The 55335-nt window shown below is 70.9% G+C and carries 55 protein-coding genes (2 of these 55 cut by a window edge); 18 read left to right on the top strand and 37 right to left on the bottom strand.

The genetic code is table 11. The features are described 5' to 3' along the window. The 8 genes from cobT to ACZ5CR_RS09100 form a co-directional block, all read right to left on the bottom strand. A protein-coding gene (gene cobT, locus ACZ5CR_RS09135; RefSeq protein ID WP_468855216.1) for a nicotinate-nucleotide--dimethylbenzimidazole phosphoribosyltransferase crosses the window boundary here: on the bottom strand, positions 1 to 3758 show its 5' portion. The gene continues 157 nt to the left of window position 1, outside the view; 3758 of the gene's 3915 nt are visible here — the first part of the coding sequence; it begins with the start codon at positions 3756 to 3758; its stop codon lies beyond the left edge, outside the window. Positions 3759 to 4159: 401 nt separating this feature from the next. Beyond that, a complete protein-coding gene (gene cbiE / locus ACZ5CR_RS09130) occupies positions 4160 to 5377 on the bottom strand; it encodes a precorrin-6y C5,15-methyltransferase (decarboxylating) subunit CbiE (RefSeq protein ID WP_468855214.1) in 1218 nt (405 codons plus the stop codon). Between the two features lie 123 nt (positions 5378 to 5500). Then, on the bottom strand, positions 5501 to 6142 hold the full coding sequence (locus ACZ5CR_RS09125; RefSeq protein ID WP_468855211.1) for a GNAT family N-acetyltransferase: 642 nt from the start codon (positions 6140 to 6142) through the stop codon (positions 5501 to 5503). Between the two features lie 135 nt (positions 6143 to 6277). Then, positions 6278 to 7111 (bottom strand): MetQ/NlpA family ABC transporter substrate-binding protein, encoded by an 834-nt coding sequence (locus ACZ5CR_RS09120; protein ID WP_468855209.1) that lies wholly within the window; start codon positions 7109 to 7111, stop codon positions 6278 to 6280. A gap of 2 nt (positions 7112 to 7113) precedes the next feature. Further along, the gene (locus tag ACZ5CR_RS09115; protein WP_468855206.1) at positions 7114 to 7947 is read right to left on the bottom strand and encodes a MetQ/NlpA family ABC transporter substrate-binding protein; all 834 of its coding nucleotides are present in this window, start codon (positions 7945 to 7947) and stop codon (positions 7114 to 7116) included. A gap of 56 nt (positions 7948 to 8003) precedes the next feature. After that, complete coding sequence (locus tag ACZ5CR_RS09110) at positions 8004 to 8741, bottom strand: methionine ABC transporter permease (protein WP_468855204.1); 738 nt, start codon at positions 8739 to 8741, stop codon at positions 8004 to 8006. Continuing rightward, the gene (locus tag ACZ5CR_RS09105; protein WP_468855201.1) at positions 8738 to 9796 is read right to left on the bottom strand and encodes a methionine ABC transporter ATP-binding protein; all 1059 of its coding nucleotides are present in this window, start codon (positions 9794 to 9796) and stop codon (positions 8738 to 8740) included. The genes ACZ5CR_RS09110 and ACZ5CR_RS09105 overlap by 4 nt, the downstream gene beginning before the upstream one ends. Before the next feature lie 406 nt (positions 9797 to 10202). Beyond that, the gene (locus tag ACZ5CR_RS09100; RefSeq protein WP_468855198.1) at positions 10203 to 10850 is read right to left on the bottom strand and encodes an HAD family hydrolase; all 648 of its coding nucleotides are present in this window, start codon (positions 10848 to 10850) and stop codon (positions 10203 to 10205) included. A 70-nt stretch (positions 10851 to 10920) separates the two neighbouring features. On the opposite strand from ACZ5CR_RS09100, the gene ACZ5CR_RS09095 reads away from it, so the two are divergent. Next, on the top strand, positions 10921 to 11280 hold the full coding sequence (locus tag ACZ5CR_RS09095) for a hypothetical protein (RefSeq protein WP_468855196.1): 360 nt from the start codon (positions 10921 to 10923) through the stop codon (positions 11278 to 11280). A gap of 1 nt (position 11281) precedes the next feature. Continuing rightward, complete coding sequence (locus tag ACZ5CR_RS09090) at positions 11282 to 11719, top strand: hypothetical protein (protein ID WP_468855194.1); 438 nt, start codon at positions 11282 to 11284, stop codon at positions 11717 to 11719. A 77-nt stretch (positions 11720 to 11796) separates the two neighbouring features. Here ACZ5CR_RS09090 and ACZ5CR_RS09085 read toward each other — a convergent pair whose 3' ends face one another. From ACZ5CR_RS09085 to ACZ5CR_RS09075, 3 genes are all read right to left on the bottom strand, one after another. After that, positions 11797 to 12300, bottom strand: a complete 504-nt coding sequence (locus ACZ5CR_RS09085; RefSeq protein WP_468855192.1) for a GNAT family N-acetyltransferase — start codon at positions 12298 to 12300, stop codon at positions 11797 to 11799. 37 nt (positions 12301 to 12337) lie between these two features. Further along, positions 12338 to 12853 carry an RNA polymerase sigma factor gene (locus ACZ5CR_RS09080; protein ID WP_468855189.1) on the bottom strand — a complete coding sequence of 172 codons (516 nt, stop codon included), beginning with the start codon at positions 12851 to 12853 and terminating at the stop codon, positions 12338 to 12340. Positions 12854 to 12973: 120 nt separating this feature from the next. Further along, the gene (locus tag ACZ5CR_RS09075; protein WP_468855187.1) at positions 12974 to 14149 is read right to left on the bottom strand and encodes a glycerophosphodiester phosphodiesterase; all 1176 of its coding nucleotides are present in this window, start codon (positions 14147 to 14149) and stop codon (positions 12974 to 12976) included. 477 nt (positions 14150 to 14626) lie between these two features. Here ACZ5CR_RS09075 and ACZ5CR_RS09070 point away from each other — a divergent pair, with 477 nt between their 5' ends. Continuing rightward, positions 14627 to 15247, top strand: coding sequence for a lysophospholipid acyltransferase family protein (locus ACZ5CR_RS09070; protein ID WP_237330157.1), 621 nt, complete (start codon positions 14627 to 14629; stop codon positions 15245 to 15247). Positions 15248 to 15389: 142 nt separating this feature from the next. On the opposite strand, the gene ACZ5CR_RS09065 is transcribed toward ACZ5CR_RS09070, so the two are convergent. The 4 genes from ACZ5CR_RS09065 to argH form a co-directional block, all read right to left on the bottom strand. Next, positions 15390 to 16931: an MFS transporter gene (locus ACZ5CR_RS09065; RefSeq protein WP_468855184.1), complete on the bottom strand. Its 1542-nt coding sequence runs from the start codon at positions 16929 to 16931 to the stop codon at positions 15390 to 15392. Then, positions 16928 to 17479, bottom strand: coding sequence for a TetR/AcrR family transcriptional regulator (locus ACZ5CR_RS09060; protein WP_468855182.1), 552 nt, complete (start codon positions 17477 to 17479; stop codon positions 16928 to 16930). The genes ACZ5CR_RS09065 and ACZ5CR_RS09060 overlap by 4 nt, the downstream gene beginning before the upstream one ends. A gap of 81 nt (positions 17480 to 17560) precedes the next feature. After that, positions 17561 to 18535, bottom strand: coding sequence for an aldo/keto reductase (locus ACZ5CR_RS09055; protein ID WP_468855179.1), 975 nt, complete (start codon positions 18533 to 18535; stop codon positions 17561 to 17563). A 97-nt stretch (positions 18536 to 18632) separates the two neighbouring features. Further along, positions 18633 to 20063 (bottom strand): argininosuccinate lyase, encoded by a 1431-nt coding sequence (argH, locus tag ACZ5CR_RS09050; RefSeq protein WP_468855178.1) that lies wholly within the window; start codon positions 20061 to 20063, stop codon positions 18633 to 18635. A gap of 191 nt (positions 20064 to 20254) precedes the next feature. On the opposite strand from argH, the gene ACZ5CR_RS09045 reads away from it, so the two are divergent. The 7 genes from ACZ5CR_RS09045 (at position 20255) to ACZ5CR_RS09015 (ending at position 27076) form a co-directional block, all read left to right on the top strand. After that, a complete protein-coding gene (locus tag ACZ5CR_RS09045) occupies positions 20255 to 20842 on the top strand; it encodes a pyridoxamine 5'-phosphate oxidase family protein (RefSeq protein ID WP_468855176.1) in 588 nt (195 codons plus the stop codon). A 3-nt stretch (positions 20843 to 20845) separates the two neighbouring features. Continuing rightward, positions 20846 to 21559, top strand: coding sequence for a L,D-transpeptidase family protein (locus ACZ5CR_RS09040; protein WP_468855173.1), 714 nt, complete (start codon positions 20846 to 20848; stop codon positions 21557 to 21559). Between the two features lie 99 nt (positions 21560 to 21658). Then, the gene (locus ACZ5CR_RS09035) at positions 21659 to 22642 is read left to right on the top strand and encodes a bile acid:sodium symporter family protein (RefSeq protein WP_468855171.1); all 984 of its coding nucleotides are present in this window, start codon (positions 21659 to 21661) and stop codon (positions 22640 to 22642) included. Between the two features lie 209 nt (positions 22643 to 22851). After that, positions 22852 to 23568 carry a GntR family transcriptional regulator gene (locus tag ACZ5CR_RS09030; protein ID WP_468855169.1) on the top strand — a complete coding sequence of 239 codons (717 nt, stop codon included), beginning with the start codon at positions 22852 to 22854 and terminating at the stop codon, positions 23566 to 23568. Then, the gene (locus ACZ5CR_RS09025) at positions 23568 to 24572 is read left to right on the top strand and encodes an ADP-ribosylglycohydrolase family protein (protein WP_468855167.1); all 1005 of its coding nucleotides are present in this window, start codon (positions 23568 to 23570) and stop codon (positions 24570 to 24572) included. Before ACZ5CR_RS09030 ends, ACZ5CR_RS09025 begins: the two co-directional genes overlap by 1 nt. 60 nt (positions 24573 to 24632) lie before the next feature. Next, the gene (locus ACZ5CR_RS09020; RefSeq protein ID WP_468855166.1) at positions 24633 to 26099 is read left to right on the top strand and encodes a purine-cytosine permease family protein; all 1467 of its coding nucleotides are present in this window, start codon (positions 24633 to 24635) and stop codon (positions 26097 to 26099) included. Beyond that, a complete protein-coding gene (locus tag ACZ5CR_RS09015; RefSeq protein ID WP_468855164.1) occupies positions 26096 to 27076 on the top strand; it encodes a PfkB family carbohydrate kinase in 981 nt (326 codons plus the stop codon). Before ACZ5CR_RS09020 ends, ACZ5CR_RS09015 begins: the two co-directional genes overlap by 4 nt. A gap of 152 nt (positions 27077 to 27228) precedes the next feature. Here ACZ5CR_RS09015 and ACZ5CR_RS09010 read toward each other — a convergent pair whose 3' ends face one another. The 7 genes from ACZ5CR_RS09010 to ACZ5CR_RS08980 form a co-directional block, all read right to left on the bottom strand. Continuing rightward, a complete protein-coding gene (locus tag ACZ5CR_RS09010; RefSeq protein ID WP_389911987.1) occupies positions 27229 to 27783 on the bottom strand; it encodes an arginine repressor in 555 nt (184 codons plus the stop codon). A 7-nt stretch (positions 27784 to 27790) separates the two neighbouring features. After that, positions 27791 to 28999: an acetylornithine transaminase gene (locus tag ACZ5CR_RS09005; protein ID WP_468855161.1), complete on the bottom strand. Its 1209-nt coding sequence runs from the start codon at positions 28997 to 28999 to the stop codon at positions 27791 to 27793. Further along, complete coding sequence (gene argB / locus ACZ5CR_RS09000) at positions 28996 to 29961, bottom strand: acetylglutamate kinase (protein ID WP_468855159.1); 966 nt, start codon at positions 29959 to 29961, stop codon at positions 28996 to 28998. Before argB ends, ACZ5CR_RS09005 begins: the two co-directional genes overlap by 4 nt. After that, positions 29958 to 31112 (bottom strand): bifunctional glutamate N-acetyltransferase/amino-acid acetyltransferase ArgJ, encoded by a 1155-nt coding sequence (argJ, locus tag ACZ5CR_RS08995; RefSeq protein WP_468855156.1) that lies wholly within the window; start codon positions 31110 to 31112, stop codon positions 29958 to 29960. The genes argB and argJ overlap by 4 nt, the downstream gene beginning before the upstream one ends. Next, positions 31109 to 32137 (bottom strand): N-acetyl-gamma-glutamyl-phosphate reductase, encoded by a 1029-nt coding sequence (gene argC / locus ACZ5CR_RS08990; RefSeq protein ID WP_468855153.1) that lies wholly within the window; start codon positions 32135 to 32137, stop codon positions 31109 to 31111. The genes argJ and argC overlap by 4 nt, the downstream gene beginning before the upstream one ends. Positions 32138 to 32206: 69 nt before the next feature. Further along, a complete protein-coding gene (locus ACZ5CR_RS08985; protein WP_468855151.1) occupies positions 32207 to 33289 on the bottom strand; it encodes a MerR family transcriptional regulator in 1083 nt (360 codons plus the stop codon). 23 nt (positions 33290 to 33312) lie between these two features. Then, positions 33313 to 33984: a HEAT repeat domain-containing protein gene (locus tag ACZ5CR_RS08980; RefSeq protein ID WP_468855148.1), complete on the bottom strand. Its 672-nt coding sequence runs from the start codon at positions 33982 to 33984 to the stop codon at positions 33313 to 33315. 201 nt (positions 33985 to 34185) lie between these two features. Between ACZ5CR_RS08980 and ACZ5CR_RS08975 the strand changes: the two genes are divergently transcribed. From ACZ5CR_RS08975 to ACZ5CR_RS08965, 3 genes are all read left to right on the top strand, one after another. Next, positions 34186 to 34659 (top strand): VOC family protein, encoded by a 474-nt coding sequence (locus ACZ5CR_RS08975; RefSeq protein WP_468855145.1) that lies wholly within the window; start codon positions 34186 to 34188, stop codon positions 34657 to 34659. 107 nt (positions 34660 to 34766) lie between these two features. Beyond that, positions 34767 to 35753 (top strand): aldo/keto reductase, encoded by a 987-nt coding sequence (locus tag ACZ5CR_RS08970; RefSeq protein ID WP_468855142.1) that lies wholly within the window; start codon positions 34767 to 34769, stop codon positions 35751 to 35753. A gap of 88 nt (positions 35754 to 35841) precedes the next feature. Further along, positions 35842 to 36291 (top strand): DUF6314 family protein, encoded by a 450-nt coding sequence (locus ACZ5CR_RS08965; protein ID WP_468855139.1) that lies wholly within the window; start codon positions 35842 to 35844, stop codon positions 36289 to 36291. Positions 36292 to 36390: 99 nt separating this feature from the next. Here the strand turns inward: ACZ5CR_RS08965 and ACZ5CR_RS08960 are convergent, their stop codons facing one another. Next, positions 36391 to 36840 carry a GNAT family N-acetyltransferase gene (locus tag ACZ5CR_RS08960; RefSeq protein WP_468855137.1) on the bottom strand — a complete coding sequence of 150 codons (450 nt, stop codon included), beginning with the start codon at positions 36838 to 36840 and terminating at the stop codon, positions 36391 to 36393. Positions 36841 to 36904: 64 nt separating this feature from the next. Then, positions 36905 to 38350 carry an aminotransferase-like domain-containing protein gene (locus tag ACZ5CR_RS08955; RefSeq protein ID WP_468855135.1) on the bottom strand — a complete coding sequence of 482 codons (1446 nt, stop codon included), beginning with the start codon at positions 38348 to 38350 and terminating at the stop codon, positions 36905 to 36907. Between ACZ5CR_RS08955 and ACZ5CR_RS08950 the strand changes: the two genes are divergently transcribed. Both ACZ5CR_RS08950 and ACZ5CR_RS08945 read left to right on the top strand, forming a co-directional pair. Then, positions 38349 to 39320, top strand: a complete 972-nt coding sequence (locus tag ACZ5CR_RS08950; protein WP_468855133.1) for a DMT family transporter — start codon at positions 38349 to 38351, stop codon at positions 39318 to 39320. The two genes, ACZ5CR_RS08955 and ACZ5CR_RS08950, sit on opposite strands and share 2 nt — an antisense overlap. A gap of 106 nt (positions 39321 to 39426) precedes the next feature. Then, on the top strand, positions 39427 to 39621 hold the full coding sequence (locus ACZ5CR_RS08945) for a DUF1918 domain-containing protein (protein ID WP_383271618.1): 195 nt from the start codon (positions 39427 to 39429) through the stop codon (positions 39619 to 39621). Between the two features lie 19 nt (positions 39622 to 39640). Here ACZ5CR_RS08945 and ACZ5CR_RS08940 read toward each other — a convergent pair whose 3' ends face one another. Further along, positions 39641 to 40873 (bottom strand): glycoside hydrolase family 10-like protein, encoded by a 1233-nt coding sequence (locus tag ACZ5CR_RS08940; protein ID WP_468855130.1) that lies wholly within the window; start codon positions 40871 to 40873, stop codon positions 39641 to 39643. Positions 40874 to 41053: 180 nt separating this feature from the next. Here ACZ5CR_RS08940 and ACZ5CR_RS08935 point away from each other — a divergent pair, with 180 nt between their 5' ends. Continuing rightward, complete coding sequence (locus tag ACZ5CR_RS08935) at positions 41054 to 41914, top strand: 3-hydroxybutyryl-CoA dehydrogenase (protein WP_383271622.1); 861 nt, start codon at positions 41054 to 41056, stop codon at positions 41912 to 41914. A 250-nt stretch (positions 41915 to 42164) separates the two neighbouring features. Continuing rightward, positions 42165 to 42422 carry a hypothetical protein gene (locus ACZ5CR_RS08930; protein ID WP_468855129.1) on the top strand — a complete coding sequence of 86 codons (258 nt, stop codon included), beginning with the start codon at positions 42165 to 42167 and terminating at the stop codon, positions 42420 to 42422. On the opposite strand, the gene ACZ5CR_RS08925 is transcribed toward ACZ5CR_RS08930, so the two are convergent. The 10 genes from ACZ5CR_RS08925 to infC form a co-directional block, all read right to left on the bottom strand. Continuing rightward, positions 42419 to 42961, bottom strand: coding sequence for an NUDIX hydrolase (locus ACZ5CR_RS08925; protein ID WP_389911945.1), 543 nt, complete (start codon positions 42959 to 42961; stop codon positions 42419 to 42421). The genes ACZ5CR_RS08930 and ACZ5CR_RS08925 overlap by 4 nt on opposite strands. Positions 42962 to 43085: 124 nt before the next feature. Then, positions 43086 to 44435, bottom strand: coding sequence for a transcriptional regulator (locus tag ACZ5CR_RS08920; RefSeq protein ID WP_468855127.1), 1350 nt, complete (start codon positions 44433 to 44435; stop codon positions 43086 to 43088). Between the two features lie 268 nt (positions 44436 to 44703). Then, positions 44704 to 45693 carry a PP2C family protein-serine/threonine phosphatase gene (locus tag ACZ5CR_RS08915; RefSeq protein ID WP_468855519.1) on the bottom strand — a complete coding sequence of 330 codons (990 nt, stop codon included), beginning with the start codon at positions 45691 to 45693 and terminating at the stop codon, positions 44704 to 44706. Positions 45694 to 46058: 365 nt separating this feature from the next. Beyond that, positions 46059 to 48569, bottom strand: coding sequence for a phenylalanine--tRNA ligase subunit beta (gene pheT, locus ACZ5CR_RS08910; RefSeq protein WP_468855125.1), 2511 nt, complete (start codon positions 48567 to 48569; stop codon positions 46059 to 46061). Beyond that, complete coding sequence (gene pheS, locus ACZ5CR_RS08905) at positions 48569 to 49705, bottom strand: phenylalanine--tRNA ligase subunit alpha (RefSeq protein ID WP_468855123.1); 1137 nt, start codon at positions 49703 to 49705, stop codon at positions 48569 to 48571. Before pheS ends, pheT begins: the two co-directional genes overlap by 1 nt. A 187-nt stretch (positions 49706 to 49892) precedes the next feature. After that, a complete protein-coding gene (locus ACZ5CR_RS08900) occupies positions 49893 to 51035 on the bottom strand; it encodes a sensor histidine kinase (RefSeq protein ID WP_468855121.1) in 1143 nt (380 codons plus the stop codon). Between the two features lie 55 nt (positions 51036 to 51090). Next, complete coding sequence (locus ACZ5CR_RS08895; protein ID WP_468855120.1) at positions 51091 to 51936, bottom strand: TrmH family RNA methyltransferase; 846 nt, start codon at positions 51934 to 51936, stop codon at positions 51091 to 51093. Between the two features lie 193 nt (positions 51937 to 52129). Beyond that, on the bottom strand, positions 52130 to 52513 hold the full coding sequence (rplT, locus tag ACZ5CR_RS08890; protein WP_030356289.1) for a 50S ribosomal protein L20: 384 nt from the start codon (positions 52511 to 52513) through the stop codon (positions 52130 to 52132). Between the two features lie 94 nt (positions 52514 to 52607). Next, positions 52608 to 52802: a 50S ribosomal protein L35 gene (gene rpmI, locus ACZ5CR_RS08885; protein ID WP_135330421.1), complete on the bottom strand. Its 195-nt coding sequence runs from the start codon at positions 52800 to 52802 to the stop codon at positions 52608 to 52610. A 105-nt stretch (positions 52803 to 52907) separates the two neighbouring features. Next, the gene (gene infC / locus ACZ5CR_RS08880) at positions 52908 to 53591 is read right to left on the bottom strand and encodes a translation initiation factor IF-3 (protein WP_468855517.1); all 684 of its coding nucleotides are present in this window, start codon (positions 53589 to 53591) and stop codon (positions 52908 to 52910) included. Positions 53592 to 53981: 390 nt separating this feature from the next. On the opposite strand from infC, the gene ACZ5CR_RS08875 reads away from it, so the two are divergent. Continuing rightward, the gene (locus tag ACZ5CR_RS08875; RefSeq protein ID WP_468855117.1) at positions 53982 to 54359 is read left to right on the top strand and encodes a DUF1844 domain-containing protein; all 378 of its coding nucleotides are present in this window, start codon (positions 53982 to 53984) and stop codon (positions 54357 to 54359) included. Positions 54360 to 54411: 52 nt separating this feature from the next. On the opposite strand, the gene ACZ5CR_RS08870 is transcribed toward ACZ5CR_RS08875, so the two are convergent. Continuing rightward, a complete protein-coding gene (locus ACZ5CR_RS08870) occupies positions 54412 to 55146 on the bottom strand; it encodes an SseB family protein (protein ID WP_468855114.1) in 735 nt (244 codons plus the stop codon). Between the two features lie 31 nt (positions 55147 to 55177). Further along, positions 55178 to 55335 carry the final stretch of a type VII secretion-associated serine protease mycosin gene (gene mycP / locus ACZ5CR_RS08865; protein WP_468855111.1) on the bottom strand. Its footprint extends 1012 nt past the window's final position, so only the last 158 of its 1170 coding nucleotides appear in the window; the start codon falls outside the window, past its right edge; it ends in the stop codon at positions 55178 to 55180.

The raw sequence follows: 55335 nt of genomic DNA, 5'->3' as shown, positions 1-55335 counted from the left end.
GCCACGTGGCCCGGCTCCGCGCTGCGGTGGCCCGCGATGCAGGCCGCGAGGACCTCGGGGGCGATGGCCCGGGCGACCAGGGCCGCCGCGCCGGCGCTCACGCCGTCCAGGATGACGGCGGTACGCAGGGAAGCGCCGCCGAGCAGCAGGCCCACCATCGCCGCGTGCTCCAGGCCGCCGATCGCCGCGAGGACGCCGATCGGGTCGGCCGGGTCGGGCTGGTGCAGTTCGAGGGCGCGGCGCACGACGTCGACCTTGCGGCTGTGCATCTCGTCGTTGATGCCGGTGCCGCGGCCGGTCACCTCGCCCGGGTCGGTGTCCGTGTAGACGGAGATGAGGGCCGCGGACGCCGTGGTGTTCGCGATGCCCATCTCGCCGGTGAGCAGGGCCTTGTTGCCCGCGGCCACCAGGTCGCGGGCGGTCTCGATGCCGACCTCGATGGCCGCCTTGACCTCCTCGCGGCTCAGCGCGGGCCCTGTCGTCATGTCAGCAGTGCCCGCGCGGATCTTGCGGGGCAACAGGCCCGGGGTGGCAGGGAGCTCACTCGCCACGCCCACGTCGATGACGCAGACCTCGGCGCCGACCTGGTTGGCGAAGGCGTTGCAGACCGCGCCGCCGCCGAGGAAGTTGGCGACCATCTGCGCGGTCACCTCCTGGGGCCAGGCGGTGACGCCCTGGGCGTGCACGCCGTGGTCGCCCGCGAAGATCGCGACGGCCGCGGGCTCCGGGATCGGCGGCGGGCACTGCCGCGAGAGGCCGGACAGCTGGGCGGAGATGATCTCCAGCATGCCGAGCGCGCCCGGCGGCTTCGTCATGCGCTTCTGCCGCTCCCACGCCTCACCGAGCGCCTTGGCGTCCAGCGGGCGGATGTTGGACACGGTCTCGGCGAGCAGATCGTGCGGGTCCTCGCCGGGCAGGGCACGACGGCCGTACGTCTCCTCGTGGACCACCCAGGAGAGCGGGCGGCGCTTGGACCAGCCCGCCTGCATCAGCTCGGGCTCCTCGGGGAACTCGTCGACGTATCCGACACAGAGGTAGGCCACCACTTCGAGGTGCTCGGGCAGGCCGAGGGTCCTGACCATCTCGCGTTCGTCGAAGAAACTGACCCAGCCGACACCGAGGCCCTCGGCGCGCGCCGCCAGCCAGAGGTTCTCGACGGCGAGGGCCGAGGAGTACGGAGCCATCTGCGGCTGCGTGTGGCGGCCCAGGGTGTGGCGGCCGCCACGGGTCGGGTCGGCGGTGACGACGATGTTCACCGGGGTGTCGAGGATCGCCTCGATCTTCAGTTCCTTGAACTGCTTCGCGCGGCCCTTCGGGAGCGACTTCGCGTACGCGTCCTTCTGGCGCATGGCCAGCTCGTGCATCGTGCGCCGGGTGTCGGCCGAGCGGATGACGACGAAGTCCCAGGGCTGGGAGTGGCCCACGGAGGGCGCGGTGTGGGCCGCCTCCAGGACGCGGAGCAGGACCTCGTGCGGGATGGCGTCGCTGCGGAAGCCGTTGCGGATGTCGCGGCGTTCGCGCATGACGCGCAGGACGGCTTCGCGCTCGGCGTCGTCGTAGGCGGGGGCGGCGGGCGTCTCCGGCTGCTGAACCGCTTCCGGCAGCGGCTCCTGGATCGGCTCCTGAACGGGCTCAGGGGCGGGCTCCGGGGCGGCAGCCGCCTCGTCCGTGGCTTCCGGCGCCTCGACGGGCGGCGCGGCTTCGGCGACGGCCGCGGGCTCGGGGGCCTCGGCCACTGCTTCTGTCGCTGCCTCCGCTTCGGCGGGTGCTTCAGCGGGTGCTTCAGCGGGGAGTTCGCTCACTTCGAGGGGCAGGGCTTCGGCGGCTGCCGTGTCCGTCGGTTCGGGCGCGTGCGCCACGGGCTCTTCCACCGCTTCGGGTACGGGGGTCTCCGCCGCGGGCTCTCCCCCGTCGCGCGGCGCGGGCACGGTGGCCACGGGCTGCGGTGACGCGGGCTCGGGTGCCTCTGCGACTTCGACGGCCTCAGTGACTTCGGCGATCTCAGGTGCCTCAGGGGCCGCAGGGACCTCAGTGGCCTCTGCGGCCTCTGCGGCTTCGGCGACGGCCGCGGGCTCGGGGGCCTCCGGGGTGCCCGGCGTCTGAGGGACGTCGGCTGTCGGTACGGCGACGGGCTCCGGCTGCGCCTCGGGGGCTTCGGGCTGCGGGGCCTCGAAGTGCTCCGGGGGCACGGACAGGGCGTGCGGCGGCGTCGGGGCCAGGTGGGGCGTGGTCGGCACCGAGCCCTCGACGGGCACGAACTGGCCGAGGGGCATGGGCGCCTGGGCCACGACGGCCTCCGGCTGCTGGGGGGCCTGCGGGATGTGCGGGCCCTGCGGGATGTGCGGGCCCTGCGCCGTGTGCCCGGCGGCCGCGAGCGGCGCGTCCGACCAGGGCTGCGCTCCGGCCACGGCGAACTGCGGCTGGCCGGAGCCGGACGCGTGCGCGGTCCGGCCGACGGCGGCCATCTGCTCGGCGTCGGCGGTGGGCGGGAGCTCCTGGCTCGCCTCCGGGGCGGGCACCGACGGGTCCACGGCCGATACGGCCGACGGCTGCTCGGCGGCCACGGCGAACGCGGGCTGCCCGGCCTCGGCGACGGCGTGCGCGAACTGGTCGTCGGCCTCGGCGCCTTGCGCGATCACGGGGTCGGCGGCGTCCGCGGCCTGCGGGAAGGCCGCGGCGGGCGTCTCTGCGGCAGGGGCGGCAGGCGTGCCGGGTGCGGCGGAGGGCGTCGCCTCGGGCTGCGGGGCCTCGGTGGCGAGTGAGTCCGGCGTGCCCTGTGCGTCCTGAGCACTCTGCGCGTCCTGAGGGTCCTGCGCGTCCTCTGTGACGGGCGTGGCGTCCGGGACGACCGTTTCTGCTGGTGCGACGGCCTGCGAGGGCTGGGGGGACTGCGCAGGCTGCGGCTGAGGCGTCCACGGCGGGGCACCCTGCGGCGCGATCTCGCCGAGCTGCGGTCCCGGCATCCCTTCGTCGTCACGCGGGATGTCGAGGTACTCGGGCCCCACGGTCGGCGGACCCGCGTGCCGCACGGGCACGGCGTGCTGCGGGGCGCCGGCCGGGCCGCGGTCGGCGAGCGAACGTACGGGACTCCCCGTGCCGTCGGGCACGACGGGACCCGAAGGACCCCGGTGCAGCGGACGGCGCGAGGGACCGGGGTGCGAGGCGGGCGCCGGCGTGGGCGCGCCGGGCAGCTGGACGCCGTTCAGGTCGACCGAGCCGCTGTCGCGTCCTGCCGTCTCGTGCGGGCCCGGCTGGTGCACGGCCTGCGGCTGCCCGAGCGACTGCTGCCCGCCCAGCGAATGACCGGCCGAGTGCCGGCCACCGACGGACTGGCCGTTGAGGGACTGGTCCCCCACGGACGGCTCGGCCACGGGCTGACCGGCCGCGTACTGGTCCGCCGGAGACGGGTCACCCGCGTACTGCCCCGTGCCCTGCTGCTGGACACCCGCGGGAGCACCCACAGCAGCGCCCACCGGAGCACCCACGGGCTGCGCACCCACCGGCTGAGCGACGCCGTGCTGCGCGGTCCCGCTCTGGGCGACCCCGTACTGGTCGGCAGCCGACTGCGGCTCGCTCCAGGCGCCCTGGGCACCCGGCATCAGCAGAAGGTCGTCATCGTCGGCGGGGGCGACGCTCTCGGCGGGATTCTCGGAGGGGTCCAGGTAGGTGTACGCACCCGGGGCGGGGACGCCCGGCTGCTCCACCATGCCTGCGTTCTCCGGCAGTCCCTCGCCCGGGACCTGGCCGGTGTCGGTCATGCGTAACCCCTCGCCCATCGGTTAGTGCTTCTTCGACCGCCCCTCAGCCTTTGGCCGGGGAAGCCCCATTGCCCGGAGCGGCGCACCAACCGCCCGTCATCCTCAACGAGCGTGCACGCCGCGCGGCACGAACCGCGTACGGACAACAGGCATTGTCCCGGTCGGCCTGCCACCGCGGCGGCTTGATCCGCAACGGCCCGCTGTGGGCTGCGCCACGTTGCGCGCCCTCCGGTCCTGCCGTACCACACACCCCCCAAAACGGGCGAGCTTTCCGGACATTGGACAACTATTTGCCGGGCACTCGGTGCGGTACAACAATCGGCCAGCCTACCCCGCACCGTGCGGCAGCAGGGTCACGGGGCGCGATCGGGCAAGCCCGCCCGTCGCCGGGCCACCACCCCTCAACGAGGCTCTTCGAGCCGCCCCAAAGTTCCCGAGAGCAGGAAGACCACGGTCCGCTCACGCTCTGTCCACGCGCGCGTGTCCAGCTCGACGGACTGGAGCAGCGCGCACTCCACCGCGTATCCGTGCTCCGTCAGGCCCCTGCCGATGAGTTCGGCGGCGTCCCGGGTCGACGCGTGCGTCACGATGCGCTCCGGGCGGCGGTCGGCGACGGCCGAGACGACCTCGGCTCCCCCGCCCCCGACCCGTACGACGTCGGGCTCGGGCAGGTCTTCGAGGATGTGCGGCGCCGTGCCGTGGACGATCTGCGGCTGGACGCCGAAGTGACGGGCGACCGACATGGTGCGTGCGCAGGCGTCGGGGTCGGCGTCGACGGCGATGACGGCGGCGCCGAAGCGGGCGGCCTCCGCGGAGAACGCGCCGCTGCCGCAGCCGATGTCCCAGACCAGGTCGCCCACGCGCGGGCCGGTGCGGGCGAGTTGGGCGGCCCGCAGACGGTCGCTCTCGCCCTCGCCGAGCTGGGCCTCGCCCCCGTAGGCGGGGGCGGGCAGCGCCCAGCCGCGCGGGGTGCCCGGGTCGCGCCCGGCGATCCAGCCGGTGTCGGACGCGGCGGCCGGACCGCCGATGACGATGACGACGTTCGGGTCGCGCCAGGTGTGGTCGGCGGCCTTGTCCGAGGTGAGGACGGTGACCTGTTCGCGCTCGGTGCCGAGCTCCTCGCAGATCACGAAGGTGCGGTGCACGCCCTGGAGGAGCAGACCGAGCTCGGCCGGGCCCGCCCCCGGCGAGGTGAGGACGGCGACCTTGGTGTGCGCGCGGCAGACGTTCACCGCGCGGCGCAGGGTGCGCGGGTGGGCGACCACGACCTCGGCGTCGTCCCAGGGCATGCCGGCGCGGGCGAAGGCCTGGGCGACGGAGGAGACGGCGGGCACCACTTCGACCTCAAGGCCGAATTCGGGGGCGCGCAGGGTACGTACGACGCCGAAGAAGCCGGGGTCGCCGTCGGCGAGGACCACGGCGGTGCCGCGGTGGGCGGCGATGCGGCGGGCGGCCAGGCTCACGCTGCCCAGGCGGATCCGTTCGGCGGCCGGTGGCACTTCGGTGAGCGCCAGGTGGTGGGCGGCGCCCGCGACGAGAGTGGCGGCGCCGAGCGCCGAGCGAGCGGCGGCGGTCAGCGGCGAACCGTCCCAGCCGATCACCGTGACGCGGTCGGCCATCTTCGTCTGTCTCCTGGGTCGGTTCTCGCGTGGTGTCTGGGGCGGCCGGGCTTCGCGTGTAGGGGGCAACCGCGTACGACCAGGGGCGAGCGTACCTGGTGGGGGCCTCAGGTGCTCAAGGGGTCAGTTCCACTCGGAGAACGCGCTGAACCCGCTGTCCGCGAGCTGCTCGCCGACCCCTTCGAGATCCTCGGGGAGCAGGCTCCACACGATGAGGTCGGTGCGGACCTCGATCCAGCCGCCGAACGGGTCCCCGCCGTTCCTCGTACGCGCTATCCAGGCGCCCCGCAGGACTCCCTCGCTGATGCAGCCGATCTTCTGCGCGACCTGCTGGGCCGCCGTGTTGTCGGCGGCGGTGCGCAGCTCGATGCGCTCGAAGCGCTGGTCGTTGAAGAGCCACTGGGCGATGGCGAGCGCCGCCTCCGATGCGTAGCCCTCGCCGCGGGCCCAGGGTGCGACGACGTAGTTGAGTTCGCAGGAGCGCACGCGCCAGCTGGTGTCGCGCAGTTGCACCGTGCCGACCAGGCGCTGGGTGAGGAACTCGGTGACGGCGAGGGCGATTCCGTGGCCCTCGGTGCGCTCGGCGGGCGCGAGCCGGGTGATCCAGTCGCGGGCGTCGTCCTCGGTGTAGGGCTGGGGTGCGGAGGTCCAGGCGGTGACCATCTCGTCGTTCATCATCTCCGCGTACGCGGAGACGTCGGCGTCTTCGAACGGGCGCAGCACCAACCGCTCCGTGCTGATGGAGATGTCGGGGAAGGTAGTCATGCGCTGCTCCGTAACCTGGAACCCTCGGGCCTGCTGAAGAGCCCAGCATGCAGCATGTCGGCGCGCAAACCCACCACGGGGTCCGCTCCCGTATCAGGAGTGGACCCCGTGGTGAGGGCGGAAACGGACTGTGCGTCAGCTCGTTTCGACGGGCAGGACGGAGCCCTTGTACTTGTCCTCGATGAACTGCTTCACCTGGGGTGAAGTGAGCAGCTTGGCCAGCTTCCTCACCCGGGGATCGTCCTGGTCGCCCTTCTTGACGGCGAGGACGTTGTTGTACGGATTGTCCTTGGGCGACTCGAGAAGGATGGCTTCCTTCTTGGGGTCGAGCCCGGCGTCGAGGGCGTAGTTGTTGTTGATCGCCGCCGCCTCGACGTCCTCCAGGGCACGCGGCAGCTGGGCGGGTTCCAGCGGCTTGATGGTGAGCTTCTTCGGGTTGGACGTGATGTCCTCGGGGGTCGCGGTCGAACCGGCCCCCTTCTTGAGCCCGATGAGCCCCTTGGAGGCGAGGAGTTGGAGCGCCCTGCCCTCGTTGGTGGTGTCGTTCGGAACGGCGACGGTGGCACCGGCGGGCAGCTCGGCGACGTCCTTCGTCTTCTTCGCGTACACGCCAAGGGCGGGCAGGTAGACCTCGGTCACCGGCACGAGACTCGTCCCCTTGGACTTGTTGAAGTCCTCGAGGTACGGGGTGTGCTGGTAGAGGTTGGCGTCGAGGGAGCCTTCCTGGAGCGCGGTGTTCGGCGTGACGTAGTCCGTGAACTCCGTGATCCTGAGGTCGAGTCCCTCCTTCTTCGCGAGGTTCTCCTTGATGTACGTGAGGACTTCGCCGGCCGGGGTCGGGGTGGCGCCGACGGTGAGCGTGTCACCGTCGCCGCTTCCCGAGCCGGAGGCCGATTCGCTGCCGCAGGCGGTCAGGCCCAGCGTGAGGGCGAGTGCTCCGGCGGCGGCCGCCATGACGTGCGTACGCATGATCAGAACGCCGCGACGACGGCGCCGTCGTACTTGTCGTCGATGAACTTCTTGACCTCGGGCGAGGTGAGGAGCTTGGCGAGCTTCTTCACGCGCGGGTCGTTCTCGTCGCCCTTCTTCACGGCGAGGAAGTTGCCGTAGGGGTTGCCCTTGGCGGGCTCGGCGACGATGGCGTCCTTGGCCGGGCTGAGCTTGGCCTCAAGAGCGTAGTTGCCGTTGATCACCGCGGCGTCGACGTCACCGAGGGAGCGGGGCACCTGAGCCGCCTCGAGCTCCTTGAACTTGATGTTCTTCGGGTTCTTCGAGACGTCCTTGGGCGTCGCGTCGTAGCCGACGCCCTTCTTGAGCTCGATCAGGCCGTTGTCGGCCAGGAGCTTGAGCGCGCGGGCCTCGTTGGTGGTGTCGTTCGGCAGAGCGACCGTGGCGCCGCTCTTGAGGTCGTCGAGCTTCTTGACGCTCTTGGAGTAGACGCCGAGCGGCTCCAGGTGCACCGTCGCGTTCGGGACGGGCACGATGTCCGTCCCGTTCTTCTTGTTGAAGTCGTCGAGGTACGGCTTGTGCTGGAAGTAGTTCGCGAAGACCTCGCCCTGCTGGACGGCGGTGTTCGGGGTGACGTAGTCGGTGAACTCCTTGACCTCGAGGTCGAGGCCGGCCTTCTTGGCGAGGTTCTGCTTGACGTAGTCGAGGATCTCGCCCTGCGGCGTCGGGGTCGCGGCGACAATGAGCTTGCCGTCCTTGTCGCCCGCGGAGTCCTTGTCGGAGCCGCACGCGGAGAGCCCGAGGGTGAGGGCTCCGGCAGCGAGGACAGCGGTGGTGATCTTGGCGGTGTTACGCACGAAAAGTGCCTTTCTCCATGGGTGGTACGCCCCGCGGTGGGGTGTGCGGGGTGGGTTCAGACCGAGGGGGTCGGGGGCGGCGGGGTCGACGCCTTGAGCTTGAGCAGGCGCAGCTTGGGAGCGGCGCCCGAGTGGCCGCCGCGCCGGTGCAGCCTGCGGGCCGCGTAGTCCCCCGCGAACTGGATGATCGAGATGACGACGGCGAGGACGCCGACGGTGATCCACATCAGTTCGGTCTCGAAGCGCTGGTATCCGTAGCGGATCGCGATGTCACCGAGGCCGCCCGCGCCGACGGCGCCGGTGATGGCCGAGTAGCCGATGATCGTGACGATCGTCGTGGTGGTGCTGGAGATCAGCGAGGGCAGCGACTCCGGTACGAGGACCTTGCGCACGATGGTCCAAGTGTTGCCGCCCATCGACTGCACGGCCTCGACGAGGCCGCCGTCGACCTCGCGCACGGCGGTCTCCACGAGACGCGCGAAGAACGGCGTCGCACCGATCGCGAGCGGCACGATGGCGGCCTCGCGGCCGATCGTCGTCCCCGTGATCCAGCGTGTGAAGCCCATCAGGGCGACCATGAGGATGATGAAGGGCATCGAGCGCGCGATGTTCACGATCTGCCCGATGAGCTTGTTCAGGACCGTGTTCTGCAGCAGCCCGCCCCGGTCGGTGAGGACCAGCAGGATGCCGAGCGGCAGTCCGGCGACGACGGCTATCAGTGTCGACCAGCCGACCATGTAGAGGGTGTCCCAACAGGCCTGCTCCAGCAGGGGCTGCATCTCCGACCAGGTCACTTGGCACCTTCCTTGACCAGCAGCGTGCTGTCCTTCGGGGTGGTCGCGGGGTCCTCGCCCGCGATGTCCACCTGCAGTCCCTGCTCGCGCAGGAAGCCGATCGGCACGACGTTCTCCTCGAAGCGGCCCGGCAGCTCGATGCGCATGCGGCCGACCTGCTTGCCCGCGACGGTGTCCATCGCGGCGCCGAGGATCGAGATGTCGATGTTGTACGTGCGCGACAGCTGGGAGATGACCGGCTGGGTCGCGGCCTCGCCGTGGAAGGTCACGTCGACGACGGTGCGGTCCTCGCCCGTCGGCTCGCCGCTGACCGGGAAGAGCGCGGCGGCCAGCTCGGATCCGGGCGTCGCGAGCAGCTCGGTGACGGTGCCGGACTCGACGATCTGCCCGTTCTCCATGAGGGCGGCGGAGTCGCAGACGCTCTTGACGACGTCCATCTCGTGCGTGATCAGCAGGACGGTCAGGCCGAGCTGCCGGTTGAGGTCGCGCAGAAGCTGGAGGATGGAGCGGGTGGTCTCCGGGTCCAGGGCACTGGTGGCCTCGTCGGAGAGCAGCACCTTCGGGTCGCCCGCGAGCGCGCGGGCGATGCCGACGCGCTGCTTCTGGCCGCCGGAGAGCTGCGCCGGGTAGGACTTCGCCTTGTCGGCGAGGCCGACGAGGTCGAGCAGTTCGAGCGCCTTGCGGGAGCGCTCGGCGCCGCTGAGTCCGAGGATCTCCAGGGGCAGCTCGACGTTGTCCTTGACGGTGCGCGAGGACAGCAGGTTGAAGTGCTGGAAGACCATGCCGATGCGGCTGCGCGCACGGCGCAGGTCCTTGCTCGCGCGGCTGCCGCGCCCCGCGAGGGCGGTGAGGTCCTGGCCGGCGACGGTCACGGTGCCGGCGGTGGGACGCTCCAGGAGGTTCACGCAGCGGATCAGGGAGGATTTACCGGCGCCGGACTGGCCGATGACGCCGTACACCTCGCCTTCGCGGACATGCAGATCGACGCCGTCGAGGGCAGTTACTTCACGACCGCGTGAGCGGTAGACCTTGGTGAGGCCGGAAGTGGTGATCACAGGGGTTTCCGTCACTGTCGAGTGCGCGGCGCGGTTCTCGCCGGGCACGGGGCATTCGTGGGGAACGCGGCACGGTTTCTCGCGGTGGCGAAAAGAACCGGAGGACGTGTGCGCGGGGCAGGCTCGCTTCCTACGTCATGTCGCCGGTAAGGCGTACGTCGCATAGGGGCGTGGCACAGCGGCTTCGCTTCGGGGCGCGATGCTCAGGGGTGGTGCGGGGGCCCTCAGAAGGCGCACATTCGACACATACAACGAGCACCGGGCGTCGTGATCGCCTCGGTCGCAAGGGTGCGGCTGCTCGTCGTGGTCATGTGGACCAGTAAAACACGCACGTGTCCGCGACCTGTCACTCTCGTCCGCTATACGGACAGTCGGTGGACAGGTGTGGACGGCGGACGGCGGGTGCTCAGTCCTCGGCGGTGATCTCCACGCCACCCTCGGTGGCCAGTGCGGACACGGCCGAGAGGTCCTTCACCACGACGTCGGCGGAGAGCTCGCCCGCGGTGTGCGTTGTGGCCAACGCCACGGTGGTCATACCGGCCGCGCGTCCCGCCGTGAGACCCGCGGGGGCGTCCTCGAAGACCACGCAGCGCGCCGGGTCGACGCCCAGTTTCGCGGCCGCGAGCAGGAAGGGCTCCGGGTCGGGCTTGCCGCGCGTGATGTCGTCGGCGGCGATCAGCATCGCGGGGGCGATGCCGACCTCGGCGAGCCGCGCCTCGGCGAGGCGCCGCCCGGCGGAGGTGACGACGGCCCAGCGCTCCGGGGGCAGGGATTCAAGCAGCTCACGGGTGCCGGGAAGCAGGACGACACCGCCCTCGACGTCCGAGACCTCCAGCTCCTCGATGCGGGCCACGGCCTCGGCCACGCGCTCGGCGGGCAGCATGTCGGCGATGATCTCGGCGGCGGGGCGGCCGTGCAGCTCGACCCGCTCGAATTCCTCGGCGGAGATCCCGTACTCCTGCGCCAGGCGGCTCCAGCAGCGGTACACCGACTCCATGGAGGAGATGAGGGTGCCGTCGTTGTCGAACAGGAGCGCTTCAGCGTGGATCTTCATGGTGTCCGAGCGTACGGGGCACCCCAGGGGTGCGCGCATCGGGTCATAGGGCCCGTAATAAAGTCACCGCATGCTTGTTGCCCTGACGATCGCGACCGCCGTGGCCGCGCTCGCGCTCGCCGCGTGGTGCGGTTTCGCCGCCTACCGGGACCAGCCGACCAAGGACTGGCACTTCATCGGCATGGCCGTGGTGACGTTCCTTGCCACGGTCCAGCTGATCGTCGGCATCGTCCAGCTGGCGCGGGGCGAGAAGCCCGAGCAGGGCACGACGATCTTCGTGTCGTATTTGATCGGCGCCTTCGCCTGCGTCCCGGCCGCGGGCTTCATGTCTCTCGCCGAGCGCACCCGGTGGGGCTCCGTCACGGTCGCCGCGGGCGGCGTGGTCCTCGCCGTGCTCCAGGTGCGGCTCTACGACATCTGGGGAGGCTGAGGTGACGGTGACAGAGCCCGAGAAGCACGGGACCCCCACCCGGCAGAGGCTGATCGGCGGGCCCGGCATCCTTCTGGTGTGGCTGTACGGGGTGATGGTGGTCGGCGCCGTGTCGCGTTCCGCCGTGCAGATCTCGACGGACTTCCACAAGGCGCCGCTCGCGTACACGCTGTCCGCGCTCGCCGGGCTCGTCTACGGCTTCATCACGTACTCGCTCGTGCGCGGCGGCGACAAGGCCCGCAAGGCGGCGCTGGTGTGCTGCGCCGCCGAGCTGGTGGGCGTCCTGGCCGTGGGGACCTGGACGCTCGTCGAGCCGTCCGCCTTCCCCGACGCCACGGTGTGGTCGGACTTCGGAATGGGCTATCTGTTCATCCCGGTGATCCTTCCGGTGACGGCGATCTTCTGGCTGAACAAGGCGCGGAGGAAGAGCGCCCCGTAGGGGCGCGGGGCTGTGACCTGGTGCGGCTGCGCCGCGCGGGCACGACCAGCCACAGCCCGCGACCGCCCGGCGTGCGCTCAGACGCTGGTCGCCAAGGCGCTCGCGCCGATCTCCTTGGCGAGGGTGACCACCGTGAGCCGTTCGTTCACCTGCTGGGCGCCCACCGAAACGTAACCGTGTTTGCGGTAGAGCTGGAGGTTCTGCTCGCTGCGATGGCCGCTGGAGAGCTGGAAGCACTTGGCGGTGCCGCCCGCGCCGAGCCGCCCCTCTATCGCGTCCAGGAGCCTGCCGCCCAGACCGTGCCGCTGCATCCTGGGATGGACGATCAGTTTGTCGATCCGCGCCGTGCCGTCGGGGCCGACCGTGCCGCGCACCGACGCGACGACCTCGTCGCCGAGCCGGGCCACCAGCACGCTGCCCGTGGTCAGTTCGGCCTTGATGGAGTCGAGGGACTGCGTGAGCGGCTCGATGGAGTAGTCGCCGTACAGCTCGGCCTCGCTCTGGTAGCACAGGTACTGCAGTTTGAGGATCTTCTCGGCGTCCTGCCCGCCCGCCTCCGAGATGGTCACGCTCATGCCCATGTGTGCATGCCTCCCGCTCACCTGCTCCGCCGGTTGTCTACCGCTCCATTCCCCGCGGTTCGGGAACTGCAACCTCCGCCGCGAGCATTCTGCGAAGGCACCCCAGACAACGGGAGCGTTCCGGCCCCAGACTGCCCTGTGACATTCCCAACTCGCCCGCGATCTCGCGGTAGGTGAGGTCCTTGGGGGACAGCAGCGCCGCCATGAGGCCGGGGCAGCGGCCGGGCAGTCTGCGCACCGCCGCGTGCAGGGTGCGGTAGCGGTCGGCCCGCAGGGCGCGCTGCTCGGGTCCGCCCTCCGTGTCGTCGGCGGGCTCGGTCGCGTACGCCGCTTCGCGCTCTGCCGTACGCCGGGTGCTGCGGGCCTCGGACGCCACGGCGGCCCGCAGCCAGCCGGCCGGGTCGGCGGGCGGGTCGGCGGCGTCCATGCGTTCGAGGAGGCGCAGCCAGACGGCCTGTTCGAGGTCGCCGGGGTCGGTGCCGGAGCCGTGTGCCGCGGCGGAGGCCTCGGCGGCGAGCAGCGGACGCAGCGCGGGGATGAGCGAGTGAGTCATGCAGGGCGGGACGCGGCCGCCCCGGCAGGAGGTTGCCGGAGCGGCCGTCTGTCACCCCAACCGGGGCCGCGCGATCAGCTGTTGACGCGGCCTCGTTCGTCGGCGCACGTCAGACGCGTGTCAGCCCTTGAGGAAGTCCTCGCGGGCGAGCAGCGCGGTGTCGCAGTTGTCGGAGAAGAGACCGTCGATGCCCGTCTCCAGGTACGCCTTGAAGGCTCCGAAGGCGTTGCCGTAGGCGTTCGGGTCGGTGCCCTTCCTGAAGTTCGTGGGCAGGAAGGTGTTCTCGTTGCGCATCGTGTAGGGGTGCAGGATCAGGCCCGCCTTGTGCGCGTCCTTGACCAGGGTGGACGGGGTGCCCAGGCTGCCGTCCGACTTCTTCGGGATGATCAGGTCGAGCGTGGGGCCGATGCCCTGCGCGAACGACGCCATCCACTCCAGGCCATCGGGCTTGATGAGGTCGGCGACGGTGCGCGGGTCGCCCGCATCGACGAAGTCCCAGGGGCGGGAGTTCGCGGTGGACAGGAGCACCACGCGCGGCGGGCCGACCAGCTTGCTCAGGCGCTGGAGGCTGCTCGGCTCGAAGGACTGCAGGAAGTTCGGCGAGTTCTTCTTGTGCCGTCCGTACTTGCGGAGCAGCTTGGCGAGCGGCTCCTCGAGGCCGAGGCCCAGCTTGCGGAAGTACGTGGGGTGCTTGGTCTCGATGTGCAGCCAGATCCGCTTGCCGTGCGCCCGGCCCTGCTTCTCCGCCCACTGGAAGACCTCTTCCAGGGTGGGCACCTCCCAGCGGCCGTCGTAGAGGGTGTTGTGCTGACGGGTGCCGGGGATGCGCTCCTTGGCGCGCAGCGTCTTCAGCTCGGCGAGCGTGAAGTCCTCGGTGAACCAGCCGGTGAGCGAGACGCCGTCCACGGACTTGGTGGTCTTGCGGGACGCGAACTCGGAGTGCGCGGCGACGTCCGTCGTCGCGGTGATGTCGTTCTCGTGACGGCATACGAGATGGCCGTCCTTGGTGGGCACGACGTCCTGCTCGATGACGTGCGCGCCCATGTCGAGGGCGAGCTGGTACGAACCGAGCGTGTGCTCGGGCCGGTAGCCGCTGGTGCCGCGGTGCGCGACGATCGTGGGCACCGGCAGGTCCTTGTATCCCCCGTGCCCATGCCCGTGCTTCGCGTCGGCCCGCGCCACGCCGGGCAGTCCCACGACGGCCGTGCTCGCCCCCAGTACGGCCGCTCCCAGCAGTGCGCGCCGCCCCGGGCGCCGCTCCCCCGACCCCGACTGCCTGGACTTCTGCGTAGCCATTGAGCGCTCCTCCCGATGTGCTGCCTTGCACCTGACAAAGCGGCACGATCGTAGGTGGCCGCACGTGGCGGAAGGGAGACCCTGGACCGAACGGAAGGGTGACGCCGGATGGCGACTGGTGTGCGGGGCGGGGTCCGTTCGGTGGGATCCGGTCCGGCGCGGCCCGTCTGAGGCCCGGCGCCGACGGCCGCCGAACACGGTGGCAGCGCGTGACCGCGGTGCGTGACAAGGGCCACTAGCGCGCGCCACACGCGGCACACAGGGATAACGTCGTCACAGGGAGGGCGGTTCGAGCGTGACACCACGCACCCGCACGTCAACTCTGCGTATCAAGTGCGTGAACCCGATGTGCGGTGAGCGGGGACCCGCGAGTATCGTCCTCACCTGCACATACTCGTCGTCAACCCGTTGACACCGGAGGGCCCGTTGTCCCGTCTCGCGCTCATCAAGGCTGTGCTCGGACCGATCTTGCGTCTGATGTTCCGCCCTCGGGTGGAAGGCGCCGAGAACATTCCGGGCACCGGTCCGGTCATCATGGCCGGGAACCACCTCACGTTCATCGACTCGATGATCATGCCTCTCGTCTGCCCGCGTCCGGTGTTCTTCATCGGCAAGGACGAGTACGTCACGGGCAAGGGGCTCAAGGGCCGCCTGATGGCGTGGTTCTTCACCGGCTCCGGCATGATCCCCGTGGACCGCGACGGCGGCCACGGCGGTGTCGCCGCCCTGATGACGGGGCGGCGCGTCCTGGAGGAGGGCAAGCTCTTCGGCATCTACCCCGAAGGCACCCGCTCCCCCGACGGCCGCCTGTACCGCGGCCGTACCGGCATCGCCCGGCTGACCCTGATGACCGGCGCGCCCGTCGTCCCCTTCGCGATGATCGGCACGGACAAGCTCCAGCCCGGCGGCAAGGGCCTCCCGCGCCCGGGCCGCGTCACGGTGCGCTTCGGTGAGCCGATGGAGTTCTCGCGGTACGAGGGCATGGACCGCGACCGCTATGTCCTGCGGGCGGTGACGGACTCCGTCATGACGGAGGTCATGCAGCTGTCCGGCCAGGAGTACGTGGACATGTACGCCACCAAGGCGAAAGCAGCCTGACGGCACGAAGACGTGCGAAAGGGCCGGACCCCCACGGGGGTCCGGCCCTTCGTCGTGCTCGGCAGCGCCCCGAAGGGGCGCGGGGAACTGCGCGACCAGCCACGACGCGCCCGCAGACGCGAAGCTCACGCGCCGCGGGGCATCAGTGCTCGATACCGTCCTCCAGCTTGGAGCCCTTCAGGAGGAACCACGCCGCCACGGCAGTGGCGAGGAGCACCCCCGCGCCCACGCCCGCCGCGAGGCGCAGGCCGTCGACGAAGGCGTCCTGGGCCGAGGTGAGCAGGGCCTGGGACTCGTGGGCGGGGAGGCCCGCCGTCGACTCCACGGCGCCGCCGAGTGATTCGTGCGCGGCCGCCGCCACGTCCGGCGGGGTGCCCGCCGGGGCGGTGAAGCCGCGGTAGACGCCGGTCACGATGGAGCCGAGCAGGGCGATGCCGAGTGCCGCGCCCAGTTCGTACGCCGTCTCGGAGACCGCGGACGCGGCGCCCGCCTGCTCCTTGGGCACGCTGGAGAGGATGACGTCGGCGGTCACCGTGAACGAGAATCCCGCACCGATGCCGACGACCAGGAGCGAGGCTCCCAGGAGCGGGTAGCCGGTGCTCTGGCTCAGCGTGGTGAGTGCCGCGAGGGCGAGTCCCACCGCCGCGAGACCACCGGCGACCACCGCGCGGACCGAGAACCGCCGCGCGACCACGCCCGCGATCAGGCCGGCCGCCACAGCACCCACGGCGGCGGGCAGCTCGGCCAGGCCCGCCTCGAAGGGCCGACGCCCCTGGACCAGCTGCAGGAACTGGGAGAGGAAGAAGACCAGGCCCGAGAGCCCGAGCACCGTGAGGAGATCGGCGAGCACGGCCCCGGAGAACCCCCGGTTGCGGAAGAGCCGCATGTCCAGGAGGGGCGCCGGCAGCGTGAGCTGGCGCCGTACGAACCAGGTGAGCGCCGCCACGCCCAGCACGCCCGCCGCTCCGACGTCCCAGCGGATGCCGTGCGCCGCCGCCTCCTTGATGGCGTACACGACGGCGATCATGCCGATGAGCGAGAGCACGACGCTGATCAGGTCCCAGGGGCCCGGCGCCGGATTCTTCGACTCGGGCAGGAACTTGATGCCGACGACGACCAGGACCGCCATCACCGGCAGGTTGATCAGGAAGACCGAGCCCCACCAGAAGTGTTCGAGCAGGAATCCGCCGACGACAGGACCGACGGCCGCGCCCGCGGACGCCATCGCGCCCCAGATGCCGACCGCGAGGCTGCGCTCGCGCGGGTCGTGGAAGATGTTCCGGATCAGCGCGAGCGTGGACGGCATCAGCGTCGCGCCCGCGACACCGAGCAGCGCCCGGGCGAGCATGAGGAGCTCGGGGGTGGTCGCGTAGGCGTTGAGCACCGAGACTCCGCCGAAGGCGACGGCGCCTATCAGCAGGAGCTTCTTGCGGCCGATGCGGTCACCGAGACTGCCCATGGAGACGAGCAGACCGGCGATGACGAACGAGTACACGTCGCCGATCCACAGCAGCTGTGTGCCGGTCGGCTTCAGATCCTCGCTGATGTACGGCGTGGCCAGGCCGAGCACCGTCGCGTCCACGGCGACGAGCAGCACGGCGAGGACCAGCACGGCGAGTGCGAGCCAGCGGCCGGGGCTGCGCTCGACCTCCGTCGACGCGGTCCGCTGTTCGATGCTGGTCATGGTTCCACTCTCCGTCGTGCTCCGCCGATCAGCAGCTCGGCGATCATGTGTGTGAAGTCCTTGGCGGCCACGCGGCCGTCGAGGACGGCCCAGGCGCCCGCGCCGATGAGTCCGTACAGCGCCTCCGTGAGCCAGACGGCGCTGAGGTCGATGCGGAACTCGCCGCTCTCCTGGCCCCGGCGGAAGAGCGCGCCCATGACGTCGTCGAGCCGGGTCCAGCCCTCGTGCTGCGCGCCCTCCTCGAAGAGCTGGTTCTCGGTGACGAGGAACGCGAGCAGGCCCGCGGCCGGCTGGAGTTCCTTCACCAGGCGGCGCAGCGCCTCCTCGGCGCTGTCGTCGCCGAGCCTGGCCGCCTCCAGGGCGGCCTCGCACTCCTGGATGCCGAGCTCTTCCAGGGCCCGTACGAGAGCGTCGCGCCCCGCGAAATGGCGGTGCAGGGTGGCACGACTGATCCCCGCCGCGCGCGCCACCTCGTCCATCGTGGCGGACCCTTTGCGAGTGAGGAGCGCCGCGGCACTGCGCAGCACCTGGTCTCGATCGACTGACATGAGACAACTATAGACCTTGTGAGACATATTTGTCTCACAAGATACGCGCGACGGTCACCCGGAGGGCGTCCGGAGGGTTCCTCAGTGCCAGGGCAGCTGGCCGCGCCGCTCCCAGTACGCGACCGGCTCCTCGGCGAGCCCCGCGAGGCGCTCCACCTGCTCCGCGTCGAGATCGACGGCCGCCGCGTGCAGGTTCGACACGAGCTGGACCGAGGTGGCGGCGCCGGAGAGGACCACGCCCGCCCACGGCTGACGGAGGACGAGGGCGAGGGCGATCGCGTCGCTGCCGAACCCGGTCGCCCCGGCGATCTCGCGCAGGGCGGCGGGGGCGTGCGGGTCGGCGAGGCGGCCGTTGGCCATGGCTTCCTTGACCAGCACGGTGAGCCCCGCGTCATGGGCCTCGGCGAGCGCGGGGCCCGCCGAGGTCTCCAGGGCGTTGTACGTGGCCTGGACGGTACGGAAGAGCGGCTCGCCGTCGACGGTCACCGCGAGGGCGGCGCGGATCGTGTCCGCCTGCTCCGGGCCGCTGACGGAGAGCCCGACGCTCATGCCGTCGGCCGCCGACTCGGCCAGTTTCGCGTGCAGTTCCTTGTCGGTGAGGGCGGGGCTGCGAGGCGTCACCGAGTGGATCTGGTAGAGGTCGAGCCGCTCGCCGAGCAGTTCGGCGCTCTCCTCGCGCTGACGGACGTACGCGGCGAGGCTGTGGTCCTTGACCTCGTGCGGGGGCGCGGCGTCGGCGTTCCAGTCGGCCGTGTAGGTATAGCCCCACTTGCTGCCGATCACGACGTCACGGACGTCGGGCCTGGCGTTCAGCCAGTCGGCGAGGAACTCCTCCGAGCGGCCGTAGGAGCGCGCCACGTCGATGTACCGCACGCCGAGGGCGTAGGCGGCGTCGAGGAGTTCGAGGGTGCGCTCGCGCAGGGCCTCGACACTGCGCGACGGCGGCAGGTCGGCATCACGGCCGAGCGTGATGTAGCCGGGCCTGCCGACGGCGGCGAGGCCGAACCCGATGTGGGCGGTGGGGGTGGTCGCTGCGGCCAGGCGCGAGAAAGGCATCGCGGGCTCCGTTCGGTCGGCTCCTTCGGCTCCTTGCGGAAGAACGACCAACGTAACCCGCGATGCCCACGTCAAAGCGGCACGTGCCGCCCGGGCGTCACTTACGCGCCGCGGCCCACTCCTGCTGAACCGTCAGATCGGCCTTGACCTCGGCGAGCTGGGCGGCGACGGCCGAGGGGGCGGTGCCGCCGCGGCCGTTGCGGGACGCGAGGGCGCCGGGGACGTTCAGGACGGTCCTGACCTCGGGGGTGAGGTGCTCGGAGATCTTGGCGAACTGCTCGTCCGTGAGCTCGTCGAGCTCGATGCCGTGCGCCTCGCACTCCTTGACGCAACCGCCCGCGACCTCGTGCGCGACACGGAACGGCACGCCCTGCTTGACCAGCCACTCGGCGATGTCCGTGGCGAGCGAGAACCCGGCCGGGGCCAGCTCCTCCATGCGCTCGCGGTGCACGGTGAGCGTCGCCATCATGCCGGTGAACGCGGGGAGCAGGACCTCCAGCTGGTCGCAGGCGTCGAAGACCGGCTCCTTGTCCTCCTGGAGGTCGCGGTTGTACGCGAGCGGGAGCGCCTTCAGCGTCGACATCAGACCCGTCAGGTTGCCGATGAGGCGCCCCGACTTGCCGCGCGCCAGCTCGGCGATGTCCGGGTTCTTCTTCTGCGGCATGATCGACGAGCCGGTCGAGAAGGCGTCGTGGAGGGTGACGAAGGAGAACTCCTTCGTGTTCCAGATGATGATCTCCTCGGCGATCCGGGAGAGATTCACGCCGATCATCGCGGTGATGAAGGCGAACTCCGCCGCGAAGTCACGGGATGCCGTTCCGTCGATGGAGTTGGCCGCCGAGCCGTGCTCGAAGCCGAGGTCGGCGGCGACGGCCTCCGGGTCCAGGCCGAGAGAAGATCCCGCGAGTGCGCCCGAGCCGTACGGCGAGACGGCCGTGCGCTCGTCCCACTGCCGCAGGCGTTCCGCGTCCCGGGCGAGGGGCTGGACGTGCGCGAGGACATGGTGCGCGAAGAGCACGGGCTGGGCGTGCTGGAGGTGCGTGCGCCCCGGCATCGCGACGTCCGGGTGCGCCTCGGCCAGGCCGACGAGCGCGCCCTGGAGGTCGGCGATGAGGCCGCCGATGATCCGGGCGTGGTCCCGCAGGTACATCCGGAAGAGCGTGGCCACCTGGTCGTTGCGCGAGCGTCCTGCGCGCAGCTTGCCGCCGAGGTCCGGGCCGACCCGCTCAAGAAGGCCGCGCTCCAGGGCCGTGTGCACGTCCTCGTCGGCGATGGTGCCGACGATCGCGCCCGACGCCACATCGGCTTCGAGCTGGTCGAGCCCGGCCAGCATGCGGGTCAGCTCGTCCTCGGTGAGCAGCCCCGCCTTGTGGAGCACGCGCGCGTGGGCGCGGGAACCGGCGATGTCGTACGGGGCGAGGCGCCAGTCGAAGTGGACCGATGCCGACAGCTTGGCCAGGGCCTCTGCCGGACCGTCCGCGAACCGACCGCCCCAGAGCCGGACGTCACCGCCGTTGTTGCTGCTCACTTCACGTGCTCCTTAACCCTGCACCCTGCATTCGCCGTCATGCATGAGTATGCAGTGCTCTGTATGTTTCGTCAATCCATCCACGGTCCGCCCGGCCGCGGCGCGAGTCGTCGCGCCAAGCCGTTGTCACACCAAGCCGTCGCGCCAAATCGTTAGACAGGCGAAGGACCTCTGACGAATAATCCTTAGACATGGGAAAGACTTACGAACGCATTGACGGCAGACTCCGCTCGTTCATCGAGGCCCAGCCTCTCTTCTTCACCGCGACCGCGCCCCTCTCCGGCGACGGCACGGTCAATCTCTCCCCCAAAGGCCTCACCGGCTCGTTCGCCGTCGTCGACGAACACACCGTGGCCTATCTGGACTTCGCGGGCAGCACCTCGGAGACGGTCGCGCACCTGCGCGAGAACGGCCGCATCACCCTGATGTGGTGCGCCTTCCAGGGCCCGCCGAACATCGTCCGGGTGCACGGCCGCGGCGAACCCGTCTTCCGCGACGACCCGCGCTGGGCCGAACTGCTCGGGCACTTCCCCCGCATCGACCCGACCCAGCACGGCCTGCGCGCGATCATCGTCGTGACGGCCGAACTCGTCCGTGACAGCTGCGGATACGCGGTCCCCTTCATGTCGTACGACGAGGACCGCGACCTGCACGGCAGGCGCTTCGCGCGCGAGGACGACGCGTCGCTGAGCGAGTACTTCACCAAGAAGGAGTACATCGCACAGAGCATCGACGGCCTGCCCGGGCTGCCGTTGCCCTTGCCGCCCAGTACGGTCTGAGCCATGCGCCCCCGTGCCGCCGCCCTCGCGTCCGCCGCCGCCCTCCTCCTCGCCGTCACCGGCACCCTCGGCGCGGCCCCCGAAGCGGACACCCCGCTGCCGGAGCGCATGGCCGACACGGGCGGCGGCACCCAGCTCATCACCGCGCGGGCCGCGCGCACCGGCTCCACCAGCGGCACGGTCACATGGTGGGACCGGCGCGGCGGGCGGTGGGTGAAGTCCGGGTCATCGGGAGCGCGGTTCGGCGCGAAGGGGCTTGCCGAGGGCGGCTCCCGCAAACAGGGGACGAACACGACGCCCACCGGGCTCTTCCGCCTTCCGTACGCCTTCGGCATCGCGGCGAAGCCGTCCGGTACGGACTACTCCTACCGCCACGTCACGAAGGACTCCTGGTGGTGCCAGGACAACAAGTCCCGCGCCTACAACCGCTGGACCCAGCCACGGCCCGGCGACTGCCGCGCCGCCGAGTCCGAACACCTCATCACCTACGACCCCCAGTACGCGCACGCCCTGGTGATCGGCTTCAACTACGACCGCCCGGTACGGGGGCGCGGCGCGGGGATCTTCCTGCACGTCAACGGGGACGGGGCGACGGCGGGCTGCGTGTCCGTGCCGCGCGACGCGATGGGGCGGATCCTGCGGTGGGCCGAGCGGGGGCGGCGGCCGCACATGGCGATCGGGACGGAGTCGGGGCCCACCGCCCTCACGCGGTACTGACACGCGGTACTGAGCCACCCCGTCCCGAGCGGCTCGGTGTAGCGACCACATATCGAGACGGGGTTGCGTCCGCGCCGCACGGCGGCGTTGCATCGCCGGGTGCAAACCGAACAGACGACCCCCAGTTCAACGGAGAGCGGCGACAAGGCGGCCCGCCTCGCCGTCACGGTCTTCCCCGTCCTCGTACTCGTCGCGGGCGCGCTCGGCCTGCTCGCGCCGGACGCCTTCAAGGACTGGGGCACGAACGTCCCGTACCTCCTGGGTCTCGTGATGTTCTGCATGGGGCTCACCATGACCCCGCTCGACTTCCAGGGCGTCGTCAAGCGGCCCTGGGCCGTCGCGCTCGGGCTTGTCGCGCACTACGTGATCATGCCGGGGCTCGGCTGGCTGATCGCCCACGCGCTCGGGCTCTCGCCCCAGCTCGCCGCCGGCGTGATCCTCGTCGGCTGCGCGCCCAGCGGGACCGCGTCCAACGTCGTGACCTACCTGGCACGCGGCGACGTAGCCCTGTCCGTCTCGGTGGCCACCGTCTCCACCGTGCTCGCGCCGCTCATCACGCCGCCGCTCACGCTGCTCCTCGCGGGCGAGTACCTGCCCGTGGACGCGGGCTCGATGGTCACGGACATCCTCAAGACCGTGCTGCTCCCGGTCCTCGCCGGACTCGTCGTACGCCTGCTGTTCGGGCGCTACATCAAGCGCGTCCTCAGCGCCCTGCCGTGGCTCTCCGCCCTGACCATCGCCGTCATCGTGGCCGTCGTGGTCGCGGGCAGCGCCGCGGCCATCAAGTCGGCCGCCCTGCTCGTGTTCGTCGCGGTCGTCCTTCACAACGGCCTCGGCCTGGCGCTCGGCTACGGCGCGGGCAAGCTGGCCCGGCTCGGCCCGCCCGCCTCGCGCGCCATGGCCTTCGAGGTCGGTATGCAGAACTCGGGGCTCGCGGCGTCGCTCGCCACGGCCCACTTCAGCCCCCTTGCCGCGCTGCCCGCCGCCGTGTTCTCCGTGTGGCACAACGTCTCGGGGGCCTTGGTCGCCGCCTGGATGTCCCACCGGGCGCGGCGCGCCGAGAAGCAGGCTGTGCAGGCCTGATTCGGGGCTTGATTCGGGGCCCGGTGTCGGGCTTGGTCCCAGGCCTGATTCCGGGCTTGGTTCCGGGCCTGATGCCCGGCCTGACTCCGGGCTTGACGGGGCCCCCGCCGCAGCGCCCACAGCGCACACAGCACCCGCAAACGTTCCCTGAGCAAATAATCTGCCGGAAACCGTAGACGGGACGGATCAGCTCCGCTTACCTTCTAGACATGCCTGGACAGGTTCATAAACATCATCGCGTCGCGCACGTACTGGCCGACGAGATCCGCGCCGGGGTCCACGCCGACGGCAGCCGCCTCCCCGGCGAGCACGCCCTGCGGGAGCGGTTCGGGGTCAGTCGCACCACCGTGCGCCAGGCGCTGAGCGTGCTCGGCGAGCAAGGCCTCATCGAGACGCACGCGGGCATCGGTTCGCTCGTCACCTTCGACGGCACCCCGCTCGACCAGAAGCTCGGCTGGACCCGGGCGCTCGCCGACCAGGGCACCGAGCTCTCCACGGACGTCCTCCGCTTCGAGCGGATCGCCGACCCGGAGCTCGCCACCGAACTCGGCCTGACAGACCCGCACTTCATCGCTCTCGACCGCGTCAGGCGACTGCCCGACGGCGGCGGCGTCTCACTGGAGCGCAGTCGCGTCCCTGCCGTGCCCGCCCTCGCCGACCTGCCCGAGCGCGGCCTCGAAGGCGGCTCCCTGAACCGGACCCTGCTCGCCGCGGGACACGTCGCCGCGTCGAGCGACGCCCACATCACGGTCTGTGGCCTGGACGAGGAGGACGCGGGACTGCTCCACCGCTCCTCGGGCGAGCCGTTCATCCGGCTCTCCCAGGTCTTCCGCGATGCCGATGGGGACGTAGTGGAGCAGGTCACGAGCCTGCTCGACCCGACCCGGTTCCAACTGCACGTACGTACCGGCCGAGGAGGCCACTGATGACCACAGCACCCCCCGCCCTTCTCGACCGCGCACTCGGCGCGTTCTACGGACTCGCGCTCGGCGACGCCCTGGGCATGCCGACCCAGATCATGTCCCGCGAGGACGTCGTACGGGTCTACGGCACCGTCACCGGATTCGAGGCCTCCAGGTCCGACAACCCGGTGAGCGCGGGCATGCCCGCCGGCGCCGTCACCGACGACACCGACCAGGCGGTCATCGTGGCGCGGCTGCTCGTCGAGGGCGGCGGGCACATCGCCCCGAAGCGGTTCGCCGACGCGCTCCTGTCCTGGGAGCGGGAGATGAAGGCCAAGGGCTCCTTCGACCTGCTCGGCCCCTCCACCAAGGCCGCCCTGGACGCCGTCGCGGGCGGCACCGACCCCAAGGAAGCGGGCAGGTACGGCACCACCAACGGCGCCGCGATGCGCGTCACCCCGGTCGGCATCGCCTTCGCCGCCGATCCCCTTCCGGACTTCCTCGACCGGGTCGTGGAGTCCTGCCAGGTCACCCATGACACGAACGTCGGCATCGCGGGCGCCGCGGCCGTCGCGGCGGCGGTGAGCACGGGCGTCGCGGGCGGCACGCTCGACGAGGTCTTCCAGGCCGCGATCGCGGCGGCCGAGGCCGGAGCCCGGCGCGGCAACTGGATCGCCGGAGCCGACATCTCCGCCCGGATCTCCTGGGCCCGCGAGCTGGTGGACGGCCTGGACGAGGCCACGGCCCTGGACCGCGTCGTCGCCCTCATCGGCACCAGCGTCGCCAGCCAGGAGTCGGTGCCCGCCGCGTTCGCCGTGCTCGCCCTGACCGGCGGGGACCCCTGGCGCAGCACCCTGCTCGCCGCGAACCTCGGCGGCGACAGCGACACCATCGGCGCGATCGCGGGCGCGGTCGCCGGGTCGGTGCACGGCCTCTCGGGTCTGCCCGCCGACGCCGTACAGACCCTTCGTACGGTCAACAGCCTCGAACTCGAGCCGCTGACGGCCCAGTTGCTCACCCACCGCTAGCCCCTCCTCCCCCTGCCCCCCCCTGTCCCTGCTCCACGTATCGCGCAAGGAGGTCCCGTCATGACCGCTTCGACGAAGAACGTGTCGGTCGGCACCGTAGAGACCCGAGGGATCGAGCCGGTCCCCGACAGTGAGCGTCATGGCCATGCGGGCCAGATGTTCTGGACCTGGTTCGCCGCCAACATCTCGATCCTGGGGCTGCCGCTCGGCGCGACGCTCGTCGCCTTTCGCGGACTGAACATCTGGCAGGCCGCGCTGGTCGCGATCGTCGGTGCGTTCGGCTCGTTCGCGCTGGTGGGAGCGTTGAGCCTGGCGGGCAAGAGGGGCGGCGCACCCGCCCTCACGCTCTCCCGCGCGGTGTTCGGGCAGCGCGGCAACGCGGGGCCGACACTGGTCTCCTGGCTGAGCCGGGTCGGCTGGGAGACGATCACGACGACCACGGCGGCGTACGCGCTGCTCGCCCTCCTCGGGGTGGCCTTCGACGTCGACCAGAACTCCTTCCTGACCGTCCTGTGCCTGCTGGTGTTCATCGCCTGCACGCTGCTGATCAGCGGCCTCGGGCACGCCACGATCATGTGGATCAACAAGTGGGCGACAGTCCTTTTCGGTGTCCTGAACCTGATCGTGATGGGCTTCCTGGTCGCGACCGTCGACTGGTCGAAGGTCCTCGAAACCCCGGCGGGCCCGAGCAGCGGCGTCATCGCGGGCATCGGCTTCATCGCCGCGGGCACGGGCATCGGCTGGGCCAACGCCGGTGCGGACTACGCCCGTTACCTCCCGCGTTCGATCCCGGGGCGCCGCCTGGTCACCGCGTCCGCCTTCGGCGCGGGCATCCCGCTCGTCCTGCTCATCTCGCTGGGTTCGCTGCTCACGGCGGGCGACCCCTCGCTCGCCACCTCGTCCGACCCGGTCTCCGCGATCAACGCGATGCTGCCGTCCTGGATGGCGATCCCGTATCTGATCGCGGCCTTCGGCGGCCTGCTGATGTCGAACCACCTGTCGACGTACTCCGCGGGCCTCACCATGATCACGCTGGGTCTGCGGGTGCCGCGGGCCTGGGCCGTGGTCATCGACATCGTGCTGATGTTCCTCGGCGGCATCTACTTCATGCTGATCGCGGACGACTTCTACGGCCCGTTCTCCACCTTCCTCACGCTGCTCGCCGTGCCGATCTCCGCCTGGATCGGCGTGATCGCGGTCGACATGATGCGGGGCCGCGACTACGACTCCGACGCCCTGATGAACACCTCGCGGACCAGCGGCTACTGGTACACCGGCGGCTTCCGCCTGCCCGCCGTGCTCGCCTGGGTGGCGGCGATCGTGTCGGGGTTCCTCTTCACGACCGCCGGGACCGGCGCGGACGACGTGTGGTTCTCCGGGCCGCTCGCCGACACCTGGCCGGGCGTCAACGGCCTGGGCTGGGCGGTCTCGATAGGGGTGGGCGCGGCGGTGTACGCCGTCTTCGGCCGACGCGGTCCGACGACAACCGCTGCTTCCTCCCCCGCACTTGAGGAGTCCGTCCGATGAACGCCCACGCCACTCCATCGTCTTCCCCCCGCCTCGTCCTCGCGGGGAACGTCATCGCCGACCTCGTCATCGAGGTCCCCGCGCTGCCCGAGCGGGGCGGCGACGTGATCGGCTCCCGTACGGAGCTGTACGCGGGCGGCGGCTTCAACGCGCTGACGGCGGCGCGGCGCCTGGGGGCCGACGCGGTGTACGCGGGCCTTCACGGGACCGGCCCCTACGGAGATCTCGTCCGCCGTTCCCTCGCCGACGAGGGCATCGCGACCCTGCATCCGGTGCGTACGGACGGGGACACGGGGTTCTGTGTGGCGCTGGTCGATGCCGGGGGCGAGCGGACGTTCGTGACCAGCTTCGGCGTGGACGCGCGGATGACGGCGGCGGAGACGGCTGCCGTCGCGGGGGCGCTGCGGCCGGGCGACACCGTTCAGCTGTCCGGGTACAGCCTCGTGATGGAGGTCAACGGTCCGCTCCTTTCGGCGTTCGCGGCAGCGCTGCCGGGTGACGTCCGGGTCTGCTTCGACCCGGGGCCGCTGGTCGCGGACATCCCCGCCGCCGTCCTGGAGCCGGTGCTCGCCCGGACGGACTGGCTGAGCTGCAATGCGCGTGAGGCCCGCCTGATGAGCGGTCACTCCGAGCCGCGTGCTGCCGCCGCCGCCCTGCGCGGGCGGCTCGCGCCGGGGGCGGGGGTGCTTGTGCGGGCCGACAAGGACGGCTGTTGGCTGGCCGCGCCGGGCTCGGACAAGGTCTCGCACGTGCCCGGCTTCGCCGTGGACGCTGTGGACAGCAATGGCGCCGGGGACGCGCATGTGGGCGCGTTCCTCGCCCTGTTGGGGCGAGGCCTTGATCCCCTCACGGCGGCGCGGGGCGCGAACGCGGCGGCGGCGTACGCGGTGACGCGCCGGGGGCCGGCCACGGCGCCGGGGTCGGCGGAGCTGGTCGCGTTCCTGGGGGATGATCCGCTGGGCGGGGTGCTGGGGTAAGGGCCGTCCCTGCGGGGCTCTCCTGCTGGATGGCCTCGAACGCCGGCCGGGCTGGAACCATCCAGCCCGGCCGAGAGCATTCAACCTGTCCGGCGGCTGAGGACGAACTCGGCGGAGCCGGTGATCAACGGCGCGCAGGGCCCAGGGGCCTGCTAATGCTCGTTCGATGCCAAGCGCAGCAGATGGTCCGCCAACGCCTGTCCCCCGGTAGCCTCCCGGCTGATCAGCATCAGCGTGTCGTCCCCCGCGATGGTCCCGATGATGTCGTGCAGCTCCGCCTGGTCGATCGCCGAGGCGAGGAACTGCGCGGCCCCCGGCGGCGTCCGCAGGACGACCAGGTTGGCCGAGGCCTCCGCGGAGATGAGGAGCTCCGCGGAGAGGCGCCGCATCCGCTCCTCCTTGGCGGACTCGCCGAGGGGCGCACGCGGCGTGCGGAAGCCGCCCTCGCTCGGCACCGCGTAGATGAGATCGCCCTCGGCGTTGCGGATCTTCACGGCGTTCAGCTCGTCGAGGTCCCGCGAGAGCGTCGCCTGCGTGACCGTGAGGCCGTCGTCGGCGAGCAGCTTCGCCAGCTGGCTCTGGGAGCGCACGGGCTGCCGGTTGAGGATGTCCACGATCCGGCGGTGGCGTGCGGTGCGGGTCTGCGGCACGGCGGGCCCGGCGTGATCCGGGTGTTCCACGTGCTCGTTGCCTTGCGCCTGACTCATCGTCGTCTCATTCTCCGGATCGTCCGTCCCCGCCCGCCGCGGTGGCCCGGTCAAGCACGCCGGACAGGGCCCGGAGGAACGCGTCCACCTCGTCGTCGCGCACGTTCAGCGGCGGCATCAGCCGTACGACATCGGGGGCGGGCACGTTGACCAGGAAGCCGGCATCCTGAGCCGCCTGCTGCGCCTGGGGCGCGAGCGGCTCGGTGAGCACGATACCCAGCAGCAGGCCCGCACCCCGGACATGGCCCACGAGGGGGTGTCCGAGTGACTCGATTCCGTCGCGCAGTTTCTCGCCCGCCCGCTTCACGTTCTCCAGGAGTCCGTCGGCCTCGATCGTGTCGAGCACCGCGAGTCCCGCGGCGCAGGCCACGGGGTTCCCGCCGAACGTCGTTCCGTGGTGACCGGGCTTGAGGAGCTCGGCCGCCGCGCCGAACACGACCGTGGCGCCGAGCGGAAGGCCGCCGCCCAGGCCCTTCGCGAGCGTGACGACGTCGGGCCGCACGCCCTCGTGTGCGAGGTACTCGAACCAATGTCCGGTGCGGCCGACTCCGGTCTGCACCTCGTCGAGGACGAGGAGGGTTCCGGTGGCCGCTGTGATCTCCCGGGCCGCCTTCAGATAGCCCGCGGGCGGCACGACGACGCCGTTCTCGCCCTGGATGGGCTCGATGACGACGAGGGCCGTCTCTTCGGTGACCGCCGCGCGCAGGGCCTCGACATCGCCGTACGGAACGTGTGTGACGTCACCGGGCAGCGGCAGGAACGGCTCCTGCTTGCCGGGCTGGCCGGTGAGCGCGAGCGCCCCCATGGTCCTGCCGTGGAAGCCGCCGTCCGTGGCGACCATGTGCGAACGCCCGGTCAGGCGGCCGATCTTGAAGGCGCCCTCGTTGGCCTCCGCGCCGGAGTTGCAGAAGTACACCCGGCCCGCGCGCCCGAAGAGCTGGAGCAGCCGTTCGGCGAGCGCGACCGGCGGCTCGGCGATGAAGAGGTTCGACACGTGGCCGAGGGATGCGATCTGGGTGCTGACCGCCTCGACGATCGCCGGGTGGGCGTGGCCGAGCGCGTTGACCGCGATGCCGCCGACGAAGTCGACGTACTCCTTTCCGTCGGCGTCCCACAGCTTGCTGCCCGCGCCGCGGACGAGGGGCAGCCTGGGGGTGCCGTAGTTGTCCATCAGCGCGTCCTGCCAGCGCCGGGTCAACTCCTCGTTGCCGGTCATGCCACCGCCCCCTCTGTCCGGTTGTCGGGCGCGTCCGGCACGACCATCGTGCCGATGCCCTCGTCGGTGAAGATCTCGAGCAGGATCGAGTGCTGGACCCGTCCGTCGATCACACGGGCCGTCTCGACGCCGTTGCGTACGGCGTGCAGACAGCCCTCCATCTTGGGGACCATGCCGCTGGCCAGCTCGGGAAGGAGCTTCTCCAGTTCCTTCGCGGTCAGGCGGCTGATCACCTCGTCGCTGTGGGGCCAGTCCTCGTAAAGGCCCTCGACGTCCGTGAGGACCATGAGCGTTTCGGCATCAAGGGCCGCAGCGAGTGCCGCAGCCGCCGTATCAGCATTGACGTTGTAGACATGTCCGTCGTCCTGGGAGCGGGCGATCGAGGAGACGACCGGGATGCGGCCGTCCGCGAGCAGGGCCTCGATGGCGCCGGTGTCGATCTCGGTGATCTCGCCGACCCGGCCGATGTCGACCAACTCGCCCTCGATGCGGGGCTGGTGCTTGGTGGCGGTGATGGTGTGCGCGTCCTCGCCGGTGAGGCCGACGGCGAGCGGGCCGTGCTGGTTGAGCAGGCCGACGAGCTCGCGCTGGACCTGTCCCGCGAGAACCATGCGTACGACGTCCATGGCGTCCTCGGTCGTGACCCGCAGGCCCGCCTTGAACTCGCTGACGATGCCGTGCCGGTCGAGGGCCGCGCTGATCTGCGGTCCGCCGCCGTGCACGACGACGGGCCGCAGGCCCGCGTGGTGCAGGAAGACGACGTCCTGGGCGAAGGCGGCCTTCAGCTCCTCGTCGACCATGGCGTTGCCGCCGAACTTGATGACGACGGTCTTGCCGCGGTGCCTGGTCAGCCAGGGCAGCGCCTCGATGAGGATCTGCGCCTTGGGGAGCGCGGTGTGCTTGCGCGCTGTCGGATTGCCGCTCGTACTGCTGGTCGTGTCGCTGGTCGTGTCACCGCTCATGAGGAGTACGCGCTGTTCTCGTGGACGTAGTCGGCGGTGAGGTCGTTGGCCCAGATCACGACCGGATCGGCGGTACCGGCCGCCAGGTCCGCAGTGATCTTGACCTCCCGGTAGCGCATGTCGACGAGGTCGCGGTCCTCGCCCACGCTGCCGTTCTTGCAGACCCAGACGCCGTTGATGGCGACGTTCAACTGGTCGGGCTCGAAGGCGGCCTTCGTCGTGCCGATGGCGGAGAGCACCCGGCCCCAGTTGGGGTCCTCGCCGTGGATGGCGCACTTGAGGAGGTTGTTGCGGGCGATGGAGCGGCCCACCTCCACGGCGTCGTCCTCGGAAGCGGCGTTGACGACCTCGATCCGGATGTCCTTGCTCGCGCCCTCGGCGTCGCCGATGAGCTGGCGGGCGAGGTCGTCGCAGACGGTGCGGACGGCTTCGGCGAACTCGGCGTACTCCGGGGTGACGTGAGACGCGCCGGAGGCGAGGAGCAGCACCGTGTCGTTCGTCGACATGCAGCCGTCGGAGTCGACCCGGTCGAAGGTGACCTTCGTGGCGTCCCGCAGCGCCTTGTCCAGGACACCGGCTTCGAGGTCGGCGTCCGTGGTGAGGACGACGAGCATCGTGGCGAGCCCGGGGGCGAGCATGCCCGCGCCCTTCGCCATGCCGCCGACCGTCCAGCCGTCCTGGGTGACCACGGCCGTCTTGTGCACGCTGTCGGTGGTCTTGATGGCGATGGCGGCCTTCTCGCCGCCGTGCGCGGAGAGTTCACCCGCCGCGCTCTCGACACCCGGCAGGAGTTTGTCCATGGGAAGCGTGACGCCGATGAGCCCCGTCGACGCCACGGCGACCTCGCCCGCGTTCAGGTCGAGCGTCTCGGCGACCTTCTCCGCGGTCGCGTGCGTGTCCTGGAAGCCCTGCGGCCCCGTACAGGCGTTGGCGCCACCGGAGTTGAGGACGACGGCCGAGACGAGACCGCCCTTGACCACCTGCTCCGACCAGAGGACGGGGGCGGCCTTGACGCGGTTGGAGGTGAAGACGCCCGCGGCGGCCAGGCGGGGCCCGGTGTTGACCACGAGGGCCAGGTCCGGGTTGCCGTTCTCCTTGATCCCGGCGGCGATGCCCGCCGCCGTGAATCCCTTAGCTGCCGTCACACTCACGGCGCGACTCCGATCGTAGTCAGCCCGGTGGCCTCGTCGAGGCCGAGGGCGATGTTCATGCTCTGCACCGCGCCGCCGGCGGTGCCCTTGGCGAGGTTGTCGATGGCGCTGATCACGATGATTCGCCCCGCCGCCTGGTCGTACGCGACCTGGATCTGCACGGCGTTCGAGCCGTACACGGCGGCGGTCGCGGGCCACTGCCCCTCGGGGAGCAGGTGCACGAACGGTTCGTCGGCGAAGGCCTTCTCGTAGACCGCCCGCACGGACTCCGCCGTGACGCCCTCCGTCGCCTTCGCGGTGCACGTGGCGAGGATGCCGCGCGGCATCGGGGCGAGGGTGGGCGTGAAGGAGACGGTGACGGGGGTGCCCGCGGCGGCGGAGAGGTTCTGGATCATCTCCGGGGTGTGCCGGTGCACACCGCCGACGCCGTACGGCGACATGGAGCCCATGACCTCGGAGCCGAGCAGGTGCGGCTTGGCCGCCTTGCCCGCTCCCGAGGTCCCGGAAGCGGCGACGATGACCGCTTCGGCCTCGGCGAGCCCGGCGGCGTACGCGGGAAAGAGCGCGAGTGAGACGGCCGTCGGATAGCAGCCGGGCACCGCGATGCGCCGGGACCCTTCGAGGGCCGCACGGGCGCCCGGCAGTTCGGGCAGGCCGTAGGGCCAGGTCCCGGCGTGCTCGCTGCCGTAGAACTTCTCCCAGTCGGCCGCGTCCTTCAGCCGGAAGTCGGCGCCCATGTCGACGACGAGGACGTCCGGGCCGAGCTGCTCGGCGACGGCGGCGGACTGCCCGTGGGGCAGGGCGAGGAAGACGACATCGTGACCGGCGAGGACCTCGGCGGTGGTCGGCTCCAGGACCCGGTCGGCGAGCGGCATCAGATGCGGCTGCAGCGCGCCCAGGCGCTGGCCCGCGTTCGAGTTGCCGGTCAGGGCGCCGATCTCCACCTCGGGGTGGACGAGCAGCAGGCGCAACAATTCACCGCCCGCGTACCCACTCGCTCCTGCCACTGCTGCACGTACCGCCATGGAACCCTCCTCTTGGAGAGCATGACTATACGCAAAGCCGCAGTTTTATGCAATGACAGTCGGGGGCGGTCAGGACGGCTCGCGCAGCCGCAGCAGGTACGTCGCGGTCAGCGCGACGGCACGGTCCTCGTCGTGCGTCAGCTCCACGAGCGCACGCGACGTCCTCGCCCCCGGGATGCCCGCGAGCGCCTGGGTCAGCCGTCCGCGTGCGGGCGCCCCGGTGGCGTCGTGGGCGAGGCGGTCGACGAGCCCGTTCGCGATCCGGTCCGCCACCACGGGATCTGCCACCGCGGGATCTACCTCCGCACGATCCGCCATCGCAGGATCCGCCTCCGCGCAATCCGCCTCCGAGGCGCCGCTCGCCAGCACGCTCAGTACGTCGGCCGCATCGGTGTCGTTCCTTCCCTCCACGATCATGTCGATGAGCGTCGGGACCACATCGGCCGCACCGCGCGCCCCGAGCGCCAGAGCCGCGTGCCCCCGGACCACGGCGTCGGAGTTCCCGAGGGCGTCCCGCAGCCGCGCGGCGGCCTCGTCGCCGGGCAGCTCGGCGAGAGACTGAACGGCACGCTCCCGCACCGCGGCCACCGGTGATCCCAGACCCCGCGCGAGCAGGGCCGGGCCGCCCTCGCCGCCCGACCGCGCAAGGGCCCAGCGAAGGGCCCCGGCCACGTTCGGCTCCGTCTCACCGAGTGCCGCCTCGACCAGGGCCTCCACCGGCACCGGAACCTCGTCGACCGAGGAGAGGGCCGCGCGCTGGCGGGCATCGGGACTCTTCGAGCCGAGGGCCTGGAGCAGCGAGACGACCTGGAGGACGTCCTCCCATCCCGCGGGGTCCGCGGCATCGATCCGGCGCAGCCGCGTGAGCAGCTCGGTCTCGGCCGCGACGCGTTCGCGCGTCTGGAGGATGAGGTCGTCGACGAGCGCCGAGGGGGTGAAGCCGGGGTCGTCGAGCGCGCGCCCGATCTCACGCAGCGAAAGACCCAGCGACCGCAGGCTCTCCACATGGAAGATCCGCCGGATGTCCTGCCCGGAGTACTCCCGATAGCCGGAGCCCGTACGGCCTGACGGCCGCACCAGGCCGAGCGACTCGTAATGCCGGAGCATGCGGGCACTGACCCCGGACCGTCGCGCCACCTCACCGATCAACACGTTCCGTCGTCCCTCCTCCCCTCCTATCGTCCCCCTTGACCGGATCCGCCGAGGGCCACCACGCGCTTCGCCTCCTCGATCGCGCACTCGAATCCGGCGTCCGGGTCGTGCAGCAGCTGTTCCGTGGCGAGCGCGTGCGTGCGCAACGCCGGGTCAGGGGCCGTCGCCGCGGCACGCAGGGCGGGCACGATCACCTCACCCAGCGCGACAAGGGCCCGGCTGAGACTCAGCTGCGTCTCCCGCTCACCGCGCCCGAGCTGCGTCGCGAGGACCGTGGCCAACGCGGGCTCCTCGCCGTCCGGCACGAGCACGACCGCGGCCCGCCAGGCGCTCCGGGCCACCTCGTCGTCGGTGTCGGACAGCAGCGTCCGGGTGATCGCCGGCCACGCCCGCCGGTCCCCGATCTTGGACAGTGTGTGCAGCGCCTGACTCCGGGCCTGCGGACGCTCCGAGCGGACCTCGCGGAGCAGGACCGGCAGCGTCATGGACACCGGATGGCGGGTGAGCGCCCAGGTCAGCGTGTCACGGACGAAGAACTCGGGCTCGATCGCGCATCGCTCGACGAGCTTGTCGACGAAGCGCGGGTCGGGCGCCGTGCCGACCGCCAGAGCAGCTCGCAGCCGCACCGACGAACGGCCGTCCTCCAGCGCGTGAAGTACTCGTAGCGCGTCCGCGTCCTGCGTTGTGGTCGTCATCGAGACCACCTCCTCGGCGAGCAGTGAAGACCTTGTCACCGTGTCAAGGTCAAACAGGGCGATCTGAAGCCCCGCGTCACACGATGAGTCTGTGCGGGAGAAGCCCGATGAGTTTCCGCGGGAGAAGGGGTCAGTACAGACAGCAGGCACACAGACAGACAGGCACACAGACAAGCGCTCCGCCGACGACAGGAGAGAGTCATGCCCCGGATCACGCCCACCCTCTGGTTCGACACGCAGGGCGAGGACGCCGCCGAGTTCTACGTCTCGGTCTTCCCGAACTCGAAGATCACCAACGTCTCCCACTTCGGCGAGGCCGGGCCTCGGCCCGCCGGGACCGTGATGACCGTCGAGTTCGAGCTCGACGGCCGGCCGTACCTGGTGCTCAACGGCGGCCCCCAGTTCACCTTCGACGAGGCGATCTCCTTCACGATCGACTGCGCCGACCAGGAAGAGGTCGACCACTACTGGACGAAGCTCTCCGAGGGCGGCGAGGAAGGCCCGTGCGGCTGGCTCAAGGACAAGTTCGGGCTCTCCTGGCAGGTCGTCCCCTCCGCCATGGGCAAGCTCATGTCCGACCCCGACCAAGGGCGGGCGCAGCGCGCCATGGCGGCCATGCTCGGCATGAAGAAGCTCGACGTGGCGGCGCTCTACGCGGCGGCGGACGGGAAGTGACCACCTCAACGCCCGGCAGCATGGCTTGACTTGGAGTCGACTCCAACTCCTAGGGTCGGAGCCGTCCGCCCCGAACAGGGCATACGGCTCCACCTGGAGGTACCGCCATGACCGGCATTCCCACCCGTCGTCTCGGAGGGCTGACCGTTTCCGCGCAAGGGCTCGGCTGCATGGGGATGAGTCACGCGTACGGCGCCGCGGACGACGCTCAGTCGATCGCGACGATCCACCGCGCCCTCGACCTCGGCGTCACCCTGCTCGACACCTCCGACTTCTACGGCGCGGGGCACAACGAAGAGCTGATCGGCCGCGCCCTTGCCGGACGGCGCGAGCAGGCCGTCGTCGCCACGAAGTTCGGCTTCGCCAACCGGCTCGGTGAACCGCCGATGATCAGGGGCGACGCCGCCTACGTACGCCAGGCGTGCGAGGCGTCGCTGCGGCGCCTCGGGACCGACCACATCGACCTGTACTACCTGCACCGGGTCGATCAGAACGTGCCGATCGAGGAGACCGTCGGCGCGCTGGCCGAGCTCGTCGAGGCCGGGAAGATACGCCACATCGGGCTCTCCGAGGCGAGCGTGCGGACCATCCGGCGGGCGCACGCGGTGCACCCGATCGCGGCGCTGCAGAGCGAGTGGTCCCTGTGGACGCGCGACCTGGAGGCGGAGATCGCGCCGGTCTGCCGGGAGCTCGGCATCGGCGTCGTACCGTTCTCGCCGCTCGGGCGCGGCTTCCTGACCGGTCGGTACACCTCCGTCGACAGCCTCCAGGAAGACGACATGCGGCGCGGGCAGCCGCGGTTCGCCGACGGGAACCTCGAACGGAACCTTTCCATCGTGACCGCCCTGGACGCGCTCGCCGCCGAGAAGGGCGTCACGGCGGGGCAGCTGGCCCTGGCCTGGGTGCAGCACCGCGGCGACGACGTGGTGCCGATTCCGGGCACGCGCCGCGAGAAGTACCTCACGGAGAACCTGGGCGCGCTCGCCGTCGAGCTCTCCGCCGATGAGCTCGCGGCGATCGACGCGGCGGCCCCTGCCGATACGGTCGCGGGGACGCGCTACGACGAGAACAGCCTCGGCCTCGTGGACAAGTAGCCGACAAGTGGCCGCCGCATTGGCCTTCACATTGGCCTTCACATGGCCGAAAGCGGTCTGCGGACAGTCCCGAGTAAAGTACGGAGCCATGAGCGACGCGTACTACGCGGTGCCGGACGTCCTCGCGTACCTGGCCGGTGAGTGGACGGTCGAGCGGACCGCACAGGACCTGGCCGGGAACGCGGAGGGGCACTTCACGGGCACGACGGTGTTCACGCGCCTCGACGACGACGGCGGCCTCCTGCACCACGAGTCCGGCACCTTCGTCTGGCGGGGCACCGCCCGCCCCGCCGAACGTACCCTCCGTTTCCTGCCGGGCGACGCCCCGGCCACCGCACACGTCCACTTCGCCGACGGCCGCCCCTTCCACGACCTGGACCTGCGCACCGGCAGGCACACCGCCGACCATCCGTGCGCGCTCGACCTCTACCGGGGCGAGTTCGAGGTGTACGACGAGGGGCGCTGGCGGACGCGGTGGCGGGTCGCGGGACCCGCCAAGGACCTGATCCTCACGACCGCGTACACGCGGTGGCGATGAGCGCTGAACCAACGCGCATGCGGTGATCGTGGGTGCGCGGCTGTGCGGTTCGAGGCTTCGTCGACAGTACGTACGCGGTCCTCGCGCCCGGAGAACCGCTCACTGCCTGCCCAGCGCCATCCACTTCGCCGGGTCTTCGAGTACACCGAATCCGACCTTCTCGTACACCCCGTGCGCGTCGGCCGTAGCCAGCAGGATCCGCCGCAGACCGCACGGCTCCAGATGGTCCCTGACGGCGGCCACGAGCGCGCTCCCGAAGCCCTTGCCGCGCACCGCCCGGTCGACGTACACGTCGCAGAGCCAGGCGAAGGTCGCCTGGTCCGTCACCACACGGGCGTACGCGACCTGCTCGCCGGAAGCCTCTTCGTAGACCCCGAAGTTGAGCGATCCTGCGATCGCCCTGTCCTGCTTCTCGCGGGGCCGCCCCATCGCCCAGTACGCGTCCGTGGAGAGCCATCGATGGACGCGGGCGGCGTCGAGACGAGCGGCGTCGGTGGAGATCTCGTACCCGGCGGGGAGGGCTGAAGGGGTGTGAAGTGCGTCGGTCATGGCCGCAAGGCTGGCAGGCGCCACGACAGAACGTCGAGCGGATTTCACCCAGCGGGACGCGACCTCAGCCGGACGCCCCCCACACCTCGTCACACGCCGCCCGGAGCCTGCGCACCCCCTCGCCGATCTCCCCCACGCCCGCGACCGCGGCGAAGCTCAACCGCAGGTGGGCCGCCGGGGGTTCGGCCGCGAAGTACGCACGGCCGGGGGCCACCGCGACGCCGGCGCGCAGGGCCGCGCCCACCAGGTCCGTCTCGTTCGTTCCGTCGGGCAGGCGCAGCCACAGGAGGTAGCCGCCCGCGGGGATGTGCGGCAGGGCGAGTTCGGGCAGGTTCAGGCGCAGGGCCGCCGCCATCGCGTCCCTGCGCTCCTTCAACTCGCCCGCCACGTTGCGCAGATGGCGCGGCCAGGCCGGGGAGCCGACCAGTTCGAGTGCCGCCTCCTGGAGCGGTCTGGGCACGAAGAAGTGGTCGACGACCTGGATCGCGCGCAGCCGCTCCAGGACCGGTCCGCGTGCGATGAGCGCGCTGACCCGGAAGCTCGGCGATGTGGCCTTGGTGAGCGAGCAGACGTGCACGACGACTCCGTCGGGGTCGTCGGACTGCAACGGCCTCGGCAGCGGACCCGCGTCCTCGTGGACGAGGCGCCGTACGAAGTCGTCCTCGATGACGAAGGCCCCCGCCTCGCGCGCGATGCGCAGCACCTCGGGGCGGCGCTCCGCCGAGAGCACGGCCCCCGTCGGGTTCTGGAAGAGCGGCTGGCAGACGAACACCCGCGCACCCGTGGCCTTGAACGCCGCGGCGAGCAGGTCGGGACGTACGCCGTCCGTGTCCACCGGCACCGGCACCGGCCGCAGCCCCGCCGCGCGGGCGATCGCCAGCATGCCGGGGTAGGTCGGCGACTCGACGAGGACCGGCGTCCCGGGCGGGGCGAGCGCACGCAGCGCCGTGGTGAGCGCGCTCTGGCCGCCCGCGGTGATCAGCACCTCGGCGGCCGTGATCGCGCCGCCGACGCCCCGCGCGAACCACTCCCGCAGCTCGGGGAGCCCGTCGAGCGGCGGCCTCCCCCACGCGCCGGGCCGCCGTCCGGCACGGGCGAGGGCCGAAGCCATCGCGCGCTCGGGCTGCAGCGAAGGATGCAGATAGCCGCCGTTGAACTCGATGACGCCGGGCGACGGCGCCGCGAGCGTGACCACGACCCCGGAGGCGTCGACCGCGCGCGGCACAAGCTCGGTCGCCACGTCCGCGCTCAGGGTCACCTCCTGCCACGAGGTGTCCCCCGCGGGCACGGCGGCGGCCTGCGGCTCGGCGCGGAAGACACCGGCGCCAGGCCGCGTGACGACCAGACCCTCGGCGGCCAGCTGCCCCAGGGCTCGCGACACGGTCACCGGGCTCACCCGGAACCGCTCGACAAGGGCTCGACTCGACGGCAGCTTTCCACCTGGAGAGTAGCGGTCAAGCTCGTCCCGCAACTGCTTTGCCAGCTCATCCACGCTGCTACTCTCGTACATGACAGCACAGGATAGCGCTACTCGCCCGAGCCCGATAGCAGTCACGACGGTTACCGACACGGCTGGCACGACAGGCACGGCAGGCACGGCTGGCACGGTCGCGGGCAACAGCTCCCGCCGCAGCGGCACCGTCATGGCCGCACTCGGCGTCATCGCCTTCTCGCTCACCTTCCCCTCGACCGCCTGGGGCCTCGAGGGCATCGGCCCCTGGTCGTTCGTGGCCCTGCGCGGCGTCCTGAGCGCGGTCATAGCGGGCGGCGCCCTGCTCGCCCTGCGCGTCCCGCCGCCCGCGCGCCGCCACTGGGCCGGGCTCGCGGTCGTCGGCGCCGGAGTCGTCATCGGCTTCCCGCTGCTCACCACGCTCGCCCTGCAGACCTCCACCACCGCCCATGCCGCCGTGGTCGTCGGCCTGCTTCCGCTGACGACCGCCGTGTTCTCGGCGCTGCGTACAGGGGCACGGCCCTCGCGGATGTTCTGGGTGGCGGCCCTCGCGGGCGCGGCCGCGGTGATCGCGTTCACCGTGCAGCAGAGCGGCGGCGCCCTGACGACCGCGGACCTCTACCTCTTCGGCGCGCTCCTCATCTGCGCGGCCGGTTACACCGAAGGCGGCCGCCTGGCCCGCGAGATGCCGGGCTGGCAGGTCATCGGCTGGGCGCTCGTCCTGTGCCTGCCGCTCGCCTCGATCGGCGCGGCACTCGCCCTCCAGCACGAGACCTTCCAGCTCACCGGACACAGCACCGCCGGGCTCCTCTACTCCGCCATCGGCTCGCAGTTCCTCGGCCTGGTCGTCTGGTACCGGGGCATGGCGGTGATCGGCGTCCCCAAGGCCAGCCAGCTCCAGCTCGCACAGCCGCTGCTCACCCTGGTCTGGTCGGTGTTCCTGCTCGGCGAGCACCTCACGCCCGCCGCACCGCTCACCGCGGCCGCCGTCCTCGTGTGCATCGCGGTCACCCAACGGGCGCGCGGTTAGGGCCTCTCGCTACAGGGGCCGACGGCCAGGACTCAGCTTCCGCCACCGGACGTAGACTTGCGGCCACGGACAGCAACCGCAGGGTGGGACGAGGAGGTCGCTCCAGATGCGTGCAACCGTAGGCGACGAGCTGGTGCTGCACGGCAGGACCGTCGGGCAGCACGACCGGATCGGGGAGGTCGTCGAGGTGCTCGGCGCGGACGGCGGACCGCCGTACCGCGTCCGCTTCGAGGACGGTCACGAGACGCTGATGTCACCGGGCCCCGACACCGTCGTACGACACCAGGACCCGGCTCAATAGCTCCCGGGCCGGGAGCGGATCAGCGGGGCGGCTTGACCGGCTTCCGGTAGTGGTCGGCGACCACGCGCGCCATCGCACCGTTCTTGTCCACGCCCACTTCCTTCGCCGAGAAGTACACGTGCCCGCGCGCCTGCGGGAACCCCTTGGCGTACGTGAGGTGGCGGGAGAGCTCGGCCGGGTCCTGCCAGGGCGCGGGCTGCGCCGGATCGCCCGCCTTGTAGAGGGCCTCGCCCACGTAGAGCCGCACACGCGTACCGCTGACGACATCGGCCCACCACGGCAGCAGCTTGCCGTAGTCCGCGACGGTGAAGCCGATGTTCCAGTAGAGCTGCGGGCAGATGTAGTCGAGCCAGCCCTTCTTGACCCAGCCGCGCGTGTCGGCGTGCAGGTTGTCATACGTCTGTACGCCCGCCTGGGTGTCCGAACCGAGCGGATCGGTCGAGGCGTTGCGCCAGACCCCGAACGGACTGATCCCGAACTGCACGTGCCCCCGCACCTTCTTCACCCGCGTCGCCATCTCGCGCACCAGGCGGTCGATGTTGTCGCGGCGCCAGGCGGCCCGGTCGGGGAAGCCGCCGCCGTAGCGCGCGAAGGCGTCGCCGTCGTCGAAGACCTGCCCGGCGACGGGATACGGGTAGAAGTAGTCGTCCCAGTGCACGGCGTCGATGGCGTAGTGGCGGACGGCGTCGAGCATCGCGTCCTGGACGAAGCGCCGCACCTCGGGCAGGCCCGGGTTGTAGTACAGCTTCCCGCCGTACGGCACGACCCAGTCGGGGTGCAGCCGGGCGGGGTGCGTCGGGACGAGGCGCGAGGGGTCCGTGTGGTTGGCGATACGGAAGGGGTTGAACCAGGCGTGCAGTTCGAGGCCCCTGCGGTGCGCCTCGGTCACGGCGGTGCCCAGCGGGTCCCAGCCGGGATGCTTGCCCTGCACGCCGGTGAGACACTCCGCCCACGGCTCGTACGGCGAGGGCCACAACGCGTCGGCGGTGGGGCGCACTTGGAAGACCACGGCGTTCAGTCTGCGCCGGACGGCCGTATCGAGATGACCGATCAGCTCGGCACGCTGCTGGGCCGCCGTGAGGCCGGGCTTCGACGGCCAGTCCCGGTTGGCGACGGTCGCCAGCCACATGCCCCGCAGCTCACGGCGGGACGGCGCGCGCTCGGGACCGGCCGCGGCGTCCCCCGCCGCTGTGAGCCCCGTCACCATCGTGGCCGCCGCAATCGTGAACCCTCGGCGTGACATACGCCTCATCCGCTCGCCCCCTGGGCTGCTATATCCGCCGGAACGGCAGTCTGTAGGGGACAGCATGCCCGACCCGGCCCGTCACGCACCGGAGGTTCCGGAGTAACCTTCGCCGCTGGGGCAGACGCCGCAACCGTACGGGGGGCTGCCCGCCCGTTGATCAGCGAAAGGCACGAGGTGACCGACTCTATGCCCGACATTGAACGCGTCGGAGTAGTGGGCTGTGGCCAGATGGGCGCCGGGATCGCGGAGGTCTGCGCCCGCTCCGGACTCGATGTGAAGGTCGCCGAGACCACCGGCGAGGCCCTGGAGATCGGCCGCACCCGGCTCTACAACTCGCTCTCCAAGGCCGCCGAGCGCGGCAAGATCTCGGACGAGGAGCGCGACGAGACGCTCGCCCGGCTCAGCTTCACGACCGACCTCGGGGAGTTCTCCGACCGCGACCTCGTGATCGAGGCGGTCGTCGAGAACGAGGCGGTCAAGACCGAGATCTTCCAGGTGCTCGACCAGGTGGTGACCCGGCAGGACGCGATCCTCGCCTCCAACACCTCGTCCATCCCGCTGGTGAAGCTGGCCGTCGCGACGTCCCGCCCCGACGCGGTCATCGGCATCCACTTCTTCAACCCGGCCCCGGTGCAGCAGCTCGTGGAGCTGATCCCCGCGCTCACGACGTCCGAGGGGACGATCAGCCGCGCGCAGTCCATGGTCGAGAAGGTGCTCGGCAAGCACGCGATCCGCGCCCAGGACCGCTCGGGCTTCGTGGTCAACGCGCTGCTCATCCCGTATCTGCTCTCCGCGATCCGGATGTTCGAGTCGGGCATCGCGAGCCGCGAGGACATCGACAACGGCATGGAGCTCGGCTGCGCCCACCCGATGGGCCCGCTCAAGCTCGCCGACCTGATCGGCCTCGACACCGTCGCCTCGGTCGCGGACAGCATGTACGCCGAGTACAAGGAGCCGCTGTACGCCGCTCCCCCGCTGCTCCAGCGGATGGTGGACGCCGGCCGGCTCGGCCGCAAGTCCGGCTCGGGCTTCTATCCGTACGCCTGACAGGTACAGCTGATCCGTACGACTGATACATACGGCTGATACGTACGCCTGGTACGCCTCACACCGGCACCCGGCACTTCGCACCGCACGCGGGCCCGGCACTCGATCGAGTGCCGGGCCCGCGGCGTTCACACACCGTGTGCGCGCTGGGCTCGCATATGCCCTTCGCACACTCTGTCGCCCTGGCCACCAGGCTAGTTGACTTTCTGTGCGCATCAGGGGGAAAACAGCTACAGAATGGAGCCGACTTGTGACCGCCGACCCCGACCTTCGCGTGGTCCCCGAAGAACTCGCCGAGTTACGCCGTAGCTTGGACGTGGGCCTCGCCCGCGTCGACGGACAGCTGGCGTTGCTCACCCAACACGACGAACAGAGCGTCAAGAACCAGGACGAACTGACCGTGCGGATCGCCGCACTTGAACACACACGCTGGCCGCTGCCCGCCCTTCTCGCCCTGACGGCGGTAGGAGCGCTCGCCGTGGCAGTCTGGCAGGCCATCGGTCACTAGTGCGCGTCCTGGCCTAGGCGCAGGTGGTGCAGGAGAAGGAGCGCCGCCGCCATGTTGGCGGCCGGTACTTCACCCCGGCCCACCATGTCAGGGACGAGTTTGAGTGGGACCCACTCACGGCGGTCGGACTCGAAGTCGTCCTCGGGATGACCGATGTAGGTGCACTCATCGGACCAGTAGATGTGGTGCTTGGCGTCGGTGAGCCCATTGGACGGCTCGACACTCATCAGGTGTCGTAACGGGCCCGGCCGCCAGCCGGTCTCCTCCTCCATTTCCCGGGCGGCCGCGTACGCGATGTCCTCGCCGTCCTCGACGACGCCCGCGGCGAGTTCCCAGCCCCAGCTGTCGGTGATGAATCGGTGCCGCCACAGCAGAAGCACTTCGTTGGCCTCGTTGACGACGGTGGCCACGGCCACGGGCCGCAGCTTGATCAGGAAGTGGTCGAGGTGCCGGCCGTCGGGCAGTTCCACATCTGCCAGATTGACCGTGAACCATCGGTTTCCATACACAGTTTGTTCACTTTGTTTCGTCCACTGCACGGTTCTGCCACCTTCCGCCGAGTAGGTGGCAATATCGCAGCAGGAAGATGGTCAGAGCAGCGTGTGAACGGCCCGAGGGTTCAGAGCTCGCCGAGGGTCGTCACCGGCGTACGCGCGGTGCGCATCACAGGGGCACGCGCAGCGCTCCGTCGATGAGTTCGGCCGCCTCGGAGGTGCCCGCACAGTCGCTGCGCACCAGATGTTCCCGCACGGCGCGGAGCCGGTCACGCAGCCGTTGGGACTCCATTCCCCGCGCCTGCTCCGCCATCTCCACCGCCGTGGCCACCGCCTCGTCGGTGTTCCCCTGGCGCAGTTCGATCTGACTGAGCATGGCGAGCCGATGGACCCGGCCCCGGTCATGCGCCGGTGTGTCCACCGCCGCGGCCGCGTGTTCGTACGCCCCCGCGAGGTCGCCGAGACTGAGGAGTGCCTCCGCCACTTGTACGTTGACGAGTCCGGGCTGGACATAGCCGGTCTCGGCCGGCTCGCGTCCGCGCCGGATGCGTTCGGCGGCGACCTCGGCACGCCGGATGCAGGACAGCGCGCTGCTGCCGTCGCCCAGGTGTGCGTACGACTTCGCCTGCATGGCGTAGAGGTCGGAGGCGAGGGCCGGGGTGAGATCGCGCCCCGCGGCGCGCAGCGCGGCCTCCGCGAAGGCGACCGCCTGGCGGTACTCGCGCATGTACAGCGACTGGTTGACGAGGAGCGCGATGACATAGGCGCCAAGGCCCCTGTCCCCGCTCGCCTTCGCGAGCCGCAGGGCCTGGTGGAAGTAGCGCTGGGCCAGGCCGTGGGCGTCCGAGTCGTAGGCACAGATGCCCGCGATGGCCACCAACCCGCCGGTGGATCTGTGCAGTTGGCGTCCCGTCTCGTCCGTGTAGCTGCCGCGCAGCAGGGGCGCGGCCTCGGCGTTGAGGAAGCCGACGATGCGGGTGCGGGTCGCGATGCCGCCGGTCTTGCGGTACATCTGCTCGTAGTGGGCGCGGGCCGCACGCATCATGTCGATGTCGGCCGTGCGCACGGGGTGCCTGCCGCCGCGCGAGACGTCCACGTCCTCGGGAGGGTTCTCCCACTCCCAGACGGGCATCACCGCGGGCGTTCCCGTGACGGCGGGTGCGCCGAGCAGGTGCGGTCGTTGCTGTTCGTCGGAGCGCCACAGCGCGGTGGCCCGCTCCACGAACCCGGACAGGGTCGAGGCCATGGAGCCGAACGCCGCGGCAGGCAGCCCCGGCACTCCGAGGCCGATGTCGTCCAGGGTGACGGTGCGCTGGAGTCGCCCCGCGAGGACTTCACAGATCAGGTCGGGCACCTGGCCGCGCGGGCGCTGGCCCTTCAACCACCGTGATACGGCGGTGTGTTCGTAACGCAGGGCGAGGCCTCGCCTCTTCCCTGCTTGATTGACGTGGGCAGCCAGGCCCGCGTGGGAGATTCCCGCTTCGTCGAGGATCGCGTCGAGCAGGGTATTGGGCTGCATGGAGGCCCTCCGGTGGCTCGTTACGGCCAGCGTAGTAGAGGTGGCTTCACACGGGGTGTGAACGGAGTGCCCGAATCCGGGGGGTGTGCGCTCTGCCGTCACCACTCCTGTCACGCTTGACTGAGATTCCTCACAAGGAGGCCGGCCGGGCCGCCGGCTCCCCCTCATACAGTGCGGCGGCCCTCACTGGCGCCGTCCGCCCCGCTGTCTGCCCGACATTTCCAAGGCGGGGACGGGCGGCGCACGGCCGGCGGAAGCCGACGGTGCGTCATGTCATGGTGTTTTCCCGGCGCACCGTCCCGCGCTGCTGCTGGGGCACCCGTCGACGGTCGTTGCGCAGCACGAGCAGCGCGGCATCGTCTGCGGGCAACCGCCTTGTGTGGCGCAGGAGTTGGGCGTACACCAGGCGGATCACGGTCCGGGGCACGACCGGCGGGACCCGCGCCGCTTCGGTGAGCGCCGCCTGAAGCGGAAAGAACCGTCCTGCCGCGTCCCGTGCATCCTCCATGCCGTCCGTGTGCAGCACGAGGGCCTCCCCCGCGAGGAGTGATCCGCAGTGCAGCACGGGCAGTTCGGCGGGGAGCGGGAACGGGCCGAGCGGCGGCAGCGGCTCCCCGCCCACGACCGGCTCGGCGCGCCCGCTCAGGCGGTACGGCCAGGGGTGACCGCAGTTGAGCGCGGTCATCTGGCCATCGGGGCCGATCTCCATCAGGAGTACGGTGACGAACTCCTCGACCACCGGACTCTCCGGAGCCGCCACCCCGCTCGCCGGATGCTCGGCCCTCGACCGCTCCCGCAGGTGCCGGCCCAGGGAGCGCTCCAACTTTCTCAGGACGTGCGGCAGTTCGGGCTCCTCATGAGCCGCCTCTCGGAAGCTGCCGAGCACGGCGGCGGCCGTACCGATGGCGGTCAGGCCGTGCCCGCGCACGTCACCCATGACGACGCGGACGCCGTGGTCGGTGGCCACCACCTCGTACAGATCGCCGCCGACGGAGGCGCCGCGTGACGCGGAGAGCTGCCCGGCCGCGACCGTGAGGCCCTCGACGCGTGGCGGCAGCGGGCGCAGCAGGACGTTCTGCGCGGCGCCCGCGACCTCACGGAGCTGACGCAACTCCCGCAGCAGCATGGCGCGAACGTGAAGGAGCAGACCTGCGCCGACCGTGAGGAACACCGCGCTGCTGACGATCCGCCCTTCGAGGCTCTCCTCCCGGGCGAGCGGGCAGACGAGTCTGTACGTGACGACGACCGCGCCCCACACCACCGGCAGGCCGAGGTTGAGAACGCGCCGGATCCGCGGCGGGTCCACCCGGGGCGCCTTCGTCCCGGCCCTCGCCCGGAGCCTGGTCCGGATCCTCGCCCGGAGCAGTGCCCGGCGGGAAGTTCCAGCCCTGATACCGATCATGCCGATGGCCCCCCTAAGGCCCTGCTCAGCGTGCAGACCGCGCACCGCGCGGATCACTGCCCGGCGGCCGGACCGATTCTGTCGACCACATGAGCCGCTCGGGACAGAGAGGGCTTTCTTGCCACTCAAACGAGTGAAGGGCGTACCCGGAGGTCCGGATACGCCCTTCTTTGTGCCTCTTGTGCGCCTCTTGTGCGCCTGGTGGCGACTACTGGCGGTGACTACGCTCCGCGCAGCACCGCGCCCGTCCGCTCCGTCGCCAGGGCGACAGCGGCGTCACGGGCCGCGGAGGCCTCGTCGACGGTCAGCGTGCGGTCGGTGGCGCGGAAGCGCAGCGCGTACGCGAGCGACTTCTTGCCCGCACCGATCTGCTCGCCGGTGAAGACGTCGAACAGGCGGATGGACTCGAGGAGTTCACCCGCGCCCTCGCGCAGCACCTTCTCGACGTCGGCGGACGGGACGCCCCCGTCGACGACGAGCGCGACATCCTGCGTGGCGACCGGGAAGGTGGAGATCTTCGGCCCCTGCGGGACACCGGCGCTCGCGTCCTCGAGACGGTCGAGGTCGAGCTCCATCGCGCAGGTGCGCGCGGGAAGACCGAGCGTCTTGACGACGCGCGGGTGCAGCTCGCCCGCGTACCCGATGACGTGCTCCGCACCGTCGATCACGACGGCGAGTTCGGCACACCGGCCCGGGTGCCACGGGCCGTACTGCCCCTGGCGCACGAGCAGTTCGGTGCCCGACTCGGCGGCCAGAGTACGCGCGGCCTGGACTGCGTCGGACCACTCGGCCGGACGGCCCTTGCCCCACCAGCCGGCCTGCTCGCGGGCGCCCGCGAGGACGACGGCGGCGTGCCGCGGCTGCACGGGGAGCGCCTCGGTCAGGGAGGCGATCTCCTCGGCCGTGGGACGGCGGTCGACGGGAAGGCGCACCGCGATCCGGGCCTCGTCACGCGGCTGGAAGACAAGCCCCGTCTCGAAGAGAGCCAGGTCGTGGCTGCCGCGGCCTTCGTTGCGGCGCAGCGCGCCGAGCAGCCCCGGAAGCAGCGTCGTACGAAGAGCGGGCTCCTCGTCGGAGAGCGGGTTGACCAGCTTCACGACCCGGCGCTTGGGGTCGCCGGGCTCAAGGCCCAGCTGGTCGAAGATCTGCTCGCCGATGAACGGGTAGTTCGGCGCCTCGACGAATCCGCTCCCGGCGAGGGCGCGGCCGATGCGGCGGTGCAGGCGCTGCCGGTCGGTCAGGCCGCGGCCCGCGGGGGGCTTGGGCAGCGTCGACGGGAGGTTCTCGTACCCCTCGAGCCGGATGACCTCTTCGGCGAGGTCGTTCGGCTCGGCGAGGTCGGGACGCCAGGAGGGCACGGTGACGGTCAGGGCGTCCTGGCCGTAGACGTCGCAGCCGACTTCCTGCAGACGGCGGACGACGGTCTCGCGGCCGTAGGCCACACCGGCGACCTTGTCCGGGTGATCGGCGGGCATGCTGATCGTGTGGGGCGCGGAGGGCGCGATGACCTCGGTGACCCCGGAATCGGCGGTGCCTGCCGCGAGCGCGACGAGCAGATCCACCGTGCGCTGCGCGGCGGCGGAAGCGGCCTGCGGGTCGACGCCGCGCTCGAAGCGCTTGGCCGCCTCGGAGGGCAGCTTGTGGCGCCGGGCCGTGCGGGCGATGGAGATCGCGTCGAAGTGCGCGGCCTCGATGACCACGTCCGTGGTGCCCGCGGCCTCCGCGTGATCCGTGATCTCGGTGTTGGCGCCGCCCATGACGCCCGCGAGGCCGATCGGGCCGCGGTCGTCGGTGATGACCAGGTCCTCGGCGTCGAGGACACGCTTGGTGCCGTCGAGCGTCGTGAACTTCTCGCCCTGCTCGGCACGGCGGACGCCGATCGTGCCCTCGATGCGGGAGCGGTCGTAGGCGTGCAGGGGCTGGCCGAGCTCCAGCATCACGTAGTTCGTGATGTCGACGGCGAGCGAGATCGGGCGCATGCCCGCCTTCTGCAGACGGCGCTGGAGCCAGATCGGCGAGCGGGCCTCGGGACGCAGGCCGGTGACCGTGCGCGCGGTGAAGCGGTCGCAGCCCATCGGGTCGGAGATCTTGACCGGGTAGCCGTGGGCGTTCGGCGCGGGTACGTCCAGGAGCGCCGGGTCGCGCAGCGGCAGGCCGTACGCGATGGCGGTCTCGCGGGCGACGCCGCGCATCGACAGGGCGTAGCCGCGGTCGGGCGTGACGGCGATGTCCAGGACCTCGTCGACCAGTTCGAGCAGCTTGATGGCGTCGGTGCCGACCTCGTGCTCGGGCGGAAGGACGATGATGCCGCCGCTTCCGTCGTCGCCCATGCCCAGCTCGTCGCCGGAGCAGATCATGCCGTGCGAGGTCTTGCCGTACGTCTTGCGCGCGGCGATCTTGAAGTCGCCGGGCAGGACGGCGCCGGGCAGCACGACGACGACCTTGTCGCCCACCGCGAAGTTGCGGGCGCCGCAGACGATCTCCTGCGGCTCACCGGTGCCGTTGGCGGAGCCGACGTCGACGGTGCAGAAGCGGATGGGCTTCTTGAACTCCGTCAGTTCCTCGATGGTGAGGACCTTGCCGACGACGAGCGGCCCGGTGAGGCCCGCGCCGACCTGCTCGACGGTCTCGACCTCGAGGCCGACCTCGATCAGCTTGGCCTGTACGTCACGGCCGGTCTCGGTGGCGGGGAGATCGACGTACTCCCGCAGCCAGGAAAGCGGGACCCGCATCAGATCTCCATCCCGAAGGGCCGGGTGAACCGGACGTCACCCTCGACCATGTCTCGCATGTCTTCGACGTTGTGGCGGAACATCAGCATCCGTTCGATGCCGAACCCGAAGGCAAATCCGCTGTACTTCTTGGGGTCGACGCCGCAGGCGGTGAGCACCTTCGGGTTGACCATGCCGCAGCCGCCGAGCTCGATCCAGCCCTCGCTGCCGCAGGTGCGGCAGGGTCGGTCGGGGTTGCCCACGGACTCGCCACGGCAGACGTAGCAGACCATGTCCATCTCGGCGGACGGCTCGGTGAACGGGAAGTAGTTCGGGCGCAGGCGCGTCTTCATGTCCGCGCCGAAGAGCGACTGGACCATGTGGTCCAGGGTGCCCTTGAGGTCGGCCATGGTCAGGCCCTCGTCCACGGCGAGCAGCTCGATCTGGTGGAAGACCGGGGTGTGCGTCGCGTCCAGCTCGTCCGTGCGGTACACACGGCCGGGGCAGACGATGTAGACGGGCGGCTCGCGGTCGAGCATCGCGCGGGCCTGCACGGGCGAGGTGTGCGTGCGCAGCACGACACCGGACTCGTCACCTGCCGCGTCCTTGGCGCCCTTCGGGCCCTGGACGAAGAACGTGTCCTGCATCTGCCGGGCCGGGTGGTCCGGGGTGAAGTTCAGGGCGTCGAAGTTGAACCACTCCGCCTCGACCTCGGGGCCCTCCGCGATCTCGTAGCCCATGGCGACGAAGACGTCCGCCACACGCTCCATGAACGTGGTCAGCGGGTGCCGGGCACCGGCCGGTACGCGGTCGTACGGCAGCGTGACGTCCACTGCCTCCTCGACGAGCACCCGGGCGTCGCGCTCGGCCTCGAGCTCGCTCTGGCGGGCGGCGAGCGCCTTGCTGACCGCGCCGCGCGCCATGCCGACGCGCTTGCCGGCCTCGGCCTTGGCCTGCGGGGGCAGCGCGCCGATCTCGCGGTTGGCGAGGGACAGCGGCGAGGTGCCGCCGGTGTGCGCGACCTTGGCTTCCTGGAGCTGTTCGAGGTCGCCCGCGGCGGCGAAGGCGGCGAGCGCCTCGTCCCGCATGCGCTCGATCTCTTCAGGTTTCAGTGCCTCGACCTCAACAGGGTCGTACGACTTGTTCGGTGCCGACATCTCTTCCCGTGCTTCCGGTTGGCTGGTGATGGTCCCCGTCTACGACTCGGAGACGAATCGTCCACATAGGGGGACGCAAACGTGCCAAGGATCGAGTCTAACGGGGGTGGCGCAGGTGAATGAGCCCGCGGGCGATGCTCGGGCGGATCAGAAGTGATCAGTGCTGATCAGAGGTGACCAGGGAAGATCAGAGAAGATACGCCGGAGTGCTCACGGGCAACGTAAATCGGAACTGGGCGCCGCCACCGGGCGCCCGGCCGACGGTGATCGACCCGCCGTGCGCCTCCACGATGCCCTTCACGATGTACAAGCCGAGTCCCGTCCCGCCGCGTTTGCTGCCCCGCCAGAAGCGGGTGAAGACACGGCCCATCGATTCCTCCGGAATACCGGCCCCCTCGTCGCTCACGGTCACGGCCGTTTCGGCCCCGCCCCGCTCACGCGGGGACGCCGAGGGTGCCACGTCGATGGTGACGGTTCCTTCGCCGTGCCGCACCGCATTTTCCAGCAGGTTGCTGAGCACCTGGTCGATCTTGTCGGGATCTGCCCAGAGGTCGGGCATCGGCTGCTGGACCCGGACCAGGAAGCGGTCCGCGTCCTGGCCCGAGGCGACATGGGCCTGGATGTGGCGGCCGACGGCGGCACCGATGTCGACGGGCTGACGGCGCAGTTCGAGCCGTCCGGAATCGATGCGCGAGATGTCGAGGAGCTCGGCGATGAGCCGGGTGACGCGGTCGGCGTCGGCGTCCACCGTCTCCAGCATCAGCTTCTTCTGGTCGTCGGTGAAGCGCTCCCACTTGGCGAGCAGCGTCGCGGTGAAGCCCTTCACGGAGGTGAGGGGCGAGCGGAGCTCGTGGGCGACGGTGGCGATCAGCTCCGCGTGGCTGCGCTCGGTGCGGCGGCGGGCCTCGGTGTCGCGGATGCAGACGACGACGCGGCGGACGGGGCCGGTGGGCGCGGTGCGCACATAGCGCGCGGAGACGAGGACCTCACGCCCGCCGGGGAGCAGCAGATTGCGCTCGGGCTGGGCGAAGCGGGTGGCGAGGCCGCCGTACGGATCGGTCAGCTGCCACCAGCGGCGGCCTTCGAGGTCCTCTAAAGGAAGGGCGCGCTCCAGCGGCGCGCCCAGGGCGTCGGTGGTGTGCACCGCGGTGATGCGCGCGGCTGCGGCGTTGAAGCAGATGACGTGCCCCGACTCGTCCGCGACGACGAGGCCGTCGGGCAGGTCGTCCGGGTCGAGACCGAGCCCGTCGAGGTCACCGAGGGCGCCATGGTCCGCGCGAGTACGCGGGACGTCCCGTACTCCCGGTGATCCGCTCGTGCCGATGCTCATTCCCCGTACCCCACCTCTCGGACCGGCGCAGGAGGCCTCCGAGCCCGTCACCCTACTAGCTGCCGGTGACGGAACGGCACCCTCCAGCCGCGCGCTGTGCACGGGCGGACGCATAGAGGCACACGGCCGCCGCCGTGGCGAGGTTGAGGCTTTCGGCTCTGCCGTGGATCGGAACGCGCACCACCGCGTCGGCGAGTGCGCGGGTCTCCTCCGGGAGCCCCCAGGCCTCGTTGCCGAAGACCCAGGCGGACGGGGTGCCCATGGTGCCCTTGTCGAGCTCGTCGTCGAGGTCGTCCTGACCTGCCCCGTCGGCCGCGAGGATGCGTACGCCCGCGTCCTTGAGACCCTGGACGGCCCGCTCGACGGGTACGCCGACGGCGACGGGCAGATGGAACAGCGAGCCGACCGAGGCGCGCACGCACTTGGGGTTGTAGAGATCCACGGAGGCGTCCGTCAGAACGACCGCGTCGGCCCCCGCCGCGTCGGCGCACCGCAGCACGGTGCCGGCGTTCCCGGGGTCGCGTACGTGCGCGAGGACGGCGACCAGCTTGGGCCTGGCGGCGAGAATGCTGTCGAAGGGGGTGTCGATGAACCGGCAGACGCCGACGAGCCCCTGCGGCGTCACGGTCGTCGAGATGTCGGCGATGACGTCCTCGTCCGCCAGGTGCACTCGGGCACCGGCGGTACGGGCCTCACCGACGATGTCGGCGTAGCGCTCGGCGGCATCGACGGTGGCGAACAGCTCCACGAGCGTCTGTGCATGCGCGGCGGCCTCCCGTACGGCCTGCGGCCCTTCGGCGAGAAACAGCCGCTCCTTGCCCCGAAAGTTCCGCTTGCCGAGCCGCCGTGCGGCACTGACACGGGACGACCTGGGAGAGATCAACTCAGGAGCGGCGGGCATGAACTCACCTTCGGGAGATATACGGGCGCCCTGTCAGGGGCGGCCCCGCCAGGGGCGCGGGGAACTGCGCGACCGGCCGAGACGGACCCGCGGACGGCAGCGGACGGACGTCGGCGGACGAGTGGCCGAACAGAAACGGACCCGCAAGCCAGGGCTTACGGGTCCGGACATCACTCTGGACGAGCGACGGGCGTCAGGCCGCCTTGGGGGCGTTGACGTCCGACGGCAGAGCCTTCTGCGCGACCTCGACGAGCGCGGCGAACGCGTTCGCGTCGTTGACGGCGAGCTCCGCGAGGATCTTGCGGTCCACCTCGATGTTGGCGGCCTTCAGACCCTGGATGAAGCGGTTGTAGGTGATGCCGTTGGCGCGGGCAGCGGCGTTGATGCGCTGGATCCACAGCTGACGGAAGTCGCCCTTGCGCTTCTTGCGGTCGTTGTAGTTGTAGACCAGGGAGTGGGTGACCTGCTCCTTGGCCTTGCGGTACAGGCGCGAGCGCTGGCCGCGGTAGCCGCTGGCCGCTTCGAGGATCGCCCGACGCTTCTTGTGGGCGTTGACTGCCCGCTTGACGCGTGCCACTTGTTAACTCCTTGTAGCGGGGCCGTGGTTGGACTCACACGACCCGGTATCGACTGGGTCCCGGTCAGAGTTCAGGCGCGGAGTGCGCCCGAACTCACTTGCCGAGAAGCTTCTTGATCTTCTTGGCGTCGCCCGGGGCCATCTCGGCGTTGCCGCTGAGGCGACGCGTCAGACGGGACGACTTGTGCTCGAGCAGGTGGCGCTTGCCGGCGCGCTCGCGGAGCACCTTGCCGGAGCCGGTGATCTTGAAGCGCTTGCTGGCACCGCTGTGCGTCTTGTTCTTCGGCATAGCGCCGTTCTCTCCTCGTCAGTGGTACTCGGATGCCCGGTCGTGAAACCGGGCATCCAAAAACCGTACGTATCGGTTGGCGATCCCTGGACTCGCGTCCCGAGATCAGGCCTCGGCGGGAGCCTCGGCCGGGGCCTCGGCGGGAGCTTCGGCGACAGCCTCGGCAGGAGCCTCGTCCGGCTCCCCCTCGACGGCGTTCTGCGAGCGGCCCGGGTTGGCCTTCGCGTCCGCCTTGCGGACCGCCTGGGCCTCGCGGGCCTCGGCCATGGCTTCGGTCTTCTTCTTGTGCGGACCGAGGACCATGATCATGTTTCGGCCGTCCTGCTTCGGGTTCGACTCGATGAACCCGAGGTCTTCGACGTCGTTCGCGAGACGCTGCAGCAGTCGGTAGCCGAGCTCCGGCCTGGACTGCTCGCGACCACGGAACATGATCGTGATCTTGACCTTGTCGCCCTGCTTGAGGAACCGGACGACGTGACCCTTCTTGGTGTCATAGTCGTGCGGGTCGATCTTCGGCCGGAGCTTCATCTCCTTGATGACCGTGTGCGCCTGGTTCTTGCGCGCCTCACGGGCCTTCATGGCCGACTCGTACTTGAACTTCCCGTAGTCCATGAGCTTGCACACGGGCGGACGGGCGGTCGCCGCCACCTCGACCAGGTCGAGGTCATACTCCTGTGCAAGCTCCAGGGCCTTGGCAAGCGGAACAATCCCGACCTGCTCGCCGCTGGGCCCGACGAGTCGCACCTCGGGAACGCGAATCCGGTCGTTGATGCGGGGCTCGGCGCTGATGGATCCTCCTCGGTAGCACCACGCGGCGGTCTGGCGGACAGCCGCGTTACGTCTGTTATCTCGACCAACCGAGTGAGTACATAAAAAATGCCCCAACCGATCACAGGAAGGGGCTCCATTACTACCGGAGCACCTCCGCGGTGATCGCGGGGCGCATTTCGGGCCTGCCGTAGTCTCGGGGACTGCGGCTGCCTGACCGGTGACCCGCCGCTCTGAGAGCGACTAGGTGGGAAGCGGAGCCTCCACTTGTGGGCCGGGTCCCTGCGTTGGTACGCGAGTATCCGGCCGGTCGTTACACAAGGTTAGCAGCTCCACAGGGGTGGGGCTAACCAGCGGGCCCACGCACTCCCGCGAGTCACCCCGGGCGGGGCTCCGCTTATCGTGTGGGACATGAGCGACGCGACCCCCACCCCCGAGTCCGCCACCGGTGACTCCCCCGATTTCGACACCCTGACCCGTGACATCGCGGACGTCCCCGCGGTCGAGGTGATCACCACGGTCGCCGTCCACCTGATGAGCGCCGCGGCCGTGAACCTGGGCCTCGCCGATGGCGGCGAGACCCACAAGGACCTGGACGAGGCCCGCAAGCTGATCCACTCGCTCGCCGGCCTGATGGACGCGAGCGCCACGGAGATCTCCTCGTTCCACGCGGCCCCTCTGCGCGACGGCCTGAAGTCGCTGCAGCTGGCCTTCCGCGAGGCGTCCGACGTGCCGGACGAGCCGGGTCAGGGTCCGGGCGAGAAGTACACGGGCCCGATCTTCGGCTGATCCCCCAGGACCTCTCAGCCCTCTCGTACGCGATCAGTCCTCTCGTACGCGATCAGCCTTCTCGTACGTAAAGGGGCTCGCCCGGTGGCGTCGCCTCGGTCGGCAGCAGTGCCAGGTCGAGGCCGTTCAGCAGGCGGGCCCTCAGTGTTTCGTCGGCCGCGATGTGCCGGGCGACCCGCTGGGCGGCTTCGGACGGGTCCGCCGACGCGGCGATGACGAGGGCGAGGGTGCCGTCCGCGGTGCCCGCGCCGAGGTAGGCGCGCAGGACTGCGGGCTCGGCGGCGACGGCCGCGCGCACGGCGGCCGTGACGGCGGGGTCAAAGAGCGGGTCCCGGGTGTGGCGGCCCTCGGAGAGGGCGATCAGGGCGGGCCGGTTGATCTCGTAGGGGACGGGTCCCGCGAGGTCCAGCACGATCGTGTCGGCCTGCTCGTGCGCCGCGGCCTTGAGTGCCTGGTGCAGGGGGACCGCGACGGGCCTGGCCTGCGGGTCCCACAGGGCGAGGGCCTGGGTCGAGGTGAACGCGGGCAGCGCCTTGCGGTCACCCGCCTTGAGGGTGGGGACCGCCATGTCGCTCGACTTCTCGCGGCGCAGTCCGTTCTCGTCCTCCTCGACCTCGCCGAGCACGGCGACCACGGGGACGAGCAGCCGGGCGCCGGTGAGTGCCTCCAGGACGGGGCCGTGGGCCGTGCGGTCCACGGCCCACGCGGTCAGTGCCGCGGTGAGCCGGGGGTCGGCGGACCCGTCGTCGTCGGAGAATCCTGGGTCCGGGATGTTCTTGTTCGCCACGGTCCTGACCCTATCGACCGCGCCCCTTGGCCTATCGGGTGGTGCCGGGACGGGCTCCACGGCGGCCGCGCCAGAGGTAGACCGCCGCCCCCAGGAGCGCCACGCCGAGGCCGCCCGCGACCGGGCCCACCCAGCCGGCGGGTCCGCCGTCGCTCCGGGCCGCGTCCGGGCCCGAACCGAAGTACTTCT

The sequence above is a fragment of the Streptomyces sp. NPDC031274 genome (genome assembly GCF_055570235.1).
Note: the sequence above shows the minus strand (reverse complement) of the source record. Positions and strands in the feature narration are given on the sequence as shown.

Bases quoted from the DNA above. Each gene is read 5' to 3' on its own strand.
- cbiE (WP_468855214.1), bottom strand. From the start codon at position 5,377: ATGGCCGACCGCGTCACGGTGATCGGCTGGGACGGTTCGCCGCTGACC.
- ACZ5CR_RS09125 (WP_468855211.1), bottom strand. From the start codon at position 6,142: ATGACTACCTTCCCCGACATCTCCATCAGCACGGAGCGGTTGGTGCTG.
- ACZ5CR_RS09120 (WP_468855209.1), bottom strand. From the start codon at position 7,111: ATGCGTACGCACGTCATGGCGGCCGCCGCCGGAGCACTCGCCCTCACG.
- ACZ5CR_RS09100 (WP_468855198.1), bottom strand. From the start codon at position 10,850: ATGAAGATCCACGCTGAAGCGCTCCTGTTCGACAACGACGGCACCCTC.
- ACZ5CR_RS09095 (WP_468855196.1), top strand. From the start codon at position 10,921: ATGCTTGTTGCCCTGACGATCGCGACCGCCGTGGCCGCGCTCGCGCTC.
- ACZ5CR_RS09085 (WP_468855192.1), bottom strand. From the start codon at position 12,300: ATGGGCATGAGCGTGACCATCTCGGAGGCGGGCGGGCAGGACGCCGAG.
- ACZ5CR_RS09080 (WP_468855189.1), bottom strand. From the start codon at position 12,853: ATGACTCACTCGCTCATCCCCGCGCTGCGTCCGCTGCTCGCCGCCGAG.
- ACZ5CR_RS09075 (WP_468855187.1), bottom strand. From the start codon at position 14,149: ATGGCTACGCAGAAGTCCAGGCAGTCGGGGTCGGGGGAGCGGCGCCCG.
- ACZ5CR_RS09070 (WP_237330157.1), top strand. From the start codon at position 14,627: ATGTTCCGCCCTCGGGTGGAAGGCGCCGAGAACATTCCGGGCACCGGT.
- ACZ5CR_RS09065 (WP_468855184.1), bottom strand. From the start codon at position 16,931: ATGACCAGCATCGAACAGCGGACCGCGTCGACGGAGGTCGAGCGCAGC.
- ACZ5CR_RS09060 (WP_468855182.1), bottom strand. From the start codon at position 17,479: ATGTCAGTCGATCGAGACCAGGTGCTGCGCAGTGCCGCGGCGCTCCTC.
- ACZ5CR_RS09055 (WP_468855179.1), bottom strand. From the start codon at position 18,535: ATGCCTTTCTCGCGCCTGGCCGCAGCGACCACCCCCACCGCCCACATC.
- ACZ5CR_RS09045 (WP_468855176.1), top strand. From the start codon at position 20,255: ATGGGAAAGACTTACGAACGCATTGACGGCAGACTCCGCTCGTTCATC.
- ACZ5CR_RS09040 (WP_468855173.1), top strand. From the start codon at position 20,846: ATGCGCCCCCGTGCCGCCGCCCTCGCGTCCGCCGCCGCCCTCCTCCTC.
- ACZ5CR_RS09030 (WP_468855169.1), top strand. From the start codon at position 22,852: ATGCCTGGACAGGTTCATAAACATCATCGCGTCGCGCACGTACTGGCC.
- ACZ5CR_RS09025 (WP_468855167.1), top strand. From the start codon at position 23,568: ATGACCACAGCACCCCCCGCCCTTCTCGACCGCGCACTCGGCGCGTTC.
- ACZ5CR_RS09020 (WP_468855166.1), top strand. From the start codon at position 24,633: ATGACCGCTTCGACGAAGAACGTGTCGGTCGGCACCGTAGAGACCCGA.
- ACZ5CR_RS09015 (WP_468855164.1), top strand. From the start codon at position 26,096: ATGAACGCCCACGCCACTCCATCGTCTTCCCCCCGCCTCGTCCTCGCG.
- ACZ5CR_RS09010 (WP_389911987.1), bottom strand. From the start codon at position 27,783: ATGAGTCAGGCGCAAGGCAACGAGCACGTGGAACACCCGGATCACGCC.
- ACZ5CR_RS09005 (WP_468855161.1), bottom strand. From the start codon at position 28,999: ATGACCGGCAACGAGGAGTTGACCCGGCGCTGGCAGGACGCGCTGATG.
- argB (WP_468855159.1), bottom strand. From the start codon at position 29,961: ATGAGCGGTGACACGACCAGCGACACGACCAGCAGTACGAGCGGCAAT.
- argC (WP_468855153.1), bottom strand. From the start codon at position 32,137: ATGGCGGTACGTGCAGCAGTGGCAGGAGCGAGTGGGTACGCGGGCGGT.
- ACZ5CR_RS08980 (WP_468855148.1), bottom strand. From the start codon at position 33,984: ATGACGACCACAACGCAGGACGCGGACGCGCTACGAGTACTTCACGCG.
- ACZ5CR_RS08975 (WP_468855145.1), top strand. From the start codon at position 34,186: ATGCCCCGGATCACGCCCACCCTCTGGTTCGACACGCAGGGCGAGGAC.
- ACZ5CR_RS08970 (WP_468855142.1), top strand. From the start codon at position 34,767: ATGACCGGCATTCCCACCCGTCGTCTCGGAGGGCTGACCGTTTCCGCG.
- ACZ5CR_RS08965 (WP_468855139.1), top strand. From the start codon at position 35,842: ATGAGCGACGCGTACTACGCGGTGCCGGACGTCCTCGCGTACCTGGCC.
- ACZ5CR_RS08960 (WP_468855137.1), bottom strand. From the start codon at position 36,840: ATGACCGACGCACTTCACACCCCTTCAGCCCTCCCCGCCGGGTACGAG.
- ACZ5CR_RS08950 (WP_468855133.1), top strand. From the start codon at position 38,349: ATGACAGCACAGGATAGCGCTACTCGCCCGAGCCCGATAGCAGTCACG.
- ACZ5CR_RS08955 (WP_468855135.1), bottom strand. From the start codon at position 38,350: ATGTACGAGAGTAGCAGCGTGGATGAGCTGGCAAAGCAGTTGCGGGAC.
- ACZ5CR_RS08945 (WP_383271618.1), top strand. From the start codon at position 39,427: ATGCGTGCAACCGTAGGCGACGAGCTGGTGCTGCACGGCAGGACCGTC.
- ACZ5CR_RS08940 (WP_468855130.1), bottom strand. From the start codon at position 40,873: ATGAGGCGTATGTCACGCCGAGGGTTCACGATTGCGGCGGCCACGATG.
- ACZ5CR_RS08935 (WP_383271622.1), top strand. From the start codon at position 41,054: ATGCCCGACATTGAACGCGTCGGAGTAGTGGGCTGTGGCCAGATGGGC.
- ACZ5CR_RS08920 (WP_468855127.1), bottom strand. From the start codon at position 44,435: ATGCAGCCCAATACCCTGCTCGACGCGATCCTCGACGAAGCGGGAATC.
- pheT (WP_468855125.1), bottom strand. From the start codon at position 48,569: ATGCGGGTCCCGCTTTCCTGGCTGCGGGAGTACGTCGATCTCCCCGCC.
- pheS (WP_468855123.1), bottom strand. From the start codon at position 49,705: ATGTCGGCACCGAACAAGTCGTACGACCCTGTTGAGGTCGAGGCACTG.
- ACZ5CR_RS08900 (WP_468855121.1), bottom strand. From the start codon at position 51,035: ATGAGCATCGGCACGAGCGGATCACCGGGAGTACGGGACGTCCCGCGT.
- ACZ5CR_RS08895 (WP_468855120.1), bottom strand. From the start codon at position 51,936: ATGCCCGCCGCTCCTGAGTTGATCTCTCCCAGGTCGTCCCGTGTCAGT.
- rpmI (WP_135330421.1), bottom strand. From the start codon at position 52,802: ATGCCGAAGAACAAGACGCACAGCGGTGCCAGCAAGCGCTTCAAGATC.
- ACZ5CR_RS08875 (WP_468855117.1), top strand. From the start codon at position 53,982: ATGAGCGACGCGACCCCCACCCCCGAGTCCGCCACCGGTGACTCCCCC.